General features: G+C 64.1%; 55 protein-coding genes (2 of these 55 cut by a window edge). 25 read left to right on the plus strand and 30 right to left on the minus strand.

Annotation, left to right across the window (positions count from 1 at the left end; all coding sequences use genetic code 11):
* Both FJ867_RS11940 and FJ867_RS11945 read left to right on the plus strand, forming a co-directional pair.
* A protein-coding gene (locus FJ867_RS11940; RefSeq protein ID WP_140559631.1) for an aspartate aminotransferase family protein crosses the window boundary here: on the plus strand, nucleotides 1–102 show its end. It extends 1,278 nt beyond the left edge of the window; 102 of the gene's 1,380 nt are visible here — the last part of the coding sequence; its start codon lies beyond the left edge, outside the window; it ends in the stop codon at nucleotides 100–102.
* Between the two features lie 136 nt (nucleotides 103–238).
* Complete coding sequence (locus FJ867_RS11945; RefSeq protein ID WP_140817459.1) at nucleotides 239–883, plus strand: cytochrome c oxidase assembly factor Coa1 family protein; 645 nt, start codon at nucleotides 239–241, stop codon at nucleotides 881–883.
* A gap of 271 nt (nucleotides 884–1,154) precedes the next feature.
* Here FJ867_RS11945 and mmsB read toward each other — a convergent pair whose 3' ends face one another.
* Both mmsB and FJ867_RS11955 read right to left on the minus strand, forming a co-directional pair.
* The gene (mmsB, locus tag FJ867_RS11950) at nucleotides 1,155–2,039 is read right to left on the minus strand and encodes a 3-hydroxyisobutyrate dehydrogenase (RefSeq protein ID WP_140564136.1); all 885 of its coding nucleotides are present in this window, start codon (nucleotides 2,037–2,039) and stop codon (nucleotides 1,155–1,157) included.
* Between the two features lie 26 nt (nucleotides 2,040–2,065).
* Nucleotides 2,066–3,232, minus strand: coding sequence for an isobutyryl-CoA dehydrogenase (locus FJ867_RS11955; RefSeq protein ID WP_140564135.1), 1,167 nt, complete (start codon nucleotides 3,230–3,232; stop codon nucleotides 2,066–2,068).
* Nucleotides 3,233–3,376: 144 nt separating this feature from the next.
* On the opposite strand from FJ867_RS11955, the gene FJ867_RS11960 reads away from it, so the two are divergent.
* On the plus strand, nucleotides 3,377–3,991 hold the full coding sequence (locus FJ867_RS11960) for a dimethylsulfonioproprionate lyase family protein (protein ID WP_140517255.1): 615 nt from the start codon (nucleotides 3,377–3,379) through the stop codon (nucleotides 3,989–3,991).
* A 3-nt stretch (nucleotides 3,992–3,994) separates the two neighbouring features.
* The gene (locus FJ867_RS11965) at nucleotides 3,995–5,470 is read left to right on the plus strand and encodes a cobyric acid synthase (protein ID WP_140817461.1); all 1,476 of its coding nucleotides are present in this window, start codon (nucleotides 3,995–3,997) and stop codon (nucleotides 5,468–5,470) included.
* On the opposite strand, the gene FJ867_RS11970 is transcribed toward FJ867_RS11965, so the two are convergent.
* From FJ867_RS11970 to FJ867_RS11980, 4 genes are all read right to left on the minus strand, one after another.
* On the minus strand, nucleotides 5,471–5,887 hold the full coding sequence (locus tag FJ867_RS11970) for a VOC family protein (protein WP_140648825.1): 417 nt from the start codon (nucleotides 5,885–5,887) through the stop codon (nucleotides 5,471–5,473).
* A gap of 85 nt (nucleotides 5,888–5,972) precedes the next feature.
* Entirely contained in the window at nucleotides 5,973–6,812 is an 840-nt protein-coding gene (locus FJ867_RS11975) for an AraC family transcriptional regulator (RefSeq protein ID WP_140559635.1), read from the minus strand.
* An 84-nt stretch (nucleotides 6,813–6,896) separates the two neighbouring features.
* Nucleotides 6,897–7,064: a hypothetical protein gene (locus FJ867_RS28740; protein ID WP_181168354.1), complete on the minus strand. Its 168-nt coding sequence runs from the start codon at nucleotides 7,062–7,064 to the stop codon at nucleotides 6,897–6,899.
* 56 nt (nucleotides 7,065–7,120) lie between these two features.
* Nucleotides 7,121–7,906, minus strand: a complete 786-nt coding sequence (locus tag FJ867_RS11980; RefSeq protein WP_140495686.1) for a TSUP family transporter — start codon at nucleotides 7,904–7,906, stop codon at nucleotides 7,121–7,123.
* Between the two features lie 185 nt (nucleotides 7,907–8,091).
* Here FJ867_RS11980 and FJ867_RS11985 point away from each other — a divergent pair, with 185 nt between their 5' ends.
* On the plus strand, nucleotides 8,092–8,523 hold the full coding sequence (locus FJ867_RS11985) for a TerB family tellurite resistance protein (RefSeq protein ID WP_140495687.1): 432 nt from the start codon (nucleotides 8,092–8,094) through the stop codon (nucleotides 8,521–8,523).
* A 95-nt stretch (nucleotides 8,524–8,618) separates the two neighbouring features.
* On the opposite strand, the gene FJ867_RS11990 is transcribed toward FJ867_RS11985, so the two are convergent.
* The 5 genes from FJ867_RS11990 to FJ867_RS12015 form a co-directional block, all read right to left on the minus strand.
* Nucleotides 8,619–10,241, minus strand: coding sequence for an ABC transporter ATP-binding protein (locus FJ867_RS11990; protein ID WP_140817463.1), 1,623 nt, complete (start codon nucleotides 10,239–10,241; stop codon nucleotides 8,619–8,621).
* Complete coding sequence (locus FJ867_RS11995) at nucleotides 10,238–11,107, minus strand: ABC transporter permease (RefSeq protein ID WP_140817464.1); 870 nt, start codon at nucleotides 11,105–11,107, stop codon at nucleotides 10,238–10,240. Before FJ867_RS11995 ends, FJ867_RS11990 begins: the two co-directional genes overlap by 4 nt.
* Nucleotides 11,104–12,051, minus strand: coding sequence for an ABC transporter permease (locus tag FJ867_RS12000; protein WP_140817466.1), 948 nt, complete (start codon nucleotides 12,049–12,051; stop codon nucleotides 11,104–11,106). Before FJ867_RS12000 ends, FJ867_RS11995 begins: the two co-directional genes overlap by 4 nt.
* Before the next feature lie 229 nt (nucleotides 12,052–12,280).
* Nucleotides 12,281–13,759 (minus strand): ABC transporter substrate-binding protein, encoded by a 1,479-nt coding sequence (locus FJ867_RS12010; protein ID WP_140817468.1) that lies wholly within the window; start codon nucleotides 13,757–13,759, stop codon nucleotides 12,281–12,283.
* A gap of 158 nt (nucleotides 13,760–13,917) precedes the next feature.
* The gene (locus FJ867_RS12015; RefSeq protein WP_140656537.1) at nucleotides 13,918–15,192 is read right to left on the minus strand and encodes an acetylornithine deacetylase/succinyl-diaminopimelate desuccinylase family protein; all 1,275 of its coding nucleotides are present in this window, start codon (nucleotides 15,190–15,192) and stop codon (nucleotides 13,918–13,920) included.
* Between the two features lie 217 nt (nucleotides 15,193–15,409).
* Between FJ867_RS12015 and FJ867_RS12020 the strand changes: the two genes are divergently transcribed.
* Nucleotides 15,410–15,838 carry a L,D-transpeptidase gene (locus tag FJ867_RS12020; RefSeq protein WP_140817470.1) on the plus strand — a complete coding sequence of 143 codons (429 nt, stop codon included), beginning with the start codon at nucleotides 15,410–15,412 and terminating at the stop codon, nucleotides 15,836–15,838.
* Between the two features lie 44 nt (nucleotides 15,839–15,882).
* Here the strand turns inward: FJ867_RS12020 and FJ867_RS12025 are convergent, their stop codons facing one another.
* The 6 genes from FJ867_RS12025 to FJ867_RS12050 form a co-directional block, all read right to left on the minus strand.
* The gene (locus FJ867_RS12025; protein ID WP_246675038.1) at nucleotides 15,883–16,851 is read right to left on the minus strand and encodes a lipid A biosynthesis lauroyl acyltransferase; all 969 of its coding nucleotides are present in this window, start codon (nucleotides 16,849–16,851) and stop codon (nucleotides 15,883–15,885) included.
* A gap of 12 nt (nucleotides 16,852–16,863) precedes the next feature.
* Nucleotides 16,864–17,892, minus strand: a complete 1,029-nt coding sequence (locus tag FJ867_RS12030; RefSeq protein ID WP_140817474.1) for a zinc-binding dehydrogenase — start codon at nucleotides 17,890–17,892, stop codon at nucleotides 16,864–16,866.
* Nucleotides 17,893–17,929: 37 nt separating this feature from the next.
* On the minus strand, nucleotides 17,930–19,201 hold the full coding sequence (locus tag FJ867_RS12035; protein WP_140495696.1) for a beta-ketoacyl-ACP synthase: 1,272 nt from the start codon (nucleotides 19,199–19,201) through the stop codon (nucleotides 17,930–17,932).
* 41 nt (nucleotides 19,202–19,242) lie between these two features.
* On the minus strand, nucleotides 19,243–20,430 hold the full coding sequence (locus FJ867_RS12040; RefSeq protein ID WP_140817475.1) for a beta-ketoacyl-ACP synthase: 1,188 nt from the start codon (nucleotides 20,428–20,430) through the stop codon (nucleotides 19,243–19,245).
* 17 nt (nucleotides 20,431–20,447) lie between these two features.
* Nucleotides 20,448–20,729: an acyl carrier protein gene (locus FJ867_RS12045; RefSeq protein WP_010909964.1), complete on the minus strand. Its 282-nt coding sequence runs from the start codon at nucleotides 20,727–20,729 to the stop codon at nucleotides 20,448–20,450.
* Nucleotides 20,730–21,032: 303 nt separating this feature from the next.
* Entirely contained in the window at nucleotides 21,033–21,581 is a 549-nt protein-coding gene (locus tag FJ867_RS12050) for a histidine phosphatase family protein (RefSeq protein ID WP_140817477.1), read from the minus strand.
* A gap of 262 nt (nucleotides 21,582–21,843) precedes the next feature.
* Between FJ867_RS12050 and FJ867_RS12055 the strand changes: the two genes are divergently transcribed.
* From FJ867_RS12055 to FJ867_RS12065, 3 genes are all read left to right on the plus strand, one after another.
* The gene (locus tag FJ867_RS12055) at nucleotides 21,844–22,794 is read left to right on the plus strand and encodes an AEC family transporter (protein ID WP_140817479.1); all 951 of its coding nucleotides are present in this window, start codon (nucleotides 21,844–21,846) and stop codon (nucleotides 22,792–22,794) included.
* 228 nt (nucleotides 22,795–23,022) lie between these two features.
* A complete protein-coding gene (locus FJ867_RS12060; protein ID WP_140555081.1) occupies nucleotides 23,023–24,480 on the plus strand; it encodes an NAD-dependent succinate-semialdehyde dehydrogenase in 1,458 nt (485 codons plus the stop codon).
* A gap of 85 nt (nucleotides 24,481–24,565) precedes the next feature.
* Complete coding sequence (locus FJ867_RS12065) at nucleotides 24,566–25,588, plus strand: aldose epimerase family protein (protein WP_140817480.1); 1,023 nt, start codon at nucleotides 24,566–24,568, stop codon at nucleotides 25,586–25,588.
* Nucleotides 25,589–25,591: 3 nt separating this feature from the next.
* On the opposite strand, the gene FJ867_RS12070 is transcribed toward FJ867_RS12065, so the two are convergent.
* Nucleotides 25,592–26,512, minus strand: a complete 921-nt coding sequence (locus tag FJ867_RS12070; RefSeq protein WP_140817482.1) for a sugar kinase — start codon at nucleotides 26,510–26,512, stop codon at nucleotides 25,592–25,594.
* Between the two features lie 152 nt (nucleotides 26,513–26,664).
* On the opposite strand from FJ867_RS12070, the gene FJ867_RS12075 reads away from it, so the two are divergent.
* Together FJ867_RS12075 and FJ867_RS12080 are read left to right on the plus strand one after the other, a co-directional pair.
* A complete protein-coding gene (locus FJ867_RS12075; protein WP_140817484.1) occupies nucleotides 26,665–27,114 on the plus strand; it encodes a FixH family protein in 450 nt (149 codons plus the stop codon).
* A gap of 7 nt (nucleotides 27,115–27,121) precedes the next feature.
* Nucleotides 27,122–28,321: a cytochrome c peroxidase gene (locus tag FJ867_RS12080; protein WP_140817485.1), complete on the plus strand. Its 1,200-nt coding sequence runs from the start codon at nucleotides 27,122–27,124 to the stop codon at nucleotides 28,319–28,321.
* A 1-nt stretch (nucleotide 28,322) separates the two neighbouring features.
* On the opposite strand, the gene FJ867_RS12085 is transcribed toward FJ867_RS12080, so the two are convergent.
* Nucleotides 28,323–28,775, minus strand: coding sequence for an Lrp/AsnC ligand binding domain-containing protein (locus tag FJ867_RS12085; RefSeq protein WP_140517216.1), 453 nt, complete (start codon nucleotides 28,773–28,775; stop codon nucleotides 28,323–28,325).
* A gap of 164 nt (nucleotides 28,776–28,939) precedes the next feature.
* Between FJ867_RS12085 and putA the strand changes: the two genes are divergently transcribed.
* On the plus strand, nucleotides 28,940–32,551 hold the full coding sequence (gene putA, locus FJ867_RS12090) for a bifunctional proline dehydrogenase/L-glutamate gamma-semialdehyde dehydrogenase PutA (RefSeq protein WP_140817487.1): 3,612 nt from the start codon (nucleotides 28,940–28,942) through the stop codon (nucleotides 32,549–32,551).
* A gap of 28 nt (nucleotides 32,552–32,579) precedes the next feature.
* Here the strand turns inward: putA and FJ867_RS12095 are convergent, their stop codons facing one another.
* The 3 genes from FJ867_RS12095 to FJ867_RS12105 form a co-directional block, all read right to left on the minus strand.
* Nucleotides 32,580–32,894, minus strand: coding sequence for an antibiotic biosynthesis monooxygenase (locus FJ867_RS12095; RefSeq protein ID WP_023763446.1), 315 nt, complete (start codon nucleotides 32,892–32,894; stop codon nucleotides 32,580–32,582).
* 71 nt (nucleotides 32,895–32,965) lie between these two features.
* A complete protein-coding gene (locus FJ867_RS12100) occupies nucleotides 32,966–33,409 on the minus strand; it encodes a hypothetical protein (RefSeq protein WP_140495707.1) in 444 nt (147 codons plus the stop codon).
* A 2-nt stretch (nucleotides 33,410–33,411) separates the two neighbouring features.
* Nucleotides 33,412–35,601, minus strand: coding sequence for a TonB-dependent hemoglobin/transferrin/lactoferrin family receptor (locus FJ867_RS12105; RefSeq protein WP_140817489.1), 2,190 nt, complete (start codon nucleotides 35,599–35,601; stop codon nucleotides 33,412–33,414).
* A 201-nt stretch (nucleotides 35,602–35,802) separates the two neighbouring features.
* Between FJ867_RS12105 and hemP the strand changes: the two genes are divergently transcribed.
* From hemP to FJ867_RS12130, 5 genes are read left to right on the plus strand one after another with little or no spacing between them, the layout of a single operon-like run.
* A complete protein-coding gene (gene hemP, locus FJ867_RS12110; RefSeq protein ID WP_023757683.1) occupies nucleotides 35,803–36,009 on the plus strand; it encodes a hemin uptake protein HemP in 207 nt (68 codons plus the stop codon).
* Nucleotides 36,010–36,027: 18 nt separating this feature from the next.
* Entirely contained in the window at nucleotides 36,028–37,089 is a 1,062-nt protein-coding gene (locus tag FJ867_RS12115; RefSeq protein ID WP_140685880.1) for a hemin-degrading factor, read from the plus strand.
* A 10-nt stretch (nucleotides 37,090–37,099) separates the two neighbouring features.
* On the plus strand, nucleotides 37,100–38,008 hold the full coding sequence (locus FJ867_RS12120; RefSeq protein ID WP_140564118.1) for a hemin ABC transporter substrate-binding protein: 909 nt from the start codon (nucleotides 37,100–37,102) through the stop codon (nucleotides 38,006–38,008).
* A 5-nt stretch (nucleotides 38,009–38,013) separates the two neighbouring features.
* A complete protein-coding gene (locus FJ867_RS12125; protein ID WP_140685881.1) occupies nucleotides 38,014–39,114 on the plus strand; it encodes an iron ABC transporter permease in 1,101 nt (366 codons plus the stop codon).
* A gap of 9 nt (nucleotides 39,115–39,123) precedes the next feature.
* Nucleotides 39,124–39,912, plus strand: coding sequence for a heme ABC transporter ATP-binding protein (locus FJ867_RS12130; RefSeq protein ID WP_140817490.1), 789 nt, complete (start codon nucleotides 39,124–39,126; stop codon nucleotides 39,910–39,912).
* A gap of 78 nt (nucleotides 39,913–39,990) precedes the next feature.
* Here the strand turns inward: FJ867_RS12130 and rirA are convergent, their stop codons facing one another.
* A complete protein-coding gene (gene rirA / locus FJ867_RS12135) occupies nucleotides 39,991–40,452 on the minus strand; it encodes an iron-responsive transcriptional regulator RirA (protein ID WP_140495713.1) in 462 nt (153 codons plus the stop codon).
* 398 nt (nucleotides 40,453–40,850) lie between these two features.
* Here rirA and FJ867_RS12140 point away from each other — a divergent pair, with 398 nt between their 5' ends.
* From FJ867_RS12140 to FJ867_RS12150, 3 genes are all read left to right on the plus strand, one after another.
* Nucleotides 40,851–42,146 (plus strand): DUF445 domain-containing protein, encoded by a 1,296-nt coding sequence (locus FJ867_RS12140; protein ID WP_140817492.1) that lies wholly within the window; start codon nucleotides 40,851–40,853, stop codon nucleotides 42,144–42,146.
* 70 nt (nucleotides 42,147–42,216) lie between these two features.
* Nucleotides 42,217–42,645 carry a phasin family protein gene (locus tag FJ867_RS12145; RefSeq protein WP_140564115.1) on the plus strand — a complete coding sequence of 143 codons (429 nt, stop codon included), beginning with the start codon at nucleotides 42,217–42,219 and terminating at the stop codon, nucleotides 42,643–42,645.
* Nucleotides 42,646–42,893: 248 nt separating this feature from the next.
* Nucleotides 42,894–43,391 (plus strand): MaoC family dehydratase, encoded by a 498-nt coding sequence (locus FJ867_RS12150; RefSeq protein WP_140495716.1) that lies wholly within the window; start codon nucleotides 42,894–42,896, stop codon nucleotides 43,389–43,391.
* Between the two features lie 36 nt (nucleotides 43,392–43,427).
* Here FJ867_RS12150 and FJ867_RS12155 read toward each other — a convergent pair whose 3' ends face one another.
* A complete protein-coding gene (locus tag FJ867_RS12155; protein ID WP_140817494.1) occupies nucleotides 43,428–44,873 on the minus strand; it encodes an MFS transporter in 1,446 nt (481 codons plus the stop codon).
* A gap of 136 nt (nucleotides 44,874–45,009) precedes the next feature.
* Between FJ867_RS12155 and FJ867_RS12160 the strand changes: the two genes are divergently transcribed.
* Entirely contained in the window at nucleotides 45,010–45,900 is an 891-nt protein-coding gene (locus FJ867_RS12160) for a LysR family transcriptional regulator (RefSeq protein WP_140728927.1), read from the plus strand.
* Nucleotides 45,901–45,923: 23 nt separating this feature from the next.
* On the opposite strand, the gene FJ867_RS12165 is transcribed toward FJ867_RS12160, so the two are convergent.
* The gene (locus FJ867_RS12165; RefSeq protein WP_140631149.1) at nucleotides 45,924–47,324 is read right to left on the minus strand and encodes a PLP-dependent aminotransferase family protein; all 1,401 of its coding nucleotides are present in this window, start codon (nucleotides 47,322–47,324) and stop codon (nucleotides 45,924–45,926) included.
* Nucleotides 47,325–47,432: 108 nt separating this feature from the next.
* On the opposite strand from FJ867_RS12165, the gene FJ867_RS12170 reads away from it, so the two are divergent.
* A complete protein-coding gene (locus FJ867_RS12170; protein ID WP_140555108.1) occupies nucleotides 47,433–48,332 on the plus strand; it encodes a DMT family transporter in 900 nt (299 codons plus the stop codon).
* Here the strand turns inward: FJ867_RS12170 and FJ867_RS12175 are convergent.
* From FJ867_RS12175 to FJ867_RS12185, 3 genes are all read right to left on the minus strand, one after another.
* Entirely contained in the window at nucleotides 48,329–49,369 is a 1,041-nt protein-coding gene (locus FJ867_RS12175; protein WP_140517186.1) for a zinc-dependent alcohol dehydrogenase family protein, read from the minus strand. The genes FJ867_RS12170 and FJ867_RS12175 overlap by 4 nt on opposite strands.
* Nucleotides 49,370–49,504: 135 nt before the next feature.
* A complete protein-coding gene (gene maiA / locus FJ867_RS12180; RefSeq protein ID WP_140495722.1) occupies nucleotides 49,505–50,155 on the minus strand; it encodes a maleylacetoacetate isomerase in 651 nt (216 codons plus the stop codon).
* Nucleotides 50,156–50,159: 4 nt separating this feature from the next.
* Nucleotides 50,160–50,858, minus strand: a complete 699-nt coding sequence (locus tag FJ867_RS12185; protein WP_140656519.1) for a fumarylacetoacetate hydrolase family protein — start codon at nucleotides 50,856–50,858, stop codon at nucleotides 50,160–50,162.
* 224 nt (nucleotides 50,859–51,082) lie between these two features.
* Here FJ867_RS12185 and FJ867_RS12190 point away from each other — a divergent pair, with 224 nt between their 5' ends.
* Nucleotides 51,083–51,766 (plus strand): response regulator transcription factor, encoded by a 684-nt coding sequence (locus tag FJ867_RS12190; protein ID WP_140495724.1) that lies wholly within the window; start codon nucleotides 51,083–51,085, stop codon nucleotides 51,764–51,766.
* Nucleotides 51,767–51,775: 9 nt separating this feature from the next.
* Here the strand turns inward: FJ867_RS12190 and FJ867_RS12195 are convergent, their stop codons facing one another.
* Together FJ867_RS12195 and FJ867_RS12200 are read right to left on the minus strand one after the other, a co-directional pair.
* Nucleotides 51,776–53,116, minus strand: a complete 1,341-nt coding sequence (locus FJ867_RS12195; RefSeq protein ID WP_140495725.1) for a hybrid sensor histidine kinase/response regulator — start codon at nucleotides 53,114–53,116, stop codon at nucleotides 51,776–51,778.
* A gap of 8 nt (nucleotides 53,117–53,124) precedes the next feature.
* Nucleotides 53,125–54,261: an FIST signal transduction protein gene (locus FJ867_RS12200; RefSeq protein ID WP_140656516.1), complete on the minus strand. Its 1,137-nt coding sequence runs from the start codon at nucleotides 54,259–54,261 to the stop codon at nucleotides 53,125–53,127.
* 305 nt (nucleotides 54,262–54,566) lie between these two features.
* Between FJ867_RS12200 and FJ867_RS12205 the strand changes: the two genes are divergently transcribed.
* Nucleotides 54,567–55,055: a (2Fe-2S)-binding protein gene (locus FJ867_RS12205; protein WP_140495727.1), complete on the plus strand. Its 489-nt coding sequence runs from the start codon at nucleotides 54,567–54,569 to the stop codon at nucleotides 55,053–55,055.
* A gap of 89 nt (nucleotides 55,056–55,144) precedes the next feature.
* Nucleotides 55,145–55,803, plus strand: the 5' end (the start) of a protein-coding gene (locus FJ867_RS12210; RefSeq protein ID WP_140817496.1) for a xanthine dehydrogenase family protein molybdopterin-binding subunit. Its footprint extends 1,693 nt past the window's final position; 659 of the gene's 2,352 nt are visible here — the first part of the coding sequence; it begins with the start codon at nucleotides 55,145–55,147; its stop codon lies beyond the right edge, outside the window.

Here is a 55,803-nt window from a genome sequence, read left to right on the forward strand (position 1 = left end):
CTCTCACCGCCGCTGATCTGGACCCGCGACACGATTGATATGGCCTGCGAGCGTATCGGCAAGGCGCTCGACCTGGCGCAAGCGGATCTGCGCAAACGGTAAAAGAAATGGCCGGGCGTTCGTGATCGAGACGCCCGGCCGTCGATGACCCAATGCCGATACCAGGCGCACCGAGGGTTCCGGTCGCCGGCGCTATCGGTTACAACCCGCCAAGGCAGTTTTGCCGACGGGGGACGCGATGGCCGGACAACCGCTCAACCAGCCCGCCGAAATCCCGGCTGAGCTCGATCGCTGGAATTGGGGCGCCTTCTTCCTCAACTGGATCTGGGGCATCGGCAACTCCACCTTCATCGCCCTGCTGGCGCTGATCCCGATCGTCAACATCGTCATGATCTTCGTGCTCGGCGCGCGCGGCAGCCGCTGGGCATGGCGGAACCGGGCGTGGCGCGATGCCGAGCAGTTCCGCAGAACGCAGCGCAACTGGGCGATCGCCGGTCTTGCCGTCTGGGTGCTCAGTATCGGAGGCTGCGCGACGATGGTCGGCGGCATCCCTTTCATGATCAAGAACAGTGACGCCTATCGCATGACCATGGAGGTCATCCGCGCCGATACCCGGGTGAAAGCCGCCATCGGCGACGACGTGACCGCCAATTTCTGGGTCGGCGGCCATCTCAACGTCAACGCAGACGGGACGGGTGACGCGCAGTTCAGCATTCCCATCCACGGCACCAAGGGAAAGGGCACGGTGTTTTCGCATCTTGTTCGCAATGCAGGCACGTGGAGCATGCGCCTGCTCGTGGTCCGGGTCGATGGCGCCGATGCCCCGATCGTGCTGACCAATGAAGATCACGTGCCGATCCCGAACGCGGCAATCGGAATATGAGGGATGTCGGATCCTGGAACGCAAAAACCGCGCCCCACCGGGAACGCGGCTTTGCCAGATACGCTTGGCGTTTCGCTACGCAAACACTTGGCGAAACTTACGGGCTCCGGCACGCGAGACCTGATCCGGAGCGCCGGGCGGACGCGATATCCGCCTCGCAGTTCGTTTTATAGGGACATCGTTACCGCGGAGTTATCGAGAGCTTAAGCAAACCTAAATTTTGCGGTTCTCCGGCGGGGCGTACGAAAGAAAGACGAGCTTTATCAATCGCTTATTGATTGACGCCGCGCAGAAAATTTATGATCCCGGAAAAATCGGCGCCGGCGTTCCCTTGCGCGTTGAACAGGCCGTAGAGCTGTGTCGCTTCGGCGCCAAGCGGTGTCACCGCGCCCGCGGCTTGTGCGGCTTCCTGCGACAGCTTCAAATCCTTCAGCATGAGTGCGGCGGCGAAGCCGGGCTTGTAGTCGCGGTTGGCGGGCGAGGTCGGCACCGGGCCGGGCACCGGGCAATAGGTGGTCAGCGACCAGCACTGGCCTGAAGAGGTTGAGGCAACGTCGAACAGGGCCTGGTGCGCCAGGCCGAGCTTTTCGGCCAGCACGAAGGCCTCGGCGACGCCGATCATCGAAATGCCGAGAATCATGTTGTTGCAGATCTTGGCCGCCTGGCCGGCGCCGTCGCCGCCGCAATGGACGATGCGCCCGGCCATGGGCTTCAGGATCGGCTCGGCGGCGGCGAAGGCGTCGTCCGAGCCGCCGGCCATGAAAGTCAGCGTGCCGGCGGCGGCACCGCCGGTGCCGCCCGAGACCGGCGCATCAACCGACAGCAGGCCGTGCTTTGCGGCGATGGCATGCGCCTTGCGCGCCGATTCGACGTCGATGGTCGAGGAATCGATGAAAAGCGCGCCCTTCTTTGCCTTGGACGCGATCTCTTCGTAGACCGACAGGACATGCTTGCCGGCGGGCAGCATGGTGATGACAACATCCGCATCTTTCACTGCGGTCAAGGCATTGGCCATGATCGTAACGCCATGTTCTTTGGCGACGGTGAGGTTTTCGGACATTAGGTCGTAGCCGTGCACAGCATACCCCGCTTTGACCAGGTTCGCCGCCATTGGATTGCCCATATTCCCAAGGCCGATGAAGGCGATTGTGGTCATTGTGTCTCTCCCGGAGTTTGCACGCTTCAGCGACCGATCAACGCACGGGCGATGATGACGCGCATGATCTCGTTGGTGCCTTCGAGAATCTGATGCACACGCAGGTCGCGCACCAGTTTCTCGATGCCGTAATCGTGCAGGTAACCATAGCCGCCGAGCAGCTGCAGCGCATCGTTGGCGACGTTGAAACCGGTGTCGGTGACGAAGCGCTTGGCCATTGCCGACCATTTCGAGGCATCCGGTGCCTTGCGGTCGAGCTTGGAAGCGGCGGCATAAAGAAAGATGCGCGCCGCCTGCAACTCGGTTTCCATATCGGCCAGCCGGAACTGCAGCGCCTGGAACTGGTTGATCCTGGAGCCGAATGCCTTGCGCTCGGCCGTGTAGGACAGCGCCTTGTCGAGCGCCGACTGGGCCCCGCCAACCGAACAGGCGGCAATGTTCAGCCGGCCGCCATCGAGCCCGGCCATGGCGATGCCGAAGCCGGCGCCTTCGCCTGACAAAAGGTTTTCGGCCGGCACCTTGCAATCCTCGAAAATGACCTGGCGGGTCGACTGCATATGCCAGCCCATCTTGTGCTCATTGGCGCCGAAGGAGAGTCCCGGCGCATCTTTCGGCACGACGATGGTGGAAATGCCTTTCGGTCCCTCGGCGCCGGTGCGCACCATGACGGCATAGATATCGCTGTCGCCGGCGCCGGAGATAAACTGCTTGGCGCCGTTCAGCACGTAGTCGCCGCCGCTCTTCACCGCCCGCGTCTTCAGGGCAGCGGCGTCCGAGCCGGAACCCGGCTCGGTCAGGCAATAGCTCGCCAGCCATTCCATGGAGGTGAGCTTCGGCAGGAAGCGCTGGCGCTGGCCGTCGTCGCCGAAACGATCGATCATCGAGGCCACCATATTGTGGATCGAGATGAAGGAGGAAAAGGCCGGGTCGGCGTGGGACAGCGCTTCGAAGATCAGCACGGCGTCGAGCCGGCCGAGCGCGGAGCCGCCGACATCGTCCCTGACATAGATGCCGCCGAGGCCCAGCGGGCCAGTCTCGCGGATCACGTCGGCGGGGAAATGCTTATTGCGGTCCCAGTCTAGCGCATTCGGCGCGACGCGATCGGCGGCGAAGGCCTGAGCCATCTCCTGGATGGCGCGCTGGTCCTCGTTGAGTTCGAACTGACTGGTGCTCGCATCGACCGCGGCGTCCATGGCGTGCTCCCTATATGCTGGCCAGCTGGCTCGCTGGCCTGTCGTTTTTGGCTTTGCGCGCGCACCAATCTAGACCAATGATGCCGCCGCGCAACCCGAGCCGCCGCGGAGCGGCTGTGCGTCAATGCATGTCCGGAGCAAGATGTGACGACAAAATTCGATGAGCTGCTAGAGCGGTTCCACGCCTATCTCGCTTCCGTGGATGACTTCCTGGTGCAGGATGCGGTGGCGCGCATAGGGTGGGATATGCCCGCCCGCGAGCTTGAACCGCACCCACTCGGCTGCCTGCGCCATCTCGATCGCGCCGCCGAATTGACGCCGGCGCGGACCAAGCAGCTGGTGCAATTTCTGGCGCAGGAGCGCGGCGAATTGCGCTGGGGCCAGACCTACGGCGAGTCGGATTTCGGCAAGGCGTTCATCGACAATTATGGCTGGCTCGAAGTATTCGGCACCCGCGGCCACTTCGCCAACGACGAGGTCGCCGCCGGCGTGCTAATCCTTGGGCCTGATATCGTCTATCCCGACCACCATCATGTCGCCGAGGAGATCTATATCCCGCTGACCGGCGGCACCGAGTGGCGCATGGGCGAGGACAGCTTTCACAAGCGAGAGGCCGGCGAGGTCATCCACCACGCTTCTAAGGTCAATCACGCCATGCGCACCGGCAAGGAGCCGTTGCTGGCGCTCTATATCTGGCGCGGCGGGCCGCTGGCGCAGAAATCCACGATCACCGGGACCGCGACGCAGGGCAGGGGCTGAGCCATGGCTAAAGCCATTATGCTGCAAGGCACGGGTTCGGATGTCGGCAAGACCGTGCTGGTCGCAGGGCTGTGCCGCGCCGCAAAAAAGCGTGGGCTGAAGGTGCGTCCGTTCAAGCCGCAGAACATGTCGAACAATGCCGCTGTCGCCGATATTCCCGGCGACAACAGGGCTGGCGGCGGCGAGATCGGCCGCGCGCAATGGCTGCAGGCGATCGCCTGCGGCGTGCCGCCATCGGTTCACATGAACCCCGTGCTGCTCAAGCCGCAGACCGATGTCGGTGCGCAGGTCATCGTGCAAGGCAAGGTGTTCGGCGAGGCGCGGGCGCGCGACTACCAGGCGCTGAAGGGCCGGCTGATGGACGCGGTGCTGGACTCCTGGGGCAAGGTCGGCGAGGGCGCCGATCTCGTCATCGTCGAGGGCGCGGGTTCGCCGGCCGAGATCAACCTCAGAAGCCGCGACATCGCCAATATGGGTTTTGCGACGCGTGCCGATGTGCCTGTCGTGCTGGTCGGCGACATCGATCGCGGCGGCGTCATCGCCTCGGTCGCGGGCACGCATCTGATCCTGCCGGAGGAAGACCGGCGCATGATCGTCGGCTATCTCATCAACAAGTTCCGTGGCGACGTGTCGCTGTTCGACGACGGCATCAAGGCGATCGAAGCGTTCACCGGCTGGCGCTGCTTCGGCGTCGTGCCGTGGCTGAAGGCGGCGGCGCGGCTGCCCTCGGAGGATTCAGTGGTGCTGGAACGGCTTGCCTCCGGGGAGTCGCGTGCGCTGAAGGTGGCGGTGCCGATGCTCGGCCGCATCGCCAATTTCGACGATCTTGACCCGCTCAAGGCCGAGCCGCAGGTGGAAGTGGTGTTCGTGCCGCCTGGAAAGCCGTTGCCGCAGGATGCGGGACTGGTGGTCATTCCCGGCTCGAAGTCGACGATCGGGGACCTGCTGAAATTCCGCGACAATGGTTGGGACCGTGATCTTCTCGCCCATCGCAGGCGCGGCGGCCATGTCGTCGGCATTTGCGGCGGCTTCCAGATGCTTGGCCGCATCGTGCGCGATCCCGACGGCATCGAGGGCAGCGTCACCGAAGCGGAAGGGCTTGGCCTGCTCGACATCGAAACAGTGATGGAACCGGAAAAGACGGTGCGCAACGTCAGCGCCCGCTCGGTGCCGTTCGACCTGCCGCTCGAAGGCTACGAGATCCATCTCGGCCGCACCACCGGCCCGGACATGCTGCGGCCGTCGGCGATCATCAATGGCGCCGAGGACGGTGCGGTCTCGGCGGATGGCAAGGTGGTCGGAACCTACATGCACGGCCTGTTTGGCGCCGACGCCTTTCGAGGGAGGTTCCTCGAAAGCCTCGGCGTCAAGGGCGGCGGCATCGACTATCGCGCCGAGGTCGAGAGGGCTCTCGACGAGGTCGCGGCCCAGTTGGAGAGCCATCTTGACTGCGACGCGATCTTTTCGCTGGCGCGGTAGCTAGCTGCTCTTTTCTCCCGCCTTCGGCCAATAGGTGCCGAAGGACCAGACATTGCCCTCCGGGTCGCGGCAGATGAACTCGCGACTGCCATAGTCGCGGTCGGTCAATTCCTGGAGGATCGTGGCGCCTGCCTTCTTCGCCTTGGCGTAGGCGGCGTCTGCGTCGTCGACGGTGATGTAGATTGACTTGCCGCCGCCTGTGCCGGGTTCGCCAACCATTTTGCCGTAGTCGTCGTCGCGCGCGCTGCCGAGCATGATCATCGAGGAGCCGAAGACCAGTTCGGCATGGTGCACGACATCGCCTTCGCCGTAGCGAGCACGGATGCTGAAGCCGAAGGCTTCGCACAGCCAGTCGATCATTTTTGCGGCGTTCCTGTAACGCAAGGCGGGGTAGAGGCGGGGGGCTTCAGCGGGCATGGCAACTTCCTTCATTCGAGCTCATCGATGAACCCAGTCTGAGCGACAGCCGTTCCGGCGTCTTGAAGAAATGTTACCCGGGACTTCAGGCCTGTGCCGAACCCTCGATCGCGGTCGGTGTCTCGCCGGCAAGGTCGCGGAACTCACGCACCAGATGCGCCTGGTCGGCATAGCCGCAATCGGCCGCGATGTCGGCCCAATCGCAGGCTTGCTGCCTCGACAGGCCAAGCGCGCGGTTGAAGCGGACGATGCGCGACAGCGTTTTCGGGCCGATGCCGGTCGCGTCCGCGAATTTCCCCGCCAGATGCTTGCGGCTCCAGCCCAGCCTGTCGGCCAGTGACGAGACGCGCACGCGGCCGCCGGAGGCGAGGATCCTGTCATAGGCCCAGGCAACCCCGGCCTGCGTTTCCGGCGCATCGGCCAGCCGGGCGGCGACGAACATCTCGACAAGGGCAAAACGTTTGCTCCAGTCCGCCGCGTTGCCAAGCCGCTCGCGCAAGGCGACGCCTTCGATGCCGAGCACATCGTCCAGGCTGACCATGCGGTCGGTCAACCCGCTCATCGGCTGGCCAAAGAATCGGCGTGCGCCAAGCGGGGTGAAATTGACCTGGACGCAGCAGGCGCCGCCGAAGGATTCGATCATCACGGGTCCGGCATAGAGGCCGGCGGCGAAACTGGCGAAGCGATCATTGTCGCCGGGCGGCTTGCCAAGGCCGATGGCGAAAGGTTCGGCGAAGCTGATGACCAGAGGCACGGTAAGGGAGGCATATTCGACATTGCGGTAATGGCCGGGCGCCGTTTCGCGATAACCGCAAATGTCTGACACAATGCCCGCGAGGGCAGGGCTGGGAAGGCGCCGCCGCATCTCGAACCGCCCGGGGACTGACCGGTCCTGTTCCTCCTGACATGGCATCTCGATTGGCATCGACAGGACTCTAGCAGAGCCCGGACCCGAATCAAAAGCGCCCGGCTTTTGGCCGGGCGCTCCGAATTGCCTGAGATTTGAATGTCAGGCGCCGCGCATCACGCAGCCGCCGGCACGCACGAGGTAAGCAATGGGCACGGTCCACACCGACGCGAGTGGATGAACGAAAGAGGCCGAGGGCGGCGAGAATGCCGATGAGGCGATGACAAGGGAGATGATGAAAACAATCTCGGTAGGTGCGCTGAGATTCATGTGCGGGTCCTCTCCTCGACATGATTCGAACAGCGGCATTCCATCAGGCGCGCGGGTCACACACCAATCAGGACGCGCAGCGGGTTCGCCGGGTCGGCCAGGAGCTTCGCCGCCAGAGCGACGCAGACGATGACAAGCAGCGGCTTGATCAGCCTGGCGCCGATGCGCATGGCCAGGCTGGCGCCGAGGCGGGCGCCGAGGAACTGGGCGACGCCCATCATCAGGCCGATCTTCCAGGAGATGACACCGACCGCGGCGAAGACGACGAAGCCGCCGATGTTGGAGGCGAAGTTGAGCAGCTTGGTGTGGGCCGTCGCCTTGAGTACGCCGTAGCCGGCCAGCGCGACGAAGGCCAGCATGTAGAAGGAGCCGGCACCCGGCCCGAACAGGCCGTCGTAAAAGCCGATGGCCGGCACCAGCGTTATCCCGAACAGGAAGGGCGTCATACGTTCGGCGCGATCAACGTCGGTCATGTTGGGCTTCAGGGCGAAATAGAGCGCGATGGCAATCAGCACCAGCGGCAGAAGCGCCCGCAGCAGATCGCCGGGCACGACCGTTGCCAGCAAGGCGCCGACGGCACCGCCGGCAAGCGCCAGCAGCGCAGAAGGCAGTTGCCGGCGAAGGTCGACATGGCCTTTCGCGGCATAGTGGATGGTCGCAGATCCCGAGCCGAACATGCCCTGCAGCTTGTTGGTTCCCAGCGCCTCGACCGGCGAGAAGCCGGCCAGCAGCAGTGCGGGAATAGTGATCAGCCCACCGCCGCCGGCAATCGAGTCGACAAAGCCCGCGGCAAAACCGGCGAAGGCGAGCATGGCGACGGATTCTAAGGTGAGGTCGATCATCAGGGAGAAATCAAGCCAGAGATGCTCCGGCTTCGATCACGAACACCCCGTTTGCGCAAGACCGATTTCACGCTACTTCTATCCAAGCGCGTCGCGCCTGGATTTCGCGTTGTGCTGTCATTATCCCAAAACCGCTGCGCTTTTTTGGGCTACATGGATTAGAGGAATCGGCAAAGGGGCTCCCGATGGCATTCGAACTGCTCGACCAGATACGCTCGATCTTCGATGGCGACCCCGGGGTGCGCAAGGTGGCGGACGACCCCGTGTTGTCGGCGGAACTTCTGATGCTGTTCCGCATGATCCTGGCTGACGGAACGGTCAGCGAGAGCGAGATGGTTGCCTTCCGGCGCATCTGCAAGGATGCCTTCGGCATTCCGGAAACCAGCATCGACGCCGTCATCGAATATCTCAACGAATTCGGCTACGAAACCAATGGCTCACAGGCCATCGCGCTGTTCCGCGACCTCGATGTCGAGCGGCGCAAGCAACTGGCGCAGCATATGGCCGAGATCGCCAAGGCGGACGCGCAATTGGCCGAGACCGAGGTGCGCCTGCTGCGCCGCACGCTCGACCTGCTCGACATCAGCCCGGTCGACGTGGTGAAATCTGAGCAGTAGGTTGATGGGATCCCAGCCGGGCCGGCTGTCTACGGCAGCCTCCGGCATTTGCGGCCTTTCACTCACATGGCGGATTCGCTTCGCGAACCGATCGCTCACCCCTGCTCCTGCATACGGCGTGCAATTGCCCTGTGCAGGTCCGGCGCTGCGGCGACAAGCGTCTTGGCCGCCTCGGATTGCGGGTGATCCAGCACCTCGCTCGTCCGGCCACGCTCGACGATCTGGCCGTCATGCATGACCAGCACTTCGTCCGTTATGGCGCGGGCGACGGTGAGGTCGTGGGTGATGAAGAGATAGGCGATGCCGAGTTTCTGGTTGAGCTCGGCGAACAGGTCGAGGATCTGAGCGCGGATCGAAACATCGAGCGCCGAAACCGGCTCGTCGGCGACGACCAGTTTTGGGCGGGTGATGATGGCGCGGGCGATCGACAGGCGCTGGCGCTGGCCGCCGGAAAATTCGTGCGGATACTTTTCCATGTCGTGCTGGTCGAGGCCGACCTCGTGCAGCGCCTGCGCCACCATCTCGCGGCGCTCGGCGCGCCCCGGTTTCCTGTCCAGCACGTGCAGCGGCTCGGCGACCAGTTTCTCGACCGTCTGGCGCGGATCGAACGAGCCATAGGGGTCTTGGAATACCACCTGCATGTCGCGCCGCGCCGGCTTCAGGTCCGCCTCGCTCTTGCCGGTGAGGGGCTCGCCGCGAAAGCGGATGGTTCCCGAACTCGGCCGGTCCAGCGCCAGGATCATGCGCGCCAAGGTAGACTTGCCGCAGCCGGAGCGGCCGACCAGCGCCACCGACTGGCCCGGCGCCATGGACAGCGACACGCCGTTGACGGCGCGGATGTCAGGCGCGCGCCGGAACAGCGAGGTGCGCCGGCCGGGATAATCGCGCGTCACGCCCTCAACCTCGAGCAACGGCCGGGCTGCCGAGGGGCCATGCGGCCGGGCGCGGGCCGGCACGTGCATCGAGGCCAGCGCCAGCTGGCGGGTATAGGGGTGGAGCTGTTCAGAGAGCGTGCGGGCCGTATCGCCGGCTTCCATGACTTCGCCCCGACGAAGGATGGTAATGCGGTCCGCCATCTCGGTGACCACGGCGAGGTCATGCGAGATCAGGAGCAGGCCCATGCCGCTCTCCGCGACAAGGTCGCGCAAGAGGGTGAGGATTTGCGCCTGGAGCACAACATCGAGCGCCGTGGTCGGCTCGTCGGCGATCAGCAGCTTCGGCTTCAGCGCGCAGGCCATGGCAATGACGACGCGCTGGCGCTGGCCACCGGACAGCTCGTGCGGATAGCGCGACAGCGGGAATTTTGCCGATGGCAAGCCAACCCGGTCGAGCATTTTTCGCGCCCGCTCTTCCGCCTCGGCACGTGTTGCCTTGGCATGCCAGCGTATGCCTTCGGCGACCTGCTCGCCGATGGTCTTGAGCGGGTTCAGCGCGGTCATCGGTTCCTGGAACACCATGCCGATATCGTCACCGCGCAGGGCGCACATCTGATCCTCGCTTGCCGCAAGGATGTCGATACCGTCGAAGGTGACGCGCCCGCTGGCACGCGCGGCATATGGCAAGAGCCGCATGACGCTCAGAGCCGTCATCGATTTGCCGGAGCCGGATTCGCCGACCAGCCCCATTACCTCGCCGGGCGCGATGGAGAACTCGATGCTCCGGAGGATCGGCGTGTCGCCGATCGCCAGCGACAGATTGTCGATTTCCAGAAGGCTCATCGTTGCCGCCGCGATTTCGGATCGAGGAGGTCGGCGATGCCGTCGCCCAAAAGGTTCAGCCCAAGCACGGTGATCACGATCGCCATGCCGGGAAAGATCGCCATCCAGGGCGCCACCACCATGCGGGTCTGGGCGTCGAACAGCATGCGGCCCCAACTCGGCATCGGCGGTTGGGCGCCAAGGCCCAGATAGGAAAGCCCGGCCTCGGCCAGTATGCCGAGCGCGAACTGGATAGTGCCTTGCACCAGGAGCAAGGTGGCGATGTTGGGCAGCACATGTTCGATGGTGATCAGCGCCTTGCCCTTGCCCGCGGCGCGGGCGGCGAGGATGAATTCGCGCGGCCAGATCGCCAGCGCGCCGGCGCGGGCGACGCGGGCAAAGACAGGGATGTTGAAGATGCCGATGGCGATAATGGCATTGATGGCGCCGGGGCCGAAGATAGCGGTGATCATGATGGCCGACAAAAGCGCAGGGAAGGCGAAGACCAGATCGTTGACGCGCATCAGCGCCTCGTCGACGAGGCCGCCGCGCGCCGCGGCGAAAGCACCGAGCGGCACGCCGATGCCCATGCCGATGCCGACCGCGACCAGCGCTACCGCGATCGAATTGCGGGCGCCGACCATGATCATCGACAGGATGTCGCGGCCGAAATGGTCGGTGCCGAACCAGTGCGCCCAGGACGGCGCCAGCGTCTTGTCGGATATCACCAGCCGGGTCACGTCATAGGGCGTCCAGAGATAGGAGAGGATCGCCACCGCCGCCACAAACAATGTGACGACGAAGCCGGCAAGAAACGAGCGGTTGCCGAACGCCTTGACGAGGATGCCGCCCAGCGTCTCTTCGGGGATGTCCGGATGCAACATCATTGCCGGCTTCGGAGGCGCGGATCGACGACGGCATAAGAGAGGTCGACGACGAGGTTGACGGCGATGACCGCGGCGACCAGCAGCATGACGACGCTTTCCACGACGATCAGGTCACGCTGGGTGATCGCCTGGAACACCAGCCGGCCGAGGCCGGGCAGGTAGAAGACGTTCTCGATGATGATGGTGCCGGCGAGCAGGAAGGCGAATTGCAGGCCCAGAATGGTCAGCACCGGGATCATGGCGTTGCGCAGCGCGTGCCGCCACAAGACCACGCGGTAAGGCAGGCCCTTGGCGCGGGCGGTGCGGATATAGTCCTCGTTCAGCACCTCGATCAGCGCCGAACGGGTAACGCGTGCCAGGATCGCGGCCTGCGGCAGCGCGAGCGCCACAGCCGGCAGCAGCAGCGATTTCAGCGCCGGCCAGGCACCAGCCCCCCAGCCAGGAAAGCCGCCGGCCGGAACCAGCCGCAACCAGACGGCGAAGAGATAGATCAGCATCAGCGCGAACCAGAAATTGGGAATGGCGACGCCGAGCTGCGCGGCGCCCATCGCCGCTGTGTCACCCATCCGCCCGCGATGGTTCGCTGAAAACAGGCCGACCGGGATGGCGATGAGGGTGGATAGGGCGAGCGCAATCAGCGCCAGCGGCAGTGAGACGACGAGACGCTCGCGCACGAGATCGATGACCGGCGCCGAATAGGTGTAGGAGCGGCCGAAATCCAGGCTGAGCAGGCCGCCGGCCCAGTGCAGGTAGCGCCAGGGCAAGGGCGCGTCGAGGCCCATCTGGTTGCGCAGCAGCTCGACCTGGTCGGCGCTGGCATTCATGCCCAGCATCAGCCGCGCCGGGTCGCCGGGCAGGATCTCCAGCACCGCGAAGACGACCATGGAGGCCAGCGCCAACGTGGCGGCGGCGATCGCGAGACGCCTGAGGAGGTAGGCGGTCATGGGCGGTAGACGGGCGGGCGAAAGTCGAGTTCCCGCGCACCCCCCTCTGTCCTGCCGGACATCTCCCCCGCAAGGGGGGAGATCGGCAGTTTCCATGTCGTCGACCAGCATTCAACGTCGGCGATTGGCGAAAGCATAAAGGAGGGTGCAATCTCCCCCCTTGCGGGGGAGATGCCCGGCAGGGCAGAGGGGGGTGCGGAGCGCAAGCGTCGCCTCTTGGCCAACGGCTTCACTCGTTCCACTTCACCTTGGTGAGATCATTGGCCTGGATCGGCGCGTTTTCCCACAGGCCCTGCAGCTTGGCGTCCCAGACGCCGACCTTGGGCAGTTCGTAGAGGAAGCCGACCACGGCGTCGTCGGCCAAGATCTTCTGTGCCTGCCCCAGCAATTCCTTGCGCTTGGCTTCATCGGAGGTGACGTCCAGATCGGCGATCACCTTGTCGAAGGCCGGATTGTCGTAATTGAAGTAATAATCCTTACGCGCATAGATACCGATGTCGTTGGGCTCGGTATGGGAGACGATGGTCAGGTCGTAGTCCTTCTTGGTGAACACCTGGTCCAGCCACTGCGCCCATTCGACCGGGATGATCTCGAGGTTGATGCCGACGTCACGGAGCTGCGAGGCGATGATCTCGCCGCCGAGCCTGGCATAGGTGGGCGGCGGAAGCTTCAACGTCGCCTTGAAGCCATTCTCCAGGCCTGCTTCCTTCAAGAGTTCCTTGGCCTTGGCGACATCGTGCGGATAGCGGCCGGTGAGGTCGACGTAGTCCTTGTTGGCCGGCGACATATGCGAGCCGATCGGCAGGCCGAGGCCGGCCGAGGCACCGTCGATGATCGCCTTGCGATCGAGCGCGTAGGAGATCGCCTGCCTGACCAGCAATTTGTCGAAGGGCGGCTTCTTGTTGTTGATCGACAGGATGGTTTCGCCTTCGGTCGAACCGATCACCACCTTGAAACGCGGATCGTCCTTGACCTGCGCGAGACTGTCGGGATCGAAGAATGGGAACGCCTGGATATCGCCGGAAAGCAATGCCGGTACGCTAGCAGCGGCATCGGGCACGATGCGGAACTCGACTTTGTCGAGGTAAGCCGGCGTGCCCCAATAGCTGTCGGATTTCACCAGCGTGATCGAGGATCCCTTGGCCCAGCTCTGGAATTTGAACGGGCCGGTCCCGACCGGCTTTTCCTTGTTGGCGTCAGCGGATTTCGGCGAGACGATGACAGCATCGCCCCAGCCCATATTGTAGAGGAAGGATCCCTGCGGGTTCTTCAACGTCACCTTGACCGTTGCCGGGTCGACCACGTCGACCATATCGATGGCTGCGAACAGGGCTTTTTGCGCATTGACCGAATTGTCGGCGCGGGCGCGGTCGAGCGAGAATTTCACGTCGTCGGCGCTGAAGCCGGCGCCATCGTGGAATTTCACGCCGGTGTGCAGCTTGAAGGTGTAGGTCTTGCCGTCGTCGGAGATGGTCCAGCTTTCAGCCAAATCCGGCAGGACCTCGCCATTTGGCCCGATGCGGGTCAAGCCTTCGAACACGTTGGCGTAGAGAACCTCGTCGATTGCCGCGGCCGCGCCGGCGGTCGGATCGAGATGTGGCGGTTCGAGCGGGATGCCGATGACCAGATCGGTTCGCGCCGCCAGCGCGGGAGTGCCGACGGCCAGCGCCAGGACGGCCGCGGCCAGGATGGTTTTCCACAATTTCATCGTGCTACTCCCCGTGTGGTCAAACATGCGCTCAAACCGGGCGAATAGAAGCGTGATTTCGCACGGGAGTAAATTGCGTTTCGTGCCGCGCGGCGGCGTAGCCGGGAATGTTTTTCTCCGGACGGCCGCGTCGACCGTTGGCTCTTGCCCGTGCGGCGCTATCGGGCGCCGCGCAGCAGCACGTTGAGCCCGAACGCCATCACCTTGGCCGATTCCACCATATCCGAGATGCCGACCCATTCGTCAGGCCGGTGGGCGAGATCGAGAATGCCCGGGCCATAGGCGATGCAATCATAGACATGGCCGATGCGGGCAATGTGCTTCTGGTCGTAGGTGCCCGGTGAAATGACGTAGTCGGGCTCGCGATCGAAGATCGCGTGGACGCCTTGCGCGATTGCCTTGACGACCGGAGCGTCGCGTTCGGTCATCAGCGGCAGCACCTCCATCAGGTCACGGATCTCGTAGTCGAACTTTTGCCGATCGCGCTTCAGCCGCTCGAGAATGCCGATCACCTCGCCCTTGACCGTGGCGAGATCCTCTTCGAGCAGGAAGCGGCGGTCGATGGTCAGCCGGCAGGAATCGGGCACGTTGGGCGAGGGCAGGCCGGGCCGGAAATCCTCGGTCTGGCCGCCATGGATGGAGTTGATGTTCATGGTCGAACGCTTCGCCCCTTCGGGCACGACCGGCATGCGCGTCATCTTGCGGTCGAGCGCGGGGAACAATTCGTCCTCGAAGGCCTGCAGCACGGCGCCCATATGGCGCACCGCATTGTCGCCGAGGAACGGCATCGAGCCATGCGCGATTTCGCCCTTGGTCTCGATCTCGGCCCACCAGACGCCGCGATGGCCAAGGCAGATGCGGTCCTTGTTCAACGGTTCGGGAATGATGACGTGGTCGACCCTGGGTTTCGAGAAATAGCCGAGCCTCGCCAGATGCGCGACACCGCCGAAGCCGCCAGATTCCTCGTCGACCGTGCCTGATATCTCGATAGCACCGGGAAAATCGGGAAATACCTCCATGAAGGCTTCGGCCGCGATGATCGAGGAAGCCAGGCCGCCCTTCATGTCGCAGGCGCCGCGGCCGTAGACCTTGCCGTCCCTGACGATGCCGGCGAAGGGATCGACGGTCCAGCCGTCGCCGGCCTCGACGACATCGATATGCGAGTTGAAATGGACGCAGGCGCCAGGCGAGCGCCCATCGAAGCGAGCGACGACGTTGACGCGCGGGTAGCGGTCGGTGTCGCCGGGCGTGCCCTCGGCACGGATGAACTCGGTCTGAAAGCCGCTCTTCTTCAGCCGCGCGGCAAGAAATTCGGCGCATGGCCGGTACGCTTCGCCGGGCGGGTTGATGGTGGGAAAGCGGATCAACTCGGCGGTCAGCGCGACGAGATCGTCACGCCGGTCATCGATCGCTTGGAAGAGTCGCTCGTTCATGGCCCGAGTTGAGCAGCGATCGGCGTCGTTTTGCAAGTCCGCTGGCAATTAGGCCGTTGCGGCGTGTCGTTACGGCAACTCTTGCGGGAATTCGTTCAAATTCGCTGCTTTGGATTGGCGAATTGGTCAAGGGTATATGTTATGCCGTTCACCTGTCATTAAAGAGATGAAAAACGACGTGAAGGCAGGCAAGGGGCAATCAAAGGGGTTTGATCGCATGAAAAAGACAGTTCTCATGGCAGCAGCACTTGTCACGATGCTGTTGGGTGCTTCGGTGCAGAGCTGGGCAGCCAGCCTCATTGCAAATATAGACGTGTCGTCGCAGACGATGACGGTCAGGTACGGCCAGGAGGTTTACCGGTGGAGCGTGTCCACGGCTCGGTCCGGCTACTTCACACCGCGCGGCTCCTACCGGCCGCAGCGAACGGCCCGAATGTGGTATTCGCGCAAATACGACATGTCGCCGATGCCTTATTCCGTGTTCTTCCACGGCGGCTATGCCATCCACGGAACGGGCGCGGTGAGGCAACTCGGCCGACCGGCGTCGCATGGCTGCGTGCGGCTGCATACGGCCAATGCGGCGGCTTTCTACTCGATGGTGCGAGAAGTCGGCTTCGGCAACACGCGCATCGTCGTGAGGAACTGACTGCTAAGCCGGCTTGTGGCGGAGGCGCATCGGACGGATTCAGGCTAGGCGCTTCGGGTCTTTGCCTTGCGTCGCTTGCGGCTGATGTCCCATCTCTTGTGGAACCACATCCACTGGCCGGGATCCTCGCGCACCCAGCGCTCGACCACGTCGTTGAGAAGCTGGGTGGTGGCGCGCACGTCGACACTGCCATCGGCGGTGCGGGGCAATATCAGCTTCTCTTCTATCTCGAGCCTGAAGCGGTTGCCCGGCAGCCTGACGCAGCGCGCCGGGTAGACGTCGCAATCATAATGACGGGCAAGTGTGCCGAGCACGCGATTGCTCTGGCAGGGGCGGCCGAAGAATGTCGTTTCCAGGCCGCCCGTGAACTTCTGGTCGACGAGGACCCCGATATTGCCGCCGTTTTCCAATACCGAGGCGAGCGCGAACGAAGCGCCCGCCATCGAGGGCAGCAACGATCCCATGGTCGCGCGGCGCGTCGAGAGGATGTAGTCAGCCAGGTAAGGATTGTTGGGCGGGCGAAACAGCGCGGTGATATTCATGCCGAAAGTAGCCGCCGCCACCGGCAGCAATTCAAAATTGCCGAGATGTCCGGTGAAGACGATGTGCGGCTTCTTTTCGGCCGCGATCTCGACGAAATGGTCTACTCCCCTGACCTCGACACGGCCGGGACTGGTGGCGGCTGGATCGTAGTCGAACAAGGCGTCGAGAAAGATGTATTCGGCGGCGAGACGCGCCATGTTGCCCCACATGTCGGAGGCGATGGCCTGGATCTCGGCTTCGCTCTTGTGCGGATAGGCCTTGCGCAGATTCTCGACGGCCACATTATGGCGTCCGACCCATGGACCGATGCGGCGGGCGACGCGGTCGGCGAAATTCAGCGCGCTGTCGGGGGGCAGCAGGCGCAGCACCGAGATGATGATCATCGCAATGCGCGCGACCAGCCAGTGCTCGAACCGGCGCAATTGCCGGCCGTAGCGGAACATCAGGTCGCGGCGAAGCTTCTTCAACACAGAAGTCAGGGCCTAGACGACGCGTAGGATGATCTTGCCAAAGACGTCGCGGCCTTCCATGCGCTTCAGCGCGGCGTCGATGTCGTCGAAGCCGACTTCGGTATCGATGACGGGTGCGACCTGTCCCGCCGCCATCTTCTGCATGGCGTTGGCCATGTTCTCCATGCGGCAGCCGAAGGAGCCGAGCAGCTTCAACTGCTGCTGGAAGAGCTGCATCAGATTGACCTGCGCCGACACGCCGGACGTCGAGCCGCAGGTGACGAGCCGGCCACCGCGCTTCAGGCACAGCATCGAGCCGGCAAAAGTGTCGGCGCCGACATGTTCGAAGACGACGTCGACGCCCTTCTTCTTGGTCAGCTTGCGCACGACGCCCTCGAACCGGTCGTCACGGTAGTTGATGACATGATCGGCGCCGAGCGCCTTGGCCTTGTCTATCTTGTCGTTCGAGCCGACCGTGGTGATGACCGTGCAGCCCATCCGCTTCGCCAGCTGGATGGCGGCCGAGCCGATGCCAGATCCGCCGGCGTGGACAAGGATCGTCTCGCCGGGCTCGAGCCTGGCATTGTCGAACAGCATGTGTTCGACGGTGCCGAAAGTGACGGGGGCGACAGCCGCGCCGATCTCGCTCACGCCTGGAGGGACGGGGACCAGCAGGCGCGCCGGCAGGTTGATCTTCTCCTGCGCGAAGCCGTCGAGGTGGAAGCCATGAACGCCCGAGACGTGTTCGCAAAGATTGTCGCGGCCTTCGCGGCAGGCACGGCAAAGGCCGCAGGTGCGCGCGCCGTAGATCGAGACCAACTGTCCCGGTAGCAGGCCGGAAACGCCGGGACCGACGGTCTCGACCTCGCCGGAGGCTTCCGCGCCGACGACCAGCGGCAGCTTGCGCTTGGCGAAAGCCATGCCGCGCCAGCCCCAGACGTCAATGTGGTTCAGCGCCACTGCCTTGATGCGCAGCGTCACCTCGCCGAGCGCGGGCGGCGGCGGGAGCGGCAGGTCCACCGTTTCAAGACGGCGGTCCTCGATAAGTTGCAGTGCGCGCATGGAGCCTGTCGGTTCTGTTCTAGCGGAAGTGGCTCGCTTAGACCGGTTCCCGCGCCATGACAAGGCAAGTGTTCTGGCCGCCAAAGCCGAAGGAGTTCGAAAGCACGGTGCCGACCTGCGCATTGCGCTTCTTGTTCGGCACGACGTCGAGCACGATCGCCGGATCGGGATTGTCGTAGTTGATGGTCGGCGGAATGACGCCTTCGCGCATTGTCATCAGGGAAAACGCCGCTTCCACCGCGCCGGCGGCGGACAGCGTATGGCCGATCATCGATTTGTTGGACGAGATCGGCATCGAGCCGATCCGTTCGCCGAACACCGTCGACAGCGACAGGTGCTCCATCTTGTCATTTTCCGGCGTCGAGGTGCCATGCGCGTTGACATAGTCGATCTCGTCCTCGCCCAGGCCGGCATCGGCGAGGGCGGCGCGCACCGCCGCGATGGCCGGCGAACCATCCGGCTTGGAGCGGGTGCGGTGGAAATCGTCCGCCTTTTCGCCGCAGCCGCGCAGAATGCCCAGAACGCTTGCTCCACGGGCGAGCGCTGCCTCCAGCGATTCCAGCACCAGAGCGCCGGAACCTTCGGCCAGCACGAAGCCGTCGCGGTCCTTGGAGAAGGGCTTGGAAGCCTTTTCCGGGATGTCGTTGTGGGTCGAAAGCGCCGACAGCAGCGAAAAACGGATCAGCGCCTCGGCGGTCGCCGAGCCGTCCGCGCCGATCGACAGCGCCCGGTCGCATTCGCCTCTGCGGATTGCCTCGACCCCAAGCTGGATGGCCGTTGCACCGGAGGCGCAAGCGGTCGACAGCGTGATCGGCAGGCCGCGCGTGCCGAAACGGTCGGCGAGCCGGTCGGCGATCGACCCGAACTGCGTGGTCTCGAATGTATCGAGCTCCTTCAAGCCGCGCGCTACCCGAAGCAGCCTTTCGGCACCGGCGTCGTGCTTGTCGGAATTATAGAGCGCGAACCGCTCATGCCAGTCGAGTTCGACCGGCGGCGAGGCCAGAAACAGCGGTCCGCCGAAGTCGCTGGAATTGAGGCCGGCTTCGGCAACAGCTTCCTGCGCGGCGGTCTCTGCCAGTTCGTAGGTGAGGGGACTGGCGCCCTTCGAGCTCGACGCAAGGAAATCGACCATGCCGGAAATGCGGGTGTTGAGGTGGTCGACAGGGAAGCGGGTGATCGGGTGGATGCCCGATCTGCCCGAGGTCAGCGCCGTCCAGTTGTCTGATTTGCCGGCTCCAAGGGAAGTAACCACGCCGATGCCTGTGACGGCAACGATCGGCCTGCCCATGTGATCTCTGAGATTGGCCATCCGGAAGCCCTAACCTTTATCGTTGTATGTGGCTGGCCGCTCTATGCGGCGTTGACCAGCGCCATGCCCTCGAATTGGTGGTAGCCGATCGCCGTTGCAAGGACGCTTCTTGGAATGCCTTCGAACGGTTTCTCGGCAGCGGCATCGAAAACGGGGTAGGCGGCCTTACGGTCGACGGCGAGCGCCGCCAGCGCCACGGCGAAGGGAAACTGCGCTTCCTTCATGTGGCCGGTCAGCGTCGCGAAGCCACGCGCCGCGATCGCGGGATTGGCGTCGAATGCCGACTTCTCGGCGGCGGTAGCCGCGTGAGCGCCTGAGGCGCCAGACATGGTCAGCAAGCCGCCATTCGGCACGGCGGTCTTCTTGAGCAGCGCGGCGATCTCGGAATCGAGCTCGCCCTGCCGCCGCCTGGCACGGCCGGAGACGACCGGGCCGAGCTCGGCATAGATCTTGCGCCCCCGGCTTGCCGCGTGTTCGCGCTGCTCCAGCACCAGGAAAGCGCCGCCGGATCCCGATACCACGCCGCCACCTTCGGCGCCTTGCCGCTGCCAGACGGGCTTCCAGGCGCCGCGATGCAGGTAGCCGGCAAGCTCATAGCCGAGCAACATATCGGAATGTTCGGTCTGGAAGGCGCCGCCCACCAGTATATGCGTCGACTGGCCGGAACGAATGCGCGCGGCAGCCGTCTCGACGGCGGCTACGCCGGCGCCTTCCTCGCCCATGAAGGTCCTGGACGATCCCGTCACCTTGTGGACGATGGAGATGTTGCCGGCGAGCAGATTGGAAAGCTGTGCCAGGAACAGGGTGGGGCGCAGTTCGGTGGTGAGCTTCTCGTTGAGCAGCACGTCACGGTCGTTGCGGCTTTCCGAGGCGGCCAGGATGGCGGCATCGACCGCTTCGTCGCGCTCGCCGCCGCCGGCGGCCACGACCATGTCCATGGTCGTGCAGAGCTCGTCATTGCCCTTGATGCCGGCATCGTCCAGCGCAAGACCCGCGGCATAGGTGCCGAGCCTCTGCCAGGTTTCCATCTGGCGCTGGTCGCCGCGCTTGGCGATCTGCAGGTTCCAGTCGATCTCCGGCAGCGGATGGACGGTGTAGGGCGCGAAACGCTCAGCTTCGAGCACCGGCTTCTGATCCGGCTGAGTGAGCTTGCGCCAGTGTTCATCGGGGCCTTCTCCCAACGAGGAGACAAGGCCAATGCCGGTGATGACGACGTCGCGGGGGCTCATGGATGATCGGGTACGGATCAGGCGGTCTTGGCGGCGACCAGTGCGTCGATCTTGGCGCACAGGTTCTTCATGACAAAGTAATCGTCCGTCGAAGCCTTGCCGTCATTGACTTCCTGGGTCCACTTTTCCAGCGGCACCTTGATACCGAATTCCTTGTCGATGGCGAAGACGATGTCGAGGAAATCGAGGCTGTCGATGCCGAGATCGTCGATCGTGTGGCTCTCGGGCGTGATGGTGTCGATATCGATCTCGCTGGTGTCGGCAATGATCTTGGCGACTTTGTCGAACGTGGTGGACAAGGGCTTTTCCTTCGGTTGCGGGCGGAATCTGTCCGCATCTTGTTTGGGCGCTGTCTAATCGGTTTTTCCCGGCAGGAAAAGGCCTGATACGCCGGGCGCAGATGGGTAGCGTGCCCAAGAAACGCAAGACGGGCCGCCGGTCAACCCGGCGGCCCCTCCATGGCTGGCGACCGCGGATGATGTTGGCCTCATTGTCGCGGCCCTAGCGCGGCATCTTTTTTGGGTGGTATTTTGGCAACATTACCTCTGTCGCAAGTCCTCATCGACGCGTGGCTGCTCGCGGATGCGCCGGTCGGCCCCGATTTAGAACGTAACCCGGCCGAGCACACGCAGACCCTCGCCCTGCGGCTCGACGACAACGGCTTCGCCCTCGCGCGGCGAGACGCCGGTCAACGCAGCGATATTTTCCAGATGAGTGACCATGACCAGGTTGTCAGAGCCGGAATAGGCGCGGATTTCCTTCATGATCGCGGCGATCTGGGCCGCCTTTTGCGCCGCGTCGCCCTTCAGCAGGTCGAGCGGCGCGAAAGGCTCCGGCTCGGTCTCGAAGGCGATGCGCGCGGTGTCGAGGCAGCGGCAATAGCGGCTGGACAGCACGCGCTCGATCGGCGCGGCGCGGGCGGCAAGCAAGGCGCCGATCTTGCTCGACTGCTGCTTGCCGCGTGCGGACAGATTGACCTGGGTGGCGCAGCTGTCGATATCAAAATTGGCGGGATCGGTGGTGCCGGTGACCATGGCATGGCGCAAAAGCACGACATGGCCGCCATCGCGCAGCAGCGCCCAGCCGGCATCCGTCGCATCCGCTGCAGCCGGAACGCCAAACAGGAACAACGCCAAGGCAAATCGGATCATCGTAATCCTTCCAGAAGCCGGGCACTGGCCACCCGCATATAGGGATCGGAAAGCAGGTACAAAGACAAGCGAAAGGCCTGCGGTCTCCGCGGTCTCACTTCTCCTTCGTCATCCGCTGCTTCACCAGATCGGTCTTCCGGTCGTGAGCGGGATGGGAAAAGTCCAGCCGCCTTCGGCGATGCCCGCTTGGCAGAACAAATTCGGGGTCGAAGAAATTCGGGCGCGATTGCACCGCGACCTTGGCTCGCCTATCCCTGGAAAAATGTCTCCGCTTACCGAAACCGTCCTTTTCGTCTTCAGCCTCGTCGCGCTCGGCTACCTCGCCGGGTTCACCGGTTATATGAAGCCGGCGAGCGGCGAGGGGATATCCGATTTCGCGGTCAGCGTTGCGATGCCGCTGCTGTTGTTCCAGACGATGGTGAATGCCGATTTCCACGGGGTGGCACCGTGGTCGCTATGGGGGGCCTATTTCGCGGCGGTGGCAATCACCTGGGCCGCCGGCCATGTCGTTACCACGCGGATATTCGGACGCGACGCACGCGCCGGTGTCGTCGGCGGCGTGTCGTCGGCCTATTCCAATGTTGTCCTGCTCGGCGCGCCGTTCATTCTCGGCATATTCGGGCGGGACGGATTCGAGGTGCTGTCGCTTCTGGTTTCCGTGCATCTGCCTGTCATGATGATGGCTTCGATCGTGCTGTTCGAGATGTTCGGCCGCGGCGGCGGCGAGCATGTGCACCCCGTGCGCGTCGTCCGCAATTTCCTGAGGCGGCTGTTCGTCAATCCGCTGATCATCGGCATTCTTTTGGGTCTCGCATGGCGCTTCAGCGGCATCCCGCTGCCCGAACTGGTCATGCGGCTGGTGGACGCGCTGGCCGGCACCGCCGGGCCGGTGGCGCTGTTCGCCATGGGGCTCAGCCTGCGCCGCTTCGGCATATCAGGCAATGTCCGCCCGGCGCTGGCGCTATCAACACTGAAGCTGTTCCTGATGCCGGCGCTGGTTCTGATCTTCGTCTGGTTGCTCGGCCTGCCGCCCTTGACCGCCAAGGTAGCGGTCGTGGTGGCGGCGCTCCCATCCGGCATCAATTCCTATCTCATTGCCGTGCAGTTCAACACAGGCCAGGCGCTGGCTTCGAACCAGATGACCATCGCGACCGCGAGCGCGGTCGTCACCACTGCTTTCTGGCTGGCGGTGAGCGTGCACGTCTTCGGCTGACATGAATAAGACCAGGGCCTGAGCCGCACGGCGTGAGTCCGTTGCGACGCGATGTGCCAGCGGTGAAATCAGGCCCCGGCTCTCGCCTTGCACTGGCATAACCCCTATATGCCATCTTGCGATTGCTTGCGGGGCTTTCCCTAGGTTAAGAGCAATGGCCCCAGCGCACGGTGCGCTAATCGAAGACATCCAGATAGCGGCCCGTGAGCGCCGAACGGAGGCTAGACCATGCTTCAGAAAACCAGCCATTTCATGCGCCAGGCCAATCTCATCAACGGCGAATGGGTGCAGGCCGACAGCGGCCAGACGGTCGACGTCACCAATCCGGCAACCGGCCTCAAGATCGGCACCGTGCCCAAGGCAGGCAAGGTCGAGACCCGCCGCGCCATCGAAGCCGCCGACGAAGCTTTCAAGACCTGGCGCAAGACCACCGCGCTCGAGCGCTCGAAGCTGCTGCGCAAGCTGCACGATGCCATGATGGACAATCAGGACGTTCTGGCGGAGCTCCTGACCATTGAACAGGGCAAGTCGCTGTTCGAATCGAAGGGCGAGATCGGCTCGGCCGCCTCCTACATCCTGTGGTTCGCCGAGGAGGGCCGCCGCACCTATGGCGATGTCGTGCCGTCGCCATGGGCGGACCGCCGCATCCTGGTCACCAAGGAACCGGTCGGGGTCATCGCCGCCATCACGCCGTGGAATTTCCCGTCCTCGATGCTGGCCCGCAAGCTCGGACCGGCGCTCGCCGCGGGTTGCACCGCCGTGGTCAAGCCCGCCTCGCAGACGCCTTACTCCGGTCTCGCCTGGGGCGCCCTGGCCGAGGAGGTCGGCTTCCCCAAGGGCGTGATCAACATCCTGACCGGTGCGGCCGGCGAGATCGGCGATGAGATCTGCGCCAATCCGCTGGTCAAGAAGATCACTTTTACCGGCTCGACCGAGGTCGGCAAGATCCTGATCCAGAAGTCGTCCGTCACCGTGAAGAAGGTGTCGATGGAGCTCGGCGGCAATGCGCCGTTCATCGTCTTCGACGACGCCGACATCGACCGCGCCGTCGCCGGTGCGATCACGGCCAAGTACCGCAATTCGGGCCAGACCTGCGTCTGTACGAACCGCTTCCTTGTCCAGGCCGGCGTCTATGACCGGTTCGTCGAGAAACTGGCGGCCGCCAGCGACAAGCTGAAGGTCGGCTCCGGGCTGGAGGAGGGCGTGCAGCAGGGACCGCTGATCGACGAGAAAGCGGTGGAGAAGGTCGAGGAACTGATCGCCGACGCGACTTCGAAGGGCGGCAAGATCGTCGCCGGCGGCAAGCGCCATGCGCTCGGCGGCTCGTTCTTCCAGCCGACCGTCATCGCCGATGCGACGCCCAAGATGCGCTTCATGAAGGAAGAGATTTTCGGGCCGGTGGCGCCCGTCTTCAGGTTCGAGACCGAGGAAGAGGCGATTGCGCTTGCCAATGACACCGAATTCGGCCTCGCCTGCTATTTCTACACCGGCGATCTCGGCCGCGCCTTCCGCGTCATGGAAGGGCTGAAATATGGCATGGTCGGCGTCAATGAAGGCCTGATCACCACGCCGGAAGCACCGTTCGGCGGCGTCAAGGAGTCCGGGCTCGGCAAGGAAGGCGGACATCAGGGTATCGAGGATTACCTCGACACCAAATATGTCTGCATCGGCGGCCTCGGCCTCTGATAGACTGTCGCCGGGACAGGCAGGCCTGTGATCTGCCTGCCCCGGCTACGAAACGGGCCGTCTGGATCAACTGACGTTTGCGGGCATGGCAATGAAGGACGGCGAGGTTTTCGGCACCACCCAGGCGGGCGACCCGATTCGCCGCTTCACCATCAGAGGCGGCGGACTTAGCGCCAATATCCTTGGGCTCGGCGCGATCATCCAGGACCTGCGCCTGGCCGGCCACGATGCGCCTCTCGTGCTCGGCTATGATAATCTATCATCCTATGAAACCGACACGGCTTTCTTCGGCGCGGTCGTCGGCCGCTATGCCAACCGCATCCGCGACGGCCGCTTCACCATCGCCGGCAAGCGCTACCAGACCGAGCGCAATTTTCTCGACAAGCACACGCTGCATGGAGGCTCGCAAGGCTTTTTCCATCGGCCGTGGACGGTTTCGCTGCACGGGCGGGACTTCGTCACGCTGACGCTGCACGATCCCGACGGCACGATGGGCTTTCCCGGGGCACTCGACGTCACCTGCACCTACCGGCTGAAGATCCCCGGTACGCTCAGCGTCGAGATATCAGCGACGTGCGAGGAGCCGACGCTGTGCAATCTCACGCAGCATTCCTACTTCAACCTCGATGATGGCGGGACGGGCGACATCCTCGATCACCGGATGATGCTCAATGCCGGCGCCTATCTGCCGGTGGATGGCGAAATGATTCCGACGGGCACGGTGAAGCCTGTCGACGGCACGCCCTTCGATTTCCGCCAGGCGCGGCCGCTGCGCATGGAGACCGAAGGCGAGCAGCTTGCCTACGACCAGAATTTCTGCCTCGCCTCGGCGCGTGGGCCGCTCAAGCAGGCGGCGTGGGTGCAAGGAGCGAGCTCCGGCGTCGAGATGGAACTGTGGACCACGGAGCCCGGCGTCCAGTTCTATACCGGCCAGTATGTGACGCCGCGCACGGGGCTGGAAGGGCGAAACCACAAAGCTTTCTGTGGTTTTTGCCTGGAGCCGCAAATATGGCCGGACGCACCGAACCGGCCCTATTTCCCGCAGGCGACACTGTGGCCGGGTGCGATCTACCATCACGTGACGGAATATCGGTTCCGGCTGCCCTGACCCTCAATCCGTTTCGAATGCCGCACGCAACGTCTCGAATGGCGCCAATGCGCCGCGAACCTGCACCACGCTGGCCGCGACACGGTGCGCGCGCTTTGTAGCCTCCGCAGGGGTGTGTCCGGCGAGACGCGCGGCGAGATAGCCGCCGTTGAAGGAATCGCCCGCGCCCGTGGTGTCGACGGGCGTGGCCACATGGATCGCCTGAACGTCCCGCAGCGTCCCGTTCTCGACGATCAGCGCCGGCTGTTCACCGTTCTTGACCACGACTTCGCCGACCAGTTGCCCGAGCCGCCCAGCCGTTGCCTGTGGCGCTTCATCGCCGAACAGCATCTGCTCGTCCGGGAAAGTCGGCAATGCGATGTCGGTGACGGCGAGCGCCTCCAGGATCGCGGCTTGCGCCTCCTCGCGATCGCGCCACAGTCGGGGCCGGTAGTTGGGATCGAAGGCGATCAGCGACCCCGCGGATCGTGCCTCGGCCACGGCCGACAGCAACGTGGTGCGCGCAGCGGAGTCCAGAATTCCCAAAGTGATTCCGGAAAAGTAGACAAGCGCCTGCTTTTCAAGGCTTTTTGCCAACGCAGCCGGATTGGAGGCAAGCTGCCTGGCAGCCGCATCGCCGCGCCAATAGGTGAAGGAGCGTTCCGCGCCGGTCAGCGTGATGGCATAGAGGCCGGGCCGCGCCCCCGGGATAACAGGGCTTTCGCCAATGCCGATGCCATTGTCCGCGAAGAAGCCGATCTGGTCTTGCGAGAAAGGATCGTCTCCGAAAGCCGAGACGTAGGTCGCTGGCCTTCCACTCAGCGCATGCAGGGCCCACAGCGTGTTGAACGTATCGCCGGCAAATCCCATGCGCCAGTTCGAACCCGTTTGGCCCGAAAGCTCGATCATGCATTCGCCGATCGAGGCGACACCTTTGCCGATCATGATCCATTCCCCTGTTACGATGCTGCTGTAGCTTTTTGGAGAGTAGAGCGCCATGCTTGGCAAGGGCGGTTTTTTCCGTCACCTGCGATTCCAACAGGTTTGGCGGGATGCGATCGGTGCGGCAAAACGTTATCCCCTGAAGAGGAACCGGCTTGGCTTCGATATGGCGTTATCTTTTGGCGGGTCTTGGTCTGGCAGCCTTGCTGGCTGGCATCCTGGCAGTGGTCTATCTGACCGCACCGCGAACCGCGCAGGTTGCCGGCCCGGATATCTCCCGAACCAAAAAGACCGAGAACGGATTGTTCATGGCGAGCTTCGCGCCGGAACGCGGCGTCGTCCGTCAAGGCGAACTGGAAGCCTGGCTGTTGACGTTGAAGACAATAGCCGGGGCGCCGGTGGAAGGGGCCGCGATCGCGGTATCGGGAGGCATGCCGCATCACCGCCACGGCCTGCCGACCAGCCCGCAAGCGACGGACTATCTCGGCGACGGGCGCTATCGCATCGAAGGCGTGAAATTCACCATGAGCGGCTGGTGGCAGTTGCATTTTGCCATCTCCGCGACGGCTGGGTCGGATACGGTCGTCTTCAACGTCGTGCTGTGAGCCGCAGATGAGGCGTCTTGCGCGCTTTTTCGTCTTGATGGCGATGGCCGTTCTTGCCGGCTGCGGCAAGCCGGACTTTTCCGATGCCGAGAAGAAGACCATCGCCTCGCTGGCGCTGTCGAGGCTGCCGGCGCTGAAACCCGACACCACCAACCGGTTCGCCGATGTCCCGGCCGCCGCTGCCCTTGGCTCGACGCTGTTCTTTGACGCCAGCATGAGCCGCGACGGCACGGTGTCCTGCTCGACCTGCCACAAGATCGACCGGCAGTTTCAGGACGGCCTGCCGCAGGCGGTTGGCGTCGGCCGCACGAACCGGCGTACCATGCCGCTCGCCGGCATCGCACGCGATCCCTGGTTTTTCTGGGACGGACGGCGCGACAGCCTGTGGGCGCAGGCGCTGACGCCGCTGGAGAACCCGCTGGAGCAGGCGGGAAACCGTGCCGCCTATGCGCACTACATCAAGGCCCGCTTCGGCGACCGCTATGAGCGCATCTTCGGCCCGCTGCCCGATCTGTCCGACATACCAGCCAATGCCAGTCCGCTCGGCAGCGATGCCGAGAAGGCTGCATGGCGCGCCATGAGCGACCAGCAGCGTGACGCGATAAACCGGGTGTTCGCCAACATCGGCAAGGCAATCGCTGCCTTCGAACGCTCGATCGAGCCGCCGCAGGCCCGCTTCGACCGGTTCGCACTGGACCTGGCGATCGGCGCCGAGCCGAAAGGCGACGCCGCCTTCTCCCGGGAGGAAATCCTCGGCCTGAAACTGTTCATCGGCAAGGCCAATTGCGTGACCTGCCACAACGGGCCGCGCTTCACCGACAATGGGTTCCACAACACCGGCGTGCCGCGGGTCAACGGCCTGCCGCCGGATCGCGGCCGCGTCGACGCGGTACGCCAAGTTCAAGCCGACCCGTTCAACTGCTTCGGCGCCTACCGCGATGGCGATGTCGGCGCCTGCGGCGAATTGCGGTTCATGGTCAAGGATGCGCCGGAATTGGTGCGCGCCTACAAGACGCCTTCGCTTCGCGGCGCGGCGACGCGGCCGCCCTACATGCACGCCGGTCAGTTTGCGTCGCTCGACGAGGTGGTGGCGCATTATGCCAAGGCTGCCCCCAGTGTGGAGGGGACATCCGAAATTCATCCGCTGGCGCTGTCGGACCGCGAGCGCGCGGCGCTGGTGGCGTTTTTGAAGACCTTGGCGGAATGAACTATCGATCCTTCACAGTCTCCATCGCCACGAAGGTCGAGGTCTGGGCGACATGGGGCAGGGCGGAGATGCGCTCGCCCAGCACGCGGCGATAGGCGGCGATGTCGCGGGTGCGGACCTTCAGCAGATAATCGAAGCTCGACGCCATCATGTGGCACTGTTCGATCTCCGGAACGGCTTGGACAGAGCGGTTGAAAGCGTCCAGCGCGGCGGACCGGGTGTCGGACAGTTTCACCTGGACGAAGGCGACATGGCCTTCGCCCATGCGCTCGCGATCGATAATCGCCTGGTAGCCCCTGATATAGCCGTCCTTCTCCAGCCGCTTCACCCGCGCCTGAACCGGCGTCTTGGACAGGCCGACCTTGGCGGCGAGCTCCGACATGGAAAGCCTGCCGTCGCTTGCCAGCGCCGACAGGATGTTCCTGTCGATGCGGTCCAATTGGTCTTCCCTCATCGAAAATGCAGCCCTCTTTGGGTAGTTTGCGGTGATATGATAGATCGATCGAACTGCAATGTCGATTTCTTCAGACCGCCTGAAAATCGGGACTTGTGCTAGCTTGCGCCATTCGGTCCGGTGACCGCCGGCCCGCTCCCTTGTGCTTGCCAGTAGGACCCGCCATGCCAGCGCTCGACGCCATCCGCCAGCAAATCCGCGCTAACTATCTGCCCGACGAGGATCAGGCCGTGAAGCGGCTGGCCGAGGCGAGCGGCCTCTCGGCGGAGGATCGCCGGGCGATTTCGGCTCGTGCCGCCGATCTGGTGCGGGCGGTGCGCGGCTCGTCCGATCCACGGCTGATGGAGGTTTTCCTCTCCGCCTATGGCCTTTCCACCAAGGAGGGCGTGGCGCTGATGTGCCTGGCCGAAGCACTGCTGCGCGTGCCCGATACCGAGACGATGGACGACCTGATCGCCGACAAGATCGCGCCGCACGACTGGTCGGCGCATTCGGGCGGCTCGAGCTCCATCTTCGTCAATGCATCGACCTGGGCGCTGATGCTGACCGGCCGCGTGCTCGATGAAGGCGAGGGCGGCATCGAAGGCACGCTGCGCGCCATGGTGCGCCGGCTCGGCGAGCCCGTCATCCGCAAGGCGGTGGCGGCGGCTATGCGCGAGATGGGCGAGCAGTTCGTGCTCGGCCGCACCATCGCCGAAGCGGTGAAGCGCGGCCGGCCGATGACGCAGAAGGGTTATCTCTATTCCTTCGACATGCTGGGCGAGGCGGCCCGCACCGAGGCCGATGCGCTGCGCTACCACAAGGCGTATGCCGATGCCATCTCGTCACTCGATGCCGGTTCAAACGGGCCTGATATCCGCCACAACCACGGCATCTCGGTGAAGCTCTCGGCGCTGCATCCGCGCTACGAGGAAGCGCAGAAGGAAGAGATGCTGCCTGTCATGGCCGAGCGGCTCCTTTCGCTGGCGCTCGCGGCGCGCCATTCGCGCATGGGCCTCAACATCGATGCCGAGGAGGCCGACCGCCTCGACCTCTCGCTCGACGTCATCGAGCGCGTGCTGGCCGAGCCGGAGCTCGCAGGCTGGAACGGCTTCGGCGTCGTCGTGCAGGCCTATGGTCCGCGCGCTGCCTTCGTCATCGACTGGCTCTATGCGCTTGCCACGAAATACGATCGCACCATCATGGTGCGGCTGGTCAAGGGTGCCTATTGGGATACCGAGATCAAGCGGGCGCAGACGCTGGGGCTCGCCGGCTACCCCGTCTTCACCCGCAAGGCCAATACCGACGTTTCTTATCTCGCTTGCGCGAGAAAGCTTTTGTCGATGACCGATCGCATCTATCCGCAATTCGCCACCCACAATGCCCATACTGTCGCCGCCATCCTGTCGATGACGAAGAACCGTGATAGCTTCGAGTTCCAGCGCCTGCACGGGATGGGCGAGGCGTTGCACGAGACGGTGCGCAAGGCCGAAGACACGCGCTGCCGCATCTACGCGCCTGTCGGCGCGCATTCCGACCTGCTCGCCTATCTGGTGCGCCGGCTGCTGGAGAACGGCGCCAATTCATCTTTCGTCCACCAGCTTACCGACGAGGATGTCGAGCCCGAAGACATCGCGCGCGACCCGCTAGAAGCGGTCGAGAGCCAAGGCCCCGCCGCCAATCCCGCGATCCCTCGGCCTGCCGTCATCTTCGGTGCAAGCCGCCGCAACTCGAAAGGGTTCGACATCACCGATCCGGTGACGTTGGCAGCGATCGACAAGGAGAGGACAGCTTTCGCGGGTCCTAACCGCTGGCACGCCAAGCCGATCACGCGCGCCGCCGGCTATGGCGAGCAACGCCCGGTCGTCAATCCCGCCAGGCCTTCGGAAGTGGTGGGCACGGTCAGCGAAGCCACCGCCAAGCAGGCGGCAATCGCGGTGCGCATCGCCGTCGAAGCGCAGCCAGCCTGGGCAAAGCGTCCGGTTGCCGAGCGCGCGGCCATCCTCAATCGCGCCGCCGATCTCTACGAGGCCAATGCCGTCGAATTCTTCGCGCTGGCCACGCGCGAGGCCGGCAAATCGCTGGCGGACGGTGTCGCCGAAGTGCGCGAAGCCGTGGATTTCCTGCGCTACTACGCCACCGAGGCGAGCAATGCCGAGGCGGGCACCGAGGCGCGCGGCGTCATTGTCTGCATCTCGCCGTGGAATTTCCCCCTCGCCATCTTCACGGGCCAGATCGCCGCAGCGCTCGTCACCGGCAATTCGGTAATTGCAAAGCCCGCCGAACAGACGCCGCTGATCGCTTTCCGAGCCGTCGAAATGCTGCGCGAGGCCGGCGTGCCGGAAGACGTCATCCAGCTTCTGCCGGGCGATGGCCCCTCGGTCGGCGGGCCACTGACATCAGATCCGCGCATTGCCGGCGTCTGCTTCACCGGCTCGACCGAGGTCGCCAAGCTGATCGAGAAGCAACTGGCCGAGACGGCCGCGCCCGATGCCATGCTGATCGCCGAGACGGGCGGGCTGAATGCCATGATCGTCGATTCCACCGCGCTGCCCGAGCAGGCGGTGCGCGATATCCTCGCCTCCGCGTTCCAGAGTGCGGGCCAGCGCTGTTCGGCGCTGCGCATCCTCTATGTGCAGAAGGATGTCGAGAAGAAGATGCTGGAGATGCTGAAGGGCGCCATGGAGGCGCTCAAGGTCGGCGATCCCTGGGCCATCTCGACGGATGTCGGTCCCGTCATCGACGACGAGGCGCAGGGTTCGATCCGCGATTACTGCACGACGATGGGTTTGCAGGGACGGCTGATCGCCAAGCTCGAAGCGCCCAAGGACGGCCGCTTCGTCGCGCCGCATGTGTTCCGGGTCAAGGGTATCGAGGAGATGGAGCGCGAAGTGTTCGGGCCGGTGCTCCATGTCGCAAGTTTCGACGCCGACGAGATCGACGCGGTGATCGCCGCCATCAACCGCAAGGGCTACGGCCTGACCTTCGGTCTGCACACCCGCATCGAGGGTCGCGTGCAGCATTTCGTCGATGGGATCCATGCCGGCAACATCTATGTCAACCGCAACCAGATCGGCGCGGTCGTCGGCTCGCAGCCATTCGGCGGCGAGGGGCTGTCCGGGACCGGGCCCAAAGCCGGCGGACCGCATTATCTCCGGCGCTTTCGCAAGGGACCGGAGGCAGGCACGCCTGTTGGCGACGGCCACAAGGTGACGGCGACCGAACTCGCCGACAATCTGCCCGATCCCGCGCTTGGCGGCTGGTCGACGCGGCCGGACCGCATCGCCATCCTGCGCAAGCACCTGCGAGGCAAAGGTGCCGCGGCGATCGGTGCCGCCGCCGCAATCGATTTCGGCCAGGTCGACCTGCCCGGGCCGACCGGCGAGGCCAATACACTGTCATTGGCGCCGCGCGGCCGGGTGCTGTGCTTGGGACCGGACGGCGACACGCTGCTTGCGCAGACGATCCAGGCGCTCGCCGCCGGCAACGCGGTGCTGGCGGTGGCGCCAGGCGCGCCGGCGGCGCTTTCGGCGCTGACCGGCAAGGGCCTGCCGCTGGCGGCGATCGACGGCCGCCCCGATCCGGTTGAGGCGCGTTCGTTACGCGTCGACGTCGTCGCCTTCTCGGGGACGCCGGAGGCGGCGCGCATCGTGCGCAAGGTGATCGCCGAACGCTCAGGGCCGATCGTGCCGCTGGTCAGCGAAGTGCTCAACCCCGCGGCCTATGCGCATGAGCGGGCCGTCTGCGTCGACACGACCGCGGCTGGCGGCAATGCCAGCCTGCTTGCTGCCGCTTAAGGACGCCTTTCCGGCGGGCGAGGTCGTTTCAGGCGCCCTCGACGACCGAAAAACCCTCGAACTGGGGATGGCCGAGATAGTGGACCTTCGTCGTGCCGACATTCCTGTGGGCCGCGCGAAAATTCTCCGACTTGGTCCAGGCGACGAAATCGTCGTGGCTTGCCCAGACCGTGTGTGAGGCAAACAGCGTATAGCCTTCGGTCTCGTTGACTGGGCCGCGCAGCAGATGGAACTCCCGGAAGCCCTTCATTTCCGCAAGGCTGGAATCACGGTTTTTCCACACGGCCTCGAAATCGGCTTCCGAGCCGTTCTGCACCTTGAAGCGGTTCATGGCGATGTACATGGAGTTCCTTTCGATTTCCTGGACTTAGATGGGTGGTGCCGCAGGATGCCGCGTGCGGCCCCACGCCGTGCTCAGACGCCGAAGGCGATGCCGGTCTTGGCATCTGTCTTGAGTTTTCGCATGCAGGTGTTCGGCTCGACGCCGGTGCCGACGCATTCGGTCGCGCTGTTGATCAGCACGCGGCTGACCTTGGCGCAGTTGGTGCCAGCGAGATCGAAGCGCGTCACCTTGGTCTTGCCGGCCGGCAGGTCCTTGAAGTCGAGCACGGTCAGGCGGTCGACGACGCCGGCGTCGTTGAACAGCGCGATCTCGAACGCCGCCCTGGAAAGGTCGGCGCCGAGATTGTTGGTGACCACGAAGGTCAGGCGGCAGCCCTTTTCAGACGGTTGCGCGCCATTGAGTTCGAGGGAGAGAGCAGGCGCCGGCGCGGACTCTTGTGCCCACGCCGGAACCGCTGCAAGCGACATCGCCAGCGCCGAGGTCAGCAGACGAAGGGATGCCGTCAAGTTCGTCATCATCATCCTCCAAATCGCATCGTTGCCGCCAGCTTCAGCGTTATGCCCGGTTCATAGACCGCGACCGTGGTGCTGCCGTTCAACGGATTGGCGTATTTGACATCGAACAGATTGTCGGCGCGGAAATCAACCTTCAGATTGTCGGTCGCCTGGTAGCTGGCGAAAGCGTTGACCAGCGTATAGTCCTCGGCGATCAGGTTACCCTTGGGCTTGCCATTGTACTGCACCTCGCCGCCGACAGTGAGTTTGTCCTCGAGGAAGCGCAGGCCGAGCTGCACGGTGACCTGCGCGGACGGTATCGTGGCAAGGTCCGCCCGATCGCCTTCGTAGGATATGGTGTGACCATTGATGATGGAGGCGGAAAGTCCGGCGTAGCCCCGTGCTGCATCATAAACGCCTTCCATCTCGAAGCCGTTGATCTTTGCCTTGGCGAAGTTCTGGTACTGGAAGCAGATCGGAATGCCCGGCCCGAAGGGGCAGCCGCTGGTCGGATCGAAGGCCGACAGCGTAACGCCGTCAATATAATCGTCGACGTCGTTGTTGAAATAGGCTGCCTTCAGCCGAAACGCGTCGCCGGATTCCAGAATGTCGTTCTGCTTGTAATTGACACCGAATTCGACGGTCTTGCCGGTTTCGGGCTTCAAATTGGGATTGGGCAGGAACGGGAAGCTAACGCCCGCCGGATGGTTGCCGCTGATCATGGTTTCGGTCAGCGAAGGCGACCGGTAGCCCTCCGCGTAGGTGCCGTAGAATTGCAGGCCGGCAAGGCCGGCGCTTTCGAAAGGCGAGACGCCGACGGTGATGCGCGGCGACAGGCGGTCGCCCGACGTTTCGTGCGTGTCGTTCTCGAGGCTGTAATTGTCATAGCGCAGCCCGGCAATGACTTCGAGCCAATCCCAGCTGAGCTTGTCCTGGACGTAGGCGCCAGAAACGTTGCGCTTGCCGGAAGGCGTGTAGAAGCTGTCACCGCCTGCCGTGCCGCCAGTCTCGACGTCGTCATTCACCCAGTCGCCGCCATAGGTCAGTTCATGCGCGAGGCCGCCTGTCTCGAATCGCGACGTGTTCCAAATGTCGATGGCGGCGGTGCCGACATCGAAGGTCGACGTCGAACCTGCCGGCAACATCACGGGAAGGCCGGTGACGGGATCGAAGCGGTTTTGCGGAACAAGGCCGGTCAGGTCGAGATTGGTCTTGTTGTAGGAGGTGTTGACGTGGAGGTCGAGCCAGCTCCTGTCTTCGTCCGTGACATTGTAGCGAGCCGTGAAGGTGTTCGATTTCAGGTCGACGTCATTGACCGGCATGCCGCCGCTGATCTCGTTCCAGCCGTCGCTCGAACCGACCCAGCCGAGCTTCAGTTCGCTATTGTCGCTCGGGCGGATCGTGGTCTTTAGCAATCCGCTCAGCACGTCGAAGCCGGTGCCCTTGACGGTGTCGCCGTCGCCATCCTTGTAGTCGTCATAATTGCGGTAGACGATATTGCCCAGCGCATCCAAATTGTCGTTAAAGCGATAGGCGCCGGATGCGCTGGTGGTCCAGCCCTTGCTGTTGCTCTCGTAGCGTCCGGTGACGGAACCAGCCCATGTCTCGTCCGGCTTGAGGATGTCCTGGGCGTCCTTGGTGTCGAAGAAGACCACGCCGCCTATCGCGCCCGAACCATAGGTGTTGGCGACCGGACCACGGATGACGTCGACGGATTTGATAAGCTCGGGGTCGACGTAGAAGGTCGATTGGGTGCCATGGTCGGAACGCTGGAAGTTCTGCCGCGCGCCGTCGACGATGATCGCGACGCGGCCGAAATCCTGCAGGCCGCGGATATTGACGCTGGTGCTGACGCGCCTGGCATCGGCCTGCGCCGCGACGCCGGGCACGCCGAACAGCATTTCGTTCGGCGTCGTCGCCATGCGGCGATCGAGCTGTTCCTGGTCGATATGGCTGGCCGAGGCCAGCGATCGGATGGCCGTTTCTCCGGTGCGGCTGATGACCAGAACCTTGTCGAGCAGCGTTGCGCCCGCTGGCGCCGGCTTTTCCCCCTCAGCCTGCTTCGATTGATCGGCCTGCTCTCCCGCCGCCTGTGCGGATTGCTGAGCGTTGGCAGGTGGCACGAACAAGGCAATCGCCGCCACGCCCGCCAGCAAAGCCACTGCACCGTTCGGCCCCGACCAGCCGCGCCGTTCCCAAATCGCTAACCCCATGTGCCCCAACTCCAAAGTTTCCAGGTTCGATGCGGGCTGGCCTGGGGCTGGCTGGCATTTGTGATCGCATTCCCGTCTTAAATCTTGACTCATTTAATCCGGTATTGCACTGACTAGTAAACATGATTATTCAAGTCAAGAATGAATCGGATGACGCAAACGCCTAGCCAGACGCCCGGCACAGGAAAGGGACCGATCCACATGAACACGCACAATCCCAACGACTTCCGCTATCGCGTCCGCCGTTCCGACGATGCCTCCGCCCGCTTCGACCGCGTTCCGCTGGCGGTGCGGACGCTGTCGAGCAACACGCTGTTCCAAGGTGAGCACGAGATCGGCATCGAGCATCACGGCGCGCTCTACCGGCTCAAGATCACCCGTCAGGGCAAGCTCATCCTCAACAAGTAAGCGTAAGGCAGCAGGACAATGGACCAGCGCGTAAAACCCGCCCCGCACGAAATCCGGCGGGCGCGGACGGACAATCCGAAAACGCGCGAGCGCGATCTGGCCGCACAGCTTGGCATTTCGGAGGCCGAGTTGGTCGCCGCGCATTGCGGCGACGGTGTCGTTCGCGTCGAGCCACGCGTCAACGATCTTCTGACCGGCCTCGAAGCCGTCGGCGAGGTGATGGCGCTCACCCGCAACGAAAGCGCCGTGCATGAAAAGATCGGCGCCTACGACAAGGTCGTCACCGGCAATCAGAATGCCATGGTGCTGGGCGAGAACATCGACCTGCGCATTTTCCCGAAAATATGGGCGCACGGCTTTGCCGTGGAAAAACGCGACGGCGACGACATCCGCCGCAGCCTGCAATTCTTCGACGCGGCGGGCGAGGCGGTGCACAAGGTGCATCTGCGGCCGGGGTCAAACCTCTATGCCTATCAGAAACTGGTCGCTTCGCTGGAATCGCCGAACCAGGAGCCACTGGTCGCCATTTCGGGGCCAGCCGCCGAGAACGAAGGCGAGGCGGTGACAACGACCGCGAATCTCGACGATCTGCGCGATCGCTGGAGCCGGCTGACCGACGTGCATCAGTTCTTCGGCATGCTGAAGACGTTGAAGCTCAGCCGCCGCCAGGCGGTGCGCATGGTGGGCCAGGACTATGCATGGCTGCTCGACAATGATGCGGTGAGAGCCATGTTCAATCGTGCCGCCGAGGGCGAGATGCCGATCATGTGCTTTGTGGGAAACCGTGGCTGTATCCAAATCCATTCCGGTCCGGTCAAGTCGATCAAGCCAATGGGGCCATGGATCAATGTGCTGGACGAGACCTTCCATCTGCACCTGCGCACCGACCACATTCATGAGGTCTGGGCCGTGCGCAAGCCGACCAAGGACGGCCATGTTACGTCGCTGGAGGTCTACGACGCCGGCGGCAACATGATCATCCAGTTCTTCGGCAAGCGCCATGAAGGAGAGGGTGAGCGCGACGACTGGCGCTTCCTGGCCGAGAACCTGCCGCGCATTCCAAGCCCGACCGCAGCCTGAGGAAACGATGATGGGTCTTCTCACCGGATTGACGGTTGTGCGCGGATCGATGCTTGGCCCGATGCTCGGTCTTTCCCTTGCCTTCGGCGCACCGCAGCCGGCCAACGCCGGCGACGGTGTCTCCGTCTTCGCCGATCCCACCAGGATCGCGTCCATCGGCGGCTCGATCACCGAGATCGTCTATGCGCTCGGCGAGGAAAAGCATCTTGTGGCGCGCGATTCCACCAGCCGCTATCCGAAAGCAGCTCTCGACCTGCCAGATGTCGGCTACATGCGCCAGCTGTCGCCGGAGGGTGTGCTGTCGGTCAACCCTTCGGGCATGCTGGCGCTGCACGGCAGCGGCCCCAAGGAGGCGCTCGACGTGCTGAAGAAGACGAGCATCCCCTTCATCGAAGTGCCTGACCGGTACGACCGTGAAGGCATCCTCGAAAAGGTCCGCGTGGTCGGCAAGGCGCTCGGCGCCGACGCCAAGGCCGAAGCGCTGGCCAGGGAGATCGATGCCAAGCTGCAGACGGCGGAAAAGCAGACGGCCTCGATCAAGAAGCGCAAGCGCGTGCTGTTCGTGCTGTCGATGCAGGGCGGCAAGATCATGGCGGCCGGCAGCGACACCGCGGCCAACGGCATCATCAAGCTGGCCGGCGGCGTCAACGCGATCGAAGGCTTCTCCGGCTACAAGCAACTGTCAGACGAGGCTGTTGTCACCGCCAGGCCGGACGCGATCCTGATGATGAGCAATGCCGGGCCGCCGGTATCGGACGATGAACTGTTCGGCAACGCGTCGATCGCCTCGACGCCGGCCGGAACCGCGCGCAAGCTGATCCGCATCGACGGCGGCTATCTGCTCGGCTTCGGACCACGCACGGCCGACGCCGTCCACGACCTCGCCGCCGCGCTCTATGGCACGCAGATTACGGACTGAGCGGCATGGTCGACCAGTCGATCGCCGGGCCGGCGGAGAGGAAGATGGCCAGCGACGGTGACCGTTCCGGGCGCGCCCGTCTGGTCATCGCGCTCGCCTGCGTCGTGCTTGCGGCAGCGGTATTGCTGTCGCTGACCTCCGGCGCCTCGGATGCCTCCGCCGTCAAGGTCGTCGGCGACTGGCTGTTCGGCGCAGCGCCTGGCGACGTGGCGATGAGCGCGCGAGATCGCCTCATCGTCTATGACATAAGGCTGCCGCGCGTCGTGCTCGGCGTGCTGATCGGGGCCGCGCTCGCGGTCTCCGGCGCGGTCATGCAGGGGCTGTTCCGCAATCCGCTTGCCGACCCCGGCCTTATCGGTGTTTCGGCGGGCTCCAGCCTCGGCGCGGTGGCCGTCATCGTGCTCGGCACGACCGTGCTGTCGCCGGTGACCGCCTCGTTCGGCGCGCTGACCCTTCCTCTGGCGGCCTTCGGCGGCGGGTTGTCGGTGACGTTGCTGCTCTACAGGGTCGCGACGCGACAGGGCCGCACATCCGTCGCCACCATGCTGCTTGCCGGCCTGGCGCTGGCCGCACTTGCCATGGCGCTGACCGGTATCCTGATCTTCATGGCCGACGACCGGCAACTGCGCGACCTGACCTTCTGGCAACTCGGCTCGCTGGCCGGTGCGACATGGCAGAAGATCGGCTCTGTCGGCCCGGTCATCGTGCTTTCGCTGGCGGCGATGCCGTTCCTGGCTCGCGGCCTTAATGCGCTGGCGCTGGGCGAGGCGACCGCCGGCCATCTCGGCATTCCGGTGCAGCGGCTTAAGTACACGGCCATCGTCGGCGTCTCGGCGGCGGTCGGCGCCTCCGTCGCCGTCAGCGGCGGCATCGGTTTCATCGGCATCGTGGTGCCGCATCTGCTGCGCCTGCTGATCGGCCCCGACAATCGCTATCTGCTGCCGGCCTCGGCGCTGCTCGGCGCCTCGCTGCTGCTTTTGGCGGACGCGGTCGCGCGCACCATCGTGGCGCCCGCCGAACTGCCGATCGGCATCGTCACGGCGATCGCCGGAGCGCCGTTCTTCCTCTGGATCCTGCTGCGCAAGCGCGGCGTCATCGACCTGTAGGGGTGTTTCATGATCGAAGCGCGCGATGTTTCGGTGGCGATCGGCAGGAAAGGCATTGTCGCCGGCGTCGATTTCGAGGTCAGGCCGGGTGAGATTTCGGCCATTGTCGGCCCCAATGGGTCGGGCAAGACGACCTTCCTCAAGGCGCTGTCGGGGGAACTCGCGCATACCGGCCGGATTGCCATCAACGGCCGCGAGCTCTCGACGATAACGCCAGTCGAGGCGGCGACGCTGCGCGCGGTGCTGCCGCAGGCGACGACCTTGTCGTTTCCCTTTACTGTGCGCGAGATTGTCAGGCTCGGCCTTGTCGGAGGCCGCTCAGGTGTGCTGCCGGGCGAGGACGAACGCCTGCCGGAACGGGCGCTGGCGCGTGTCGACCTCGACGGTTTCGCCGGCCGCTTCTATCAGGAGCTTTCCGGCGGCGAGCAGCAGCGCGTTCAACTCGCCCGCGTGCTGTGCCAAATCTGGGCGCCGGTGCTCGACGGCAAGCCGCGCTATCTGTTCCTGGACGAGCCGGTGTCCAGCCTCGACATCAAGCACCAGCTGATCATCATGAACATTGCCCGCGACTTCGCCAGAAGGGGCGGCGGCGTGGTTGCCATCCTGCACGACCTCAACCTGACGGCGATGTATGCCGACCGGATTTTCGTCATGCACCGCGGCCGGCTTGCCGCCACCGGTTCGCCGCAGGATGTGCTGAGCGACGATCTGATCGAAAGGGTATTCGGTTGCCGCTTAAGGGTTGGAGTCCTGCCAGCCGGCAATATGCCGTTCGTGCTGCCTCAATCAGCGGCCTAGATTCTGGCAGCGGCCTAGATTCTGGCAGCGGCCTAGATTCTGGACGTTCGCCGCAGGTCCAGCCTGCGGCAAACCGGATCAGGCCGCCGGTGCGCGGCGCTCCAGCAGGTCAATGCCGAGCAGGTTGCGCACGTTCGGACGCGCCGCCACGAGATCGGCGATCGTATAGCGGGCAAGGACCGCGAAGAAGGCGTTGAGCGCCTCGCGCAACGCGGAATTCAGCGCGCAACTGTCGACCAGAGGGCATTCCGCGGCGTCGTTCTCGAAGCACTCGGCCATGGCGAAGCTTTCCTCCGTCACGCGCACGACGTCGAACAGGTTGATCGATTCCGCGGCACGGCCAAGCCTGACGCCGCCATTGCGGCCACGCACCGTCTCGACAAGGCCATTCTCGACCAGTGGCTGGAGGATCTTGAACAGGAAAAGCTCCGACACCGAATAGGCGGCGGCGATCTCGGGGATGCGGCTCAGCCGATCGGTATTGGCCGCGCAATACATCAGGATGCGCATGGCGTAATTGGTCTGGCGGGTAAGTCGCATCTTGTCCTCACAAAGCGCCGGCGAGCTGCGATCACGCCAGATTTTGAACTTTGCTGGTGCGGCTTTGCTCCGAGCTTTCGGATTCGCCACACTGGCCTCGGCGGAATATGGCCTATACCTTGGAATAATTCCAGACTAGCTTCGCCTAATAGCTGAATATTCCCGTCAACTTTGTGTGCGCAAGGCGGCAAGACGCGGGCCGAATCGGCTGTCACGCGCATTTCCTCGGGCGAAACACCAGAGCGGTCCAGTGATCGGCAGAATGGCCGACCGCCCTAACTCTTTGTTTTCACGCAATTCCCTGGGGAAAGCGCCAGGCGCTTTTCCAGAGAACAGCGTTACACACCTTTCCTGGAATGCTCTAAATAGATCAGAGATCGACGAGGAGCGGCTCTGACATGTCACAATCAGCCACGGCCCTGGCTTCCGGCGGATATGATGCCGACGCGCATGCCAAGATTGTAATGCTGCGGCGGACCAAATTCGTCGCCACGGCGGCACTTGCGCTTTGCGTCGCCGTGTTCGCCCTGGCCAAGTCCTTCGAGAGCACCTATCCCTGGCTCGGCTTCGTCGCCGCTTTTGCCGAGGCGGCGACCATTGGCGGCCTGGCCGACTGGTATGCGGTGGTCGCGCTGTTCAAGCGGCCTCTCGGTCTGCCGATCCCGCACACCGCGATCATTCCCGAGAACCAGAACCGTATCGCCGATAATCTCGGCCGTTTCATCGAAGCCAATTTCCTTGCCCCCGAGCCGGTGCGCGAAAAGTTGGCCGAGGTCGATTTCTCGGCGCTCGTCGCCGACTGGCTGGCCGATTCCGAACGTGCCGCGGGCCTGTCGCGTTTCGTCGTGCGCCTGGTTCCGCAGACGCTTGCCGCCGTCGAGCAATCGGGGCTGCGCGGCTTCGTCACCAGCCGGATGCTGGAGCAGATCGAAAAAGTGCCGCTGGCGCCGTTGGCGGCCGAATTGCTCTCGGCCCTGACCGACGATCGCCGTCACCAGAGGCTGTTCGATGAGTTCATCAAGGTGATCGGCCGGTTCCTCAACGATGAACAGGCGCTGACGACCATGCGCGAAAAGATCCGCGAGGAACTGCCGTCGCTGTTCAAGCTGTTCAGGGCCGACGCCTATCTCCTGAAGAAGATCGTCGCCTCGGCCGGTTCGCTGCTCGACGAGGTGAGAGCCGATCCCGACCACCCGATGCGCACCGAATTCGACCGTTTCGCGCAAGCCTTCGTCGAGCGGTTGAGAACGTCGAAGCAATATGCAAGGCGCGCCGAGAAGCTGAAGCGCGATTTCCTCGCCAGGCCGGAAGTCAAGGCGCTGGCCGGCGACATGTGGGAAAGCCTCAGGCTGTTCATCGAGCAGGATGCCAAGGCGCCGCGATCGATCATCCGCGCGCATCTTGCCAACATGTTCGTCGAGGTCGGCCGGCATCTGGCTGGAGACGCCAAGATCAGGGCCGACATGAACCAGGGATTCGTGGTGGCGCTGTCCTCTTTCGTCGAGAGCCAGAAGAGCGGCGTATCGAAATTCATCGCAGACCAGGTCAAGCGCTGGGATCTGGCGCAACTGACGCGGCTGATCGAGATGAATATCGGCCGGGACCTGCAATATATCCGCTTCAACGGCATGATTATCGGCGGTCTGGCCGGCATCGCGCTTTACACCGCGGAGCGGCTGTTTCTCGTCAATTGACGGGCGCACGCCATGCCCTATTCTCATGGGCGGGGCATCAGCAGTCGCGGCAACAGGGGAGCAGATGAGCATGGCCAAACAACCGGATTCCCATTCCTTCACGGACATGTTCGGCCGGTTCGGCCGCGATCTGAAACTGCCCAATGTCGATGTCGAGGCAATCCTCGCGCACCACCGCAAGAACCTTGAAGCGCTGGAGAAATCGGCGCGGGCAAGTGCCGCCGGCGCGTCGTCGCTGTTCTCCAGGCAACGCGAGATGCTGCAGGACACGCTGCGCGAAATTGCCGACATGACGCAAGGCTACAGAGCGCCCGGCACGCCGCAGGACCTGATGGCCAAGCAGACTGAGTTCGCCAGGAAATCCTTCGAGATCACGTTGAAGAATGCCAGCGAAGTGGCCGAGCTGGTCAGGAAATCCGGCACCGAATCGGTCGACATCCTGCGCATGCGCATCAAGGAGGCGATGGAGGAAATCCGCGCCGGCTACGAGAAGAAGTAGCTTGCGTGACAAAGACCGGTTGCCTGCCAACCCTGCGCCAGGCGTAGTTTTGTTCGGATGCTCTTTCATCGGCCGCCATGCTTTTACACCATGGGTACCCTCAAATGCCAAGGCCGGGTGAACACGGCTTGACGTAGGACCATGCCAGGATTCGCGTCGGTCCCGGCGGAACGGAATCATGCAGGGCGAATTGACAGAGGCCGCCGGTTCGTGGTCCGGAAGCGTTGGAAGCCATCGGGAAAACAGGAATGACCGAAATACGGCCTAAGACGCCGCCGACCTACGAGCAGTTGAGGACGATGTCCGGGCAGGAGCTTGGCGTCTCGGAATGGACGACAGTCGACCAGAACCGTATCAACCAGTTCGCCGAATGCACCGGCGACCATCAATGGATCCATGTCGACCCCGAACGGGCGCGGCGGCAAAGCCCGTTCCGCACGACGATTGCACATGGCTATCTGACGCTGTCGATCATCGGCGCGCTGGCGCTCGGCATGGGAATCGTGCCCGAGAACACGCAGGCCGCCTTCAATTACGGCTTCGACAAGGTGCGTTTCCTGGCGCCGGTCAAGGTGGGCGCACGCATCCGGTTGCGCACCACGCTGCTGTCCATGGAGGACAGGGGGCCGGGTCAATACCTGATGAAGGCCGCCAACACCGTCGAGATCGAGGGCGAGGAAAAGCCGGCATTGACGGCCGAAACGCTGGTCATGCTCTATGAGCGCCGCAAGCGGGCAGGGGCCTGAGCGGTCGTTCGCCCAAGCCTCCTGAATCGATCTTCGTCAGGCGTTCTCCGCCCGCCGGCTCGGCAAGAGGCTGAGCACCAGCGCCGCCACCGCCAGTGCCGTTGCCGTCTGGAAGGTCACCTGCATTCCACCGGCCGCCGCCGCTGACGTCAGCATGCCCTGGCCGATGGCTTCGCGTCCTCCGGCCGATGCGGCGGCGAATATGGCGCCCATGACGGAGGCGCCCGTAATGAGGCCAAGGTTGCGCGACAGATTGAGCAGACCGGAGATGACGCCGCGTTGACCGCCGCCGACGCTGCTCATGACGGCGGCGTTGTTCGCTGTCTGGAACAGGGCATAACCGAAGCAGGTCACGGTGATGGGGACGACATAGCTGACGATGCCGAGTGTCGTTATCGCCAGGGACAGGAGGAACGTGCCCGTGGCAAGGCCGAGCAGGCCCGCGACCATCATCCTTTTGGCTCCGAAGCGATCGGCAAGGCGTCCGGCAAGCAACGCCGACAGCGCCGAAACCAGCGGGCCTGTCGAGAGCACCAGTCCGGCGTTTGCCGCGTCCAGTCCGAGCCCGCGCGAGAGATAGAACGGCGCGACCACCAAGGTCGCCATCATCACCGTGGCGACGATCAGGTTCATGGCAAGGCTGGTGCTCAGTGAGAGATCGCGGAAGGCGGAAAGCTCGACCAATGGGTTTTTCGCCATCCTTTGCGCCGTGGCGAACAGGAAGATGCCGATGCCAGCCGCGACCAGCAGGCCGATGTTGATGGGGCCGAAACTGCCTCTACCCAGTGTCATCGCCAATGCGTAAGCCGCCAATGCCAGGGCCAGCAGGCCCGTGCCCAAACCATCGAAGCCGGCTTGGCCGGTCCGCACCGTCCCGTTGCCGGTAGGCAAAGCACGCCAGGCCATTGCAAAGGTCAGGATGCCGAGCGGCACGTTGACCAGGAAAATCGAACGCCAGCCGAGAGCGGCGATCAGCAGGCCGCCCATGGAGGGGCCGAGCGTGGTGCCGATGGCCGACATGGCGCCGAGCAGGCCCATGGCGCTGCCGGTCCTGGCCTTGCTCACCGTCTCGGCGACAAGGGCCAATGTCAGCGCCATCATCAGCGCCGCGCCAAGCCCTTGCACCGCCCGCGCCGCGATCAGCAGCCACAAAGCCGGCGAGAGGCCGCAGAGCACCGACGCCGATGTGAACAGCGCGATGCCGAAAAGCAGCAGCGGCCGCCGCCCGAGCATGTCGGCGAGGCGCCCGGCACTGACGATCAGGATGGTGATGGCGAGCAGATAGGCAATCACGACCCATTGCACCTGTTGGAACGAGGCATCGAATGCCTGCATCAGCGAGGGAAGGCCGACGCTGGCGATGCTGGTGCCGAGCGACGACAGCAGCGTGGCCAGCGACAGGCTCGCCAGCGCCCATCCAGCCGATGGGATTTTCTGTGCGACCGATGCGTGCTCGTTGCGATGTTGCTCAGTGACTGCCACGGCGATCTCCCTTTGTCGGCTTCAGGTCGAAGCTTCGAAGATCTAATCGTTTGCAGGATGTGGCGGAACGCGCAGCATTTGCATTCTATTCGTGCGTTGCACGCCACATCAGCGGATTTCGTGCTAGGATCGAACCATGTCGCCGCCCGATCTCAACCTGCTCGTCGCCCTCGATGTCCTGCTGGACGAAGGCAGCGTGGCGCGTGCGGCGACGCGACTACGGCTCAGCCCCTCGGCGATGAGCCGCACGCTGGCGCGCCTGCGCGCGGCGACGGGAGATCCGCTGCTGGTGCGGGCCGGTCGCGGTCTGGTTCCAACGCCACGCGCGCAGGAACTGCGCCAGCAGGTCGGTCGTGTGGTTCAGGATGCGGAAACGCTGCTGCGCCCGGCGAGGCTGCTTGATCTGCCGGGCCTGGAGAGGACCTTCACGCTGCGCACCAATGAAAGCTTCGTCGAGGAGTTCGGGCCGCGCCTGATCGCCCGCATCCAGGCCGATGCGCCGGGCGTGCGGCTGCGTTTCGCGCCGAAGTCGGACAAGGACATGGCGTCACTGCGCGAAGCGGCGATCGACCTGGAAGTAGGTGTGGCCGGCGAGACCGGGCCGGAGGTGCGCATCCAGGCGCTTTTTCGCGACCGTTTCGTCTGCGCGGTGCGCAGCGGCCATCCGCTGGGCCAGGGCGCGATGACGCCGGAACGCTATGCGGCCGGCCGCCACATCAATGTTTCGCGGCGGGGCCGCGAAAGGGGGCCGGTCGACGAGGCCTTGAGCCGGCTCGGATTGCAACGAATGGTCGTGTGCATGGCTTCCGGTTTTTCGGCCGCGCTCGCGATGGCGCGCGCCTCGGAGTTGATCGCCAGCGTGCCCGAGCGGCATACGCAAGGCGCGCGCGCCGGCATGCAGACTTTTTCCCTGCCGGTCGACATTCCGGCGGTCACCATTTCCATGCTCTGGCATCCGCGGCTCGATGCCGATCCGGCGCAGCGCTGGCTGCGGAGTTGCGTGCGCGACATTTGCGTGAAGTCCTGATCGCGCAAGCCGCGCCGCAGCCGTCAGCGCGGCATGGCTGCCTCCAGCACCTTGAAAATCCGCTCGTCTTCGCATTGTGCAACGTTGAAGCGCAGGAATCGGCTGGCTGATCGCGACAGGCTGAACGCGTTCCCGGGCGCCAGCACGACATTGGCCGCAAGCGCGCGGCGGGCAATCTCGGCTGCGTCCACTGCATCCGGCAGGCTGCACCAGAGGAACAGACCGGCGGGCTGCTCGATCCAGGGCGTGATCCCGATCGCCTTCAGCCGAGCGCCTGTCTCGATCATGGCGCGTGAGAGCCGGGCGCGCAGCAGGTCCATGTGCTTGCGATAGCTGCCATCCCTGAGCAGGGTCAGCACCAATTCGGCCGCGAGCCGCCCGCCGCCGAAGGTGGTGGCGATCTTGAGGTCGGCCAGCCCTTCCATCCAGTCACGGGGCGCGGCGATGAAGCCGCAGCGTATCGAGGCCGAAAGCGTCTTGGAGAAACTACCGATATGGACGACACGCTCGAGACCGTCGAAAGCCGCGAGCCTTGGGGCAGGAGCGTGTTCGAAATCGGCGAAGATGTCGTCCTCGACGATGGTCAGGTCCGATTGATCGGCGAGCTTGAGCAGCCGGTGCGCGGTGACCGGCGACAGGATCGCGCCGGTCGGGTTGTGGATGGCGGAGTTGGTGATGTAGAGGCGCGGCCGATGCTCGGCCAGCGCCTGCGCAAACAAGTCGATATCCGGCCCCGATGGCGTATAGGGGACGCTGACGACCTTGGCCTGATGGGCACGCAACAGTGCGTGGAAATTGAAATAGCAGGGATCGTCGACCAGCACTGTATCGCCGGGTTCGAGCAGGAACCGGCACAGGAGATCGATGGCCTGCGTGCCCGATTCCGTCAGCATGATCTGTTCGGGTGAAGCCTCGATGCCATGCGTGGCCATGCGCCGCGCCAGCAATTGGCGCAGCGGCGGCAGCCCGAGCGGCGTGCCGTAGTCGGCAAGGGCCACATCATCGGCGCGCGCCACGTTGCGCAGCGCGCGACGTAGCGCTGCCTGCGGCATCCACGAGGCGGGCAGCCAGCCGCAGCCGGGCTTCAGCATCTCATCGCCCGCTTCCAGCGACTGCCGCGAAACCCAGAGCGGATCGACGGCGCGATCGAGTCGGGGGCCGATCTCGGCCAGCGACAGCGGCGCCAGCGATCCGGCGGCATAGAAGCCGGAGCCTGGCCGGGAACGGATCGCGCCTTCCGCCGCCAGTCGCTCATAGGCCTCGACCACTGTCGATTTGGAAACCTGCATGGATTTGGCGAAGGCGCGGATCGAGGGCAATCGGGCGCCGGGCGTGAGGCTGCGCGCGGCAATTCGCTGGCGGATGGTGGACATGACGCCTTCGACAAGGGTTCCGCTGTTGTCGAATCTCGCTGATACGTTCATCTGTACCTTCCGGCAAACCATTACAGTTTTGTTGAATTGTACTGCATTGTCTCTGGTGACGCCATGGGTATGGGCCCGATAGAGGGCGCAACGGATGGAGTGCCTGCAATGGACAAGACGACGAGCGGCTGGGTGAGCGGATTCATCGGCGTGTTGATTTTCAGCGGCTCCTTGCCGGCAACGCGCGTGGCGGTGATGGATCTCGATCCGACATTCCTGACGTCGGCGCGCGCGGTGATAGCAGCTTTGCTTGGCCTCGCGCTGCTGCTCGTCTTCCGCGAGAAGCGCCCGGAGCGTCATGACCTGATGTCGCTTGTCATCGTCGCGTTGGGTGTGGTGGTCGGCTTTCCCTTGCTGACAGCCTTGGCGCTGAAGCATGTCACCTCTGCTCATTCCATCATCTTCGTCGGCCTGCTGCCGCTGGCGACCGCGATCTTCGGCGTGCTGCGCGGGGGCGAGAGGCCGAGACCGGCCTTCTGGCTGTTCTCATGCCTCGGCAGCGCGCTGGTGGGCGGGTTTGCCCTTGCGCAAGGCGTGACGGCTTCGCCGGTTGGCGATGCACTGATGCTCGCCGCAATCGTCGTTTGCGGCCTGGGCTACGCAGAAGGCGCCGCGCTGTCGCGCAGGCTGGGCGGTTGGCAGGTGATCTGCTGGGCGCTGGTGCTGTCACTGCCGGTCATGCTGGTGGTGACCCTGGTCACCTTGCCACCGTCCTTCGCCACGGTCGGGACCAATGCATGGATCGGGCTTGCCTATGTCTCGCTGTTCAGCATGCTGATCGGCTTCGTGTTCTGGTATCGCGGCCTCGCGCAAGGCGGCATCGCCGCCGTGGGGCAGTTGCAACTGCTGCAGCCCTTCTTTGGCCTCGCCCTGGCGGCGTCCCTGCTGCATGAACAGGTCAGCCCCCTGATGGTCGTCATCACGCTCGGCGTGGTGCTGTGCGTATTCGGCGCCAAAAAGTTTGCCAGGCGGGATTTGCCACGGCCCGCAACCGGCGCCGCTGGCTAAAACTTCGTCACCACACCGATGCCGATGCCTTCGAAGCCGCCCATCGCCATCAGTGCAGCCGGCGCTTCCTCAAGGCTGATCTTCTTGCCGACCAGAAGCTCGGGTTTCAGCTTGCCGGTGCGGATCATCTCCATCATCGCGGGGTAGCGGTAGGCCTGCATGCCGTGGCTGCCGAGGATTTCGAGCTCGAACGCGATCACCTTGTCCATCGGAACCTGCGGGCGGGCGTGATCGCCCAGCATCAGGCCGACCTGCACATGGCGGCCGCGCCGGCGCAGATTGGCGATCGAATTGAACGAGGTCGTGGGATGACCGAGTGCATCCATGGACATATGCACGCCGCCATTGGTGATCTGCTTGACCGCCTTGACGACGTTCGGGGTCGTCGCCGCGTTGATGGTCGCCACCGCGCCGATCTTCCTGGCAAAGTCCAGCTTCTCTTCGGTGAGGTCGATGGCGATGACATTGGCACCCATGGCGCTGGCGATCATGATCGCCGACAGGCCGACGCCGCCGCAGCCATGCACCGCCACCCATTCGCCCGGCCTCACCCGGCCCTGGTCGACGATGGCGCGGAACGAGGTGACGAAGCGACAGCCGAGGCTGGCGGCAGTGGCGAATTCCATCTCGTCGGGCAGGCGCACGAGGTTGGTGTCGGCGTGCTCGATGGCGACATATTCGGCGAACGAGCCCCAGGCGTTGAAGCCCGGCTGGGACTGGTGCTCGCAGACCTGGTGATTGCCGGACGTGCATTCGAAACAATGGCCGCAGCCGACGGCGAACGGGACGGTGACGCGCTCGCCAGCCTTCCAGCGGGTCACCTGCTTGCCGGCGGCTACCACGACGCCGGCCAGCTCGTGACCGGGGACATGCGGCAAGCGGATATCGGCGTCATGGCCCATCCAGCCGTGCCAATCGCTGCGGCACAGGCCTGTCGCCTCGACCTTGATGACGACGCCGTCCGGCGCCGGCTTCGGATCGGGAACGGTCTGGATCGTCGGCGCCTCGCCGAATTTTTCGAAGACGACGGCTTTCATCGGCAACTCCACCTTGCGCGCACTTCGGGAAACGATAGCCGATTCCCTGGCCGGTCAAGCGGAAATCGATTCCGCCAGACAAGTCGGCCGTTTGGGCATACGCCGATGGCGACGCTGCGCGTCGCCGAATGAAGGTTACTCGGCATCGATCTGGTTTTGCGGCGCGGCGTTCTGGAAGGCCGGCAGGGCCATGCAAGCGGCATTGATGCGCGAGATCGTCGGGTAGGGCGCCATATCGACGCCGAAACGGGCATTGCTGGTGACTTGTGCCGCCAGGCAGATATCGGCCAGCCCCGGCGTGTCGCCGTGGCAGAAGGTGCCGGTCTCGGGCGAAGCCATCAACAGGTCTTCGAGTGGCTTGAAACCCTCTTTGACCCAGTGCCGGAACCAGTTGGCGACATCCTCGTCGCCGGCGCCGAACAGGGTTCGCAGCGCGGTCAGGATACGCAAATTATTCACCGGATGGATATCGCAGGCAATCATCTGCGCCAGCATCCTGACGCGGGCGCGCCCAACTGCGTCCTTCGGCAGCAGAGGCGGTTCGGGCGTCGTCTCGTCGAGAAATTCGATGATCGCCAGCGATTGCGTCAGCAGGGTGCCGTCGCCCAGGATCAGCGCCGGCACCAGGCCCTGCGGGTTGACCGCGAGATAGGCCGGTTCGAGATGCTCGCCATGGCGCAGGTGATGCGGCACGTAGTCATAGGTCAGCCCCTTCATCTCCAGCGCAATCCGCACCCTGTAGGAGGTGGAGGAGCGGTAGTAGTTGTGAAGGACGATGTCGCTCATGCATTCACCGATTTGGTTGGCCGATGGTCACTTCGATCGTGCCGATGCCGTCGACGCCGCCGGTCATCGTCTCCCCGGGGTTGACCGCGCCGACGCCGGCCGGCGTGCCGGTGAAGATGAGGTCGCCTGGCTGCAATTCCATGCCTTCGCTGCAGATCGAGACGATGTCGGAGATCGGCCAGATCAACTCGGCGAGGTCGGCGTCCTGCCGGATCTTGCCGTCGACAGCCAGCCAGATACGGCCCTGGTTCGGATGGCCGGATTTTTGCGCGGGAACCAGAGGACCGCACGGCGCGGAGCGGTCGAAAGCCTTCGACCAGTCCCATGGCCGCGCCGCTTTCTTGGCTTCGTCCTGGAGATCGCGGCGGGTGAGGTCGATGCCGACGGCATAGCCCCAGACATGATCCAGCGCCTGGGCGCGCGGGATGCGGAAGCCCGACTTGCCGATCGCGACCACCAGTTCGATCTCATGGTGCAGGTTGGTCGTCAGCGGCGGGTAGGGGATCGTAGCGCCGGAGTCTGCCACCGCATCGGCGGGCTTGGTGAAGAAGAAGGGTGGATCGCGCTCGTCATTGCCGAACTCCCTGATATGCGCGGCGTAGTTGCGCCCGACGCAGAAGATGCGGCGCACCGCAAATCGCTCGTTCGAGCCGGCCACCGCGACCGAGGGCGTTGGCGGAGCGGGGAGGACAAAGGCGGTCATGGTCTGTCTCTGCAGTTGGATGTCGGGCCGCGGGCACCTTCGGCCGAATTGAGAGGCCGGGCAAGGCGTCGCTTTTCATAAAGCATTGGCCGGCCGGCCGTATAAGGAATCCGGAGTTTCCATCACTTTCGGGGCGATGCATCGTCCGCTGGGATAGACTATTTGCCAATAAGTCGGCCATGGTCGCGGGATTATACTGCGGGCGGCAAACCGAAACGAGCCACATGACAGCAGCCACTGACAGCGCCCGGTTCCTGATCATCGACGATCATCCGCTGTTTCGCGAGGCGCTGCACAGCGCCGTGCAGATGGCCTACCCGGAGGTCGACACGGTGGAGGCGCGCTCGATCGCCGAGGCACTCGACCTGCTGGCCGGGACAAAGCCGTTCGACCTTGCCCTGCTCGATCTCAGCATGCCCGGGGTGCACGGCTTCGAGGGGTTGCTGCAGCTTCGGACCCGCTATCCGCGCCTGCCCGTGGTCATAGTATCCGGTTACGAGGAGCCCAAGATCATCTCCGAGGCGCTGTCCTACGGTGCTGCCGGCTTCATCCCGAAATCGGCGCGCAAGAGCGATCTGGCCAACGCCATACGCTCGGTGATGGAAGGTGCCATCTATGTTCCGGAAACTTATGAGGGCCGCCCGCCCGACGCCGACAGCACCGACCGCGCCGACATGGTGCAGCGCCTTTCGACATTGACGCCGCAGCAGTTGCGCGTGTTGCAGATGCTACGCCAGGGCCTGCTCAACAAGCAGATCGCCTATGAGCTGCAAGTGGGCGAGACCACAGTCAAGGCGCACGTCTCGGAGATCCTGCGCAAGCTCAACGTCTACAGCCGCACGCAAGCGGTGATCGAGGTTTCGAAGCTTGATAATGCGGAGCTTTTCAGGGATCAGGCGGGGTTTTGAGGGGCAGGTCTAAGCCAGCAGATGTGCCAGCAGCGCCCTTAGTTGCGCGGGCTTGAGCGGCTTGCGCATCAACTCGATGCCGCCGGCCCGCGCCGCCTTGGCGACGGCTTCGGAACTGTCGGCGGTGACGATCAGCGCCGGCACCGCGCGGCCGAGATAGCGGCGGACCTTCGATATGGTGGCGGTGCCGAGATCGCCGCCGTCGAGATGCTGGTCGGCTATGACGATGTCGGGCACCCAGTCCGTGTCGCCGAGCATGTCGAGCGCGTCGTCGGTCGAGGTCGCGGCGCGCACCAGGCATTGCCAGCGTTCGAGCAACGAGGTCATCGCCTGCAGCACCTCGACATCGTTCTCGACCAGCAGAACCTTGGTGCCGAACAAGCCATAGCCGCGCGGCCGCTCCAGGCTTGCAGCGCTGGCGACGGCGTCCGCCGTGGCACCGATGCCGACGGGGACATCGATGTGAAAAATCGTGCCGCGACCGACCTTCGAGGAAAACGTCACGGGATGGCCGAGCGCGCCGGCGATGCGCCGCACGATGGCCAGCCCGAGGCCGAGGCCGCCGCCGGCGAGTTCGGCATTGGCAGGCATGATGCCGCGATGAAATTCCTCGAACACCGCCTCGCGCTGGTCGTCGGGAATGCCGCAGCCGGTGTCGGCGACATCGATGCGGATGGCATCGCCGCGGTGCCTGGTGCCGACAAGGACACCGCCCGAGCGGGTGTAGCCCAGCGCATTGGAGAGGATGTTCTGCAGGATGCGGCGCAGCAGCGTGCGATCGGAGCGAACCACGGCGTTGACGGCGCGGAATTTCAGCGACAGGCCCTTCAGTTCGGCCACAGGCTGGAAATCCGACCGCAGCGACGAGAACAGCGCCTCCAGGCTGACGTCGCCAATGTCGGGCTGGACCACACCCGCATCGAGCTTGGAGATGTCGAGCAGCGTGCGCAGCAGGTCCTCCATCGTCTCCAGCGAGCGCTCGACCTGCCGTACCAGTTTCCGGCCCTCGTCGCTGGTCTGCACTTCGGCAAGGGCGGAGACGGACAGATGCGCCGCATTCAACGGCTGCAGCACGTCGTGGCTGGCCGCCGCGAGAAAGCGGGTCTTGGACAGGTTCGCCTGCTCGGCATTTTCCTTGGCGGCGCTGAGGTCGATGTTCGATTGTTCCAGCCGCCGCAAGGTCGAGTGCAGTTCCTCGGTGCGGGCGCGTACCCTGCTTTCCAGTGAGATCGCGGTCTGGAACAGCGAGAAGGCGTTGCCTTGCTGGTCCATCGAGCGCTCGACGCGGCTGACCAGCGCAGCGTTGATCTTCTTCAGCCTGTCGGGATCGTCTATGTCCTTGAGGGGCACGGCAGCGCTCACTCGGCGGCCGGGCGCTCGCCGAAGGCGATGCCGGTGAAGGTCTGGTTGAGATGCATCGACCGGTATTGTTCGCCATAGGTGCCGAAGCCGATGACGTTGTTGACCCGGTAGAGTTCGGAAATCTCGCGAAAGACCTGGCGGTTGCGCGCATCCAGCCGGCGCAGGACACAGTCGAAGCCGATGATCATGTCGATGCCGCCAAGCCTCGCCTCGACGTCGAGCAGAGCCGCGCGGGTCGATTCCACCATGTCCTTGGGTTGGGCGATCGACAGCACGACACCATCGTCGATGGCGCAGAAGAACGACAGCGAGCCGTCCGCATGCATCTTCTGGATGGAGCGGCAGTAATATTCACCGCCTACCTTCACCACCACCGGATGCGAGGCGAAGCTCAGCGGTGTCAGCGTCTGCGCGACGATGCCGACCGAAGCGGCATATTCCTCGGCCGCATTGGTGGCATTGAACTCGCGCACGATGCGGTGATCGGGATCGGACGCGGTGACCACCAGCTTTTCGTCGGTGGGAACGAAATTGTCGGTCTTGAAGACATGGAAAGGGATTTCCGTGGCGACCAGCACGATGATGGCGCTGTCGGAGGTGACCTTGCCGTTGGAGATCAGGCTCGTCGTCTCGAATTTCAGGTCGTCACCGGCGGAACCGCCGAGCAGCGGAATGTCGTCGAGGCCCCAATGGATGGCTGAACTCACAGCTTCCTCGGCATAGGACAGTCCGTCGATGAAACAGAGCGCGAAGGTGTTCCCAGCCCGCTCGCCGCCGATGCGCCCATGCAGCGTGCGTCGCAGATCCTCGACATCACCAGTGACCCTGTCCAAGCCCGATGACGACAGGTTGTCGACCGTGGTGCTGACCGCGGTAAACGACGCCGAAGGGAGCAGCATGGCGAGGATATGGCCCTCCTCGAGGCCCTGCGGCGTGATTTCGCCGGCGGTCGAGCAGCCGGCGTAGTGTAGCGCCGGCGCATGGGCCGCGATTGCGCGCGAAAGGGCGCCGGCCTCGACAAGGCGCTGGGAAAAGAACAACAGGGCGAAGCCGGCCTCGATGGCGGCCGCCTCCGCCGCCACCGCGCGTGCGAAGACGTCCGGGTCGGGCTCGTCCGTGGTCAGCGCCGACAAACCGCATGCGTAGCGCGTCCGTGAAACGGTCAGCGACGTTCTCCCGCATTTCCTCCGACGCTGCCTGTGCGCGGCTGTTTATGTGCTTCTTGCGCGCCAACGTCGAAAGCCATTGTTGCCGCCAATCGGCATTTTGGCAATGGGGCGAGGGCAATGCGTGTTTCGCCCTGCCATGGCCGAAAGTACAATGATCCGGCTTTGCGCTGCGCTGTTTTTTACGGCTTGTGCGGTGTACGAATAACGCATGGCCGAAGCCAACACCGCGTCGGCAGCGTGATGACCAAGGTGATACCCAGGGAGGATTCATGTCGGACGTTTCGTTGATGGTGAACGGAAAACAGGTCCGCGGTGCGGCCGAGGACCGGACGCTGCTGGTTCACTTCTTGCGGGAGAATCTCGGTCTCACCGGTACCCATGTCGGTTGCGACACCTCGCAATGCGGCGCCTGCGTCGTCCATGTCGACGGCAAGGCGGTGAAATCCTGCACGATGCTCGCGGTGCAGGCGTCCGGATCGAGCGTGGTGACGATCGAGGGGCTTGCCAATGGTGCCGACCTGCATCCCGTGCAGACGGCGTTCAAGGAGCATCACGGACTGCAATGCGGCTTCTGCACGCCGGGCATGATCATGACGGCGACCGACATGATCAAGCGCCACCCCGAAGGCCTCGACGAAGCGACGGTGCGCGCAGAGCTCGAGGGCAACATCTGTCGCTGCACCGGCTACCACAACATCGTCAAGGCGATCCTCGCCGCATCGGAGGGGATGAGCGGCAAGGTCAGGCAAGCGGCGTGAGAAAAGTTGAGTAGTGAGTAGTCGGTACGAACCGGCGCCGATCTCCACCACTCACTACTTCCTACTCACTATTTCGGGAGGAATTTCTGATGGGCATTGAAGGTGTTGGCGCTCGCGTGGCGCGCAAGGAAGACAAGCGGTTCATCACTGGTGCCGGCCGCTATGTCGACGACATGGTGGTGCCCGGCATGAAGCATGCGGCCTTCGTGCGCAGCCCGCACGCGCATGCCCAGATCGTGAAGATCGACGTCGACAAAGCTCAAGCCATGCCGGGTGTTATCGGCGTGCTGACCGGCAAGGAGCTGAAGGCCGATGGCATCGGCAATCTCATCTGCGGCTGGATGATCCATTCCAAGGACGGCTCCCCGATGAAGATGGGAGCCTGGTCGCCGCTGGCGGTCGACAAGGTTCGCTATGTCGGCGATGCGGTCGTCGTCGTGGTCGCCGACACCAAGGGCCAGGCGCGCGACGCCGCCGAAGCGGTCGAGATCACCTACAATGAACTCGAGGCGGTGGTGGATGCGACGAAGGCGCTCGAAAAGGGCGCTCCGCAACTCCATCCGGAAGCCGAAAACAACCTGATCTTCGACTGGGAGATCGGCGACGCCAAGGCGACCGACGCGGCGATCACCGCGGCTTCCCACGTCACCCGCATGAAAATCGTCAACAACCGGCTGGTGCCCAACGCCATGGAGCCGCGGGCAGCGCTGGGCCACTATGACAGAGCGGAAGACCACTATACCTGCTG

Origin of the sequence: Mesorhizobium sp. B2-5-3 (genome assembly GCF_006441005.1) — a bacterium.
In the GTDB taxonomy this organism is placed as follows: Bacteria; Pseudomonadota; Alphaproteobacteria; order Rhizobiales; family Rhizobiaceae; genus Mesorhizobium.

Coding starts and splice junctions, on each gene's coding strand:
- FJ867_RS11970 (WP_140648825.1), bottom strand. CDS start 5,887: ATGCCCGCTGAAGCCCCCCGCCTCTACCCCGCCTTGCGTTACAGGAAC.
- FJ867_RS12050 (WP_140817477.1), bottom strand. CDS start 21,581: ATGATCCGATTTGCCTTGGCGTTGTTCCTGTTTGGCGTTCCGGCTGCA.
- FJ867_RS12125 (WP_140685881.1), top strand. CDS start 38,014: ATGGTCGACCAGTCGATCGCCGGGCCGGCGGAGAGGAAGATGGCCAGC.
- FJ867_RS12170 (WP_140555108.1), top strand. CDS start 47,433: ATGGACAAGACGACGAGCGGCTGGGTGAGCGGATTCATCGGCGTGTTG.
- FJ867_RS12010 (WP_140817468.1), bottom strand. CDS start 13,759: ATGAAATTGTGGAAAACCATCCTGGCCGCGGCCGTCCTGGCGCTGGCC.
- FJ867_RS12080 (WP_140817485.1), top strand. CDS start 27,122: ATGAGGCGTCTTGCGCGCTTTTTCGTCTTGATGGCGATGGCCGTTCTT.
- FJ867_RS12055 (WP_140817479.1), top strand. CDS start 21,844: ATGTCTCCGCTTACCGAAACCGTCCTTTTCGTCTTCAGCCTCGTCGCG.
- FJ867_RS12190 (WP_140495724.1), top strand. CDS start 51,083: ATGACAGCAGCCACTGACAGCGCCCGGTTCCTGATCATCGACGATCAT.
- FJ867_RS12140 (WP_140817492.1), top strand. CDS start 40,851: ATGTCACAATCAGCCACGGCCCTGGCTTCCGGCGGATATGATGCCGAC.
- FJ867_RS12160 (WP_140728927.1), top strand. CDS start 45,010: ATGTCGCCGCCCGATCTCAACCTGCTCGTCGCCCTCGATGTCCTGCTG.
- hemP (WP_023757683.1), top strand. CDS start 35,803: ATGAACACGCACAATCCCAACGACTTCCGCTATCGCGTCCGCCGTTCC.
- FJ867_RS12035 (WP_140495696.1), bottom strand. CDS start 19,201: ATGGCCAATCTCAGAGATCACATGGGCAGGCCGATCGTTGCCGTCACA.
- FJ867_RS11955 (WP_140564135.1), bottom strand. CDS start 3,232: ATGGACGCCGCGGTCGATGCGAGCACCAGTCAGTTCGAACTCAACGAG.
- FJ867_RS12060 (WP_140555081.1), top strand. CDS start 23,023: ATGCTTCAGAAAACCAGCCATTTCATGCGCCAGGCCAATCTCATCAAC.
- FJ867_RS12185 (WP_140656519.1), bottom strand. CDS start 50,858: ATGACCGCCTTTGTCCTCCCCGCTCCGCCAACGCCCTCGGTCGCGGTG.
- FJ867_RS11975 (WP_140559635.1), bottom strand. CDS start 6,812: ATGCCAATCGAGATGCCATGTCAGGAGGAACAGGACCGGTCAGTCCCC.
- FJ867_RS12000 (WP_140817466.1), bottom strand. CDS start 12,051: ATGACCGCCTACCTCCTCAGGCGTCTCGCGATCGCCGCCGCCACGTTG.
- FJ867_RS28740 (WP_181168354.1), bottom strand. CDS start 7,064: ATGAATCTCAGCGCACCTACCGAGATTGTTTTCATCATCTCCCTTGTC.
- FJ867_RS12105 (WP_140817489.1), bottom strand. CDS start 35,601: ATGGGGTTAGCGATTTGGGAACGGCGCGGCTGGTCGGGGCCGAACGGT.
- maiA (WP_140495722.1), bottom strand. CDS start 50,155: ATGAGCGACATCGTCCTTCACAACTACTACCGCTCCTCCACCTCCTAC.
- FJ867_RS12205 (WP_140495727.1), top strand. CDS start 54,567: ATGTCGGACGTTTCGTTGATGGTGAACGGAAAACAGGTCCGCGGTGCG.
- FJ867_RS12120 (WP_140564118.1), top strand. CDS start 37,100: ATGGGTCTTCTCACCGGATTGACGGTTGTGCGCGGATCGATGCTTGGC.
- FJ867_RS12175 (WP_140517186.1), bottom strand. CDS start 49,369: ATGAAAGCCGTCGTCTTCGAAAAATTCGGCGAGGCGCCGACGATCCAG.
- FJ867_RS11980 (WP_140495686.1), bottom strand. CDS start 7,906: ATGATCGACCTCACCTTAGAATCCGTCGCCATGCTCGCCTTCGCCGGT.
- FJ867_RS11945 (WP_140817459.1), top strand. CDS start 239: ATGGCCGGACAACCGCTCAACCAGCCCGCCGAAATCCCGGCTGAGCTC.
- FJ867_RS12115 (WP_140685880.1), top strand. CDS start 36,028: ATGGACCAGCGCGTAAAACCCGCCCCGCACGAAATCCGGCGGGCGCGG.
- FJ867_RS12150 (WP_140495716.1), top strand. CDS start 42,894: ATGACCGAAATACGGCCTAAGACGCCGCCGACCTACGAGCAGTTGAGG.
- FJ867_RS12095 (WP_023763446.1), bottom strand. CDS start 32,894: ATGTACATCGCCATGAACCGCTTCAAGGTGCAGAACGGCTCGGAAGCC.
- FJ867_RS12085 (WP_140517216.1), bottom strand. CDS start 28,775: ATGAGGGAAGACCAATTGGACCGCATCGACAGGAACATCCTGTCGGCG.
- FJ867_RS11965 (WP_140817461.1), top strand. CDS start 3,995: ATGGCTAAAGCCATTATGCTGCAAGGCACGGGTTCGGATGTCGGCAAG.
- FJ867_RS12040 (WP_140817475.1), bottom strand. CDS start 20,430: ATGAGCCCCCGCGACGTCGTCATCACCGGCATTGGCCTTGTCTCCTCG.
- FJ867_RS12020 (WP_140817470.1), top strand. CDS start 15,410: ATGAAAAAGACAGTTCTCATGGCAGCAGCACTTGTCACGATGCTGTTG.
- FJ867_RS12030 (WP_140817474.1), bottom strand. CDS start 17,892: ATGCGCGCACTGCAACTTATCGAGGACCGCCGTCTTGAAACGGTGGAC.
- FJ867_RS12130 (WP_140817490.1), top strand. CDS start 39,124: ATGATCGAAGCGCGCGATGTTTCGGTGGCGATCGGCAGGAAAGGCATT.
- FJ867_RS12070 (WP_140817482.1), bottom strand. CDS start 26,512: ATGATCGGCAAAGGTGTCGCCTCGATCGGCGAATGCATGATCGAGCTT.
- FJ867_RS12145 (WP_140564115.1), top strand. CDS start 42,217: ATGGCCAAACAACCGGATTCCCATTCCTTCACGGACATGTTCGGCCGG.
- mmsB (WP_140564136.1), bottom strand. CDS start 2,039: ATGACCACAATCGCCTTCATCGGCCTTGGGAATATGGGCAATCCAATG.
- FJ867_RS11990 (WP_140817463.1), bottom strand. CDS start 10,241: ATGAGCCTTCTGGAAATCGACAATCTGTCGCTGGCGATCGGCGACACG.
- rirA (WP_140495713.1), bottom strand. CDS start 40,452: ATGCGACTTACCCGCCAGACCAATTACGCCATGCGCATCCTGATGTAT.
- FJ867_RS12100 (WP_140495707.1), bottom strand. CDS start 33,409: ATGACGAACTTGACGGCATCCCTTCGTCTGCTGACCTCGGCGCTGGCG.
- FJ867_RS12015 (WP_140656537.1), bottom strand. CDS start 15,192: ATGAACGAGCGACTCTTCCAAGCGATCGATGACCGGCGTGACGATCTC.
- FJ867_RS11985 (WP_140495687.1), top strand. CDS start 8,092: ATGGCATTCGAACTGCTCGACCAGATACGCTCGATCTTCGATGGCGAC.
- FJ867_RS12065 (WP_140817480.1), top strand. CDS start 24,566: ATGGCAATGAAGGACGGCGAGGTTTTCGGCACCACCCAGGCGGGCGAC.
- FJ867_RS12165 (WP_140631149.1), bottom strand. CDS start 47,324: ATGAACGTATCAGCGAGATTCGACAACAGCGGAACCCTTGTCGAAGGC.
- putA (WP_140817487.1), top strand. CDS start 28,940: ATGCCAGCGCTCGACGCCATCCGCCAGCAAATCCGCGCTAACTATCTG.
- FJ867_RS11995 (WP_140817464.1), bottom strand. CDS start 11,107: ATGATGTTGCATCCGGACATCCCCGAAGAGACGCTGGGCGGCATCCTC.